Genomic DNA, 57671 nt, shown 5'->3' on the forward strand with positions numbered 1-57671 from the left:
AAAAACCCGTCGTTGTCATCGTCGCATTCGACCAAATCCGGTGGGTCTAAGTTGACTGGGGCTGAGTCTGTCACTGACAGCTCAAAGCTGGCTACCTCAAAGCAACTTGTATCGCCTTGGTTTTCTACTCTTACCCAAATGGTTTGAGGATTGCTCGTGTTTTGGTAGGTCGTAGGGTCGCCAATCGGGTTGACTCCGCCGGTGGCGTCGGGTTGAGTTTCATAATAGGTGACATTATGAGTACTCGAGTTTTGGTTAGGCCCTAACACAGTAACAGTATTCGATGTCAGGTCAAAACTTGAAGTCGCCGTACCGGCGCCATCATCACAATTTTCGATGTTGTTTGCCGGTAGTATCTCGACATTAAAGACTTCAATACTAAAGCTGGTGGTGACAAAGCAGCTGTCATCATTGACGTTAGCCGCTCTGATGAAAATATCTTCCTGAGCATTAGCCGGCTGGTAGTTAGCGGGATTTGGAATAGGATTATCGCCTGTATTGGCATCAGCAGCAGTATTGTGGTAAGTAATTTGTGTTTCACCAGCATTGAGTATTCCAAGATTGGCAGCATCGTACTGGGTCAGATCGAAAACAGGAGTAGCTGTAAAATCACTGCACTGAGACAGTGTTACAGGTGGGTTAAGGATTTCCGATTCTTCGGTCACACTCAATTGAAAGCTCACCACCGAAAAACAAGACGGATTACCGTTATTTTGAATCCTTACCCAGATAGGTTCCGGGTTGGTGGTGTTGGTATAGTTGTTCGGGTTGAGAATAGGACTGTCACCGTTTTGAGCATCATCATCGGAGGTATGATAAGAGATACTGTGAGTGGTGGTATCCTGATTGGGTCCAAATACCACATTATTCTGCTGAGTGAGGTCAAACTGGGTCTGGCCGGTATCTCCGGTAGGCGCACAAACCACAATATCCTGAGGTTGATTGGCCTCTACATCAAAAATTTGAATGCTAAAACTGGCTGTGGCAAAACAATTACTGTTATTAATATTTTCCGTACGAACGAAAATGGTTTCCGGATTGTTTGTAGGCGAATAGTTGTTCGGATCAACAATAGCATTGGTTCCGTCATCCGCATCTGCTTGGGTGTTGTGGTAGCTCAAAAGCGTTTCTGTAGGGTTTAAAATGCCGAGGATTCCTGCATTATTTTGGGTCAAGTCAAAAATTTGAGAATTGGTAAAATCTCCACATAATGACAGATCGATGGGATTATTAACGATTTCGGGTTGTTCGATAACGATCAAATTAAAGCTTTCCAAAGCATAGCAACTTGGGTCATCGTTGTTTTGCACGCGCACCCAAATGGTTTGAGGCGAATCGGTGCTGGTATAATTGTTTGGCGTTGCTATAGGGTTGACACCACCATCGGCATCGGCCTGGGAAATATGGTAAGAGATGCTATGGGTAGTGGAGTTTTGGTTGGTCCCAAATACACTTGAATTTTGGGCGGTCAAATCAAACTCGGTTTGTCCGCTATTGCCGGTTTGTGCGCATTTTTCAAGGTCTTCAAGTAGATTGGTTTCAACGTCAAAAATTTCTAAAATAAAACTCGTCGTGCTAAAACAATTTGAATCCGCAATATTTTCGGCTCGGATAAAAATGGTTTCGGGATTGTTTGCCGGCGTATAGTTGGCCGGATTGGCAATAGCGTTGGTTCCGGCATCGGCATCGGCTTGGGTGTTGTGGTAGGTTAGAACAGCATCTCCGGGGTTAGCAATACCAAGGGCGTCTGCATCATTTTGGATCATGTTGAATGTTTGAGTCAACGTAAAATCGCCGCACAAAGTGAGATTTTGTGGAGGAGTATTGATAACAGGGTTTAGAACAGGCGTGATTTGAAAAGAATCGACATCAAAGCAATCTGTAAACAAATTGTTGTCATGCCTTACCCAAATGGTTTGAGGATTTGAGGTATTTTCAAAGGCTTGAGGATTGGAAATTGGATTTGTAGCATCAACAGCATCTTGGTTAGATACGTGATAACTAATATCAATATCATTTGGATTTTCACCGTTTAATGCATTGGAGTCATTTTCAGTTAAATCAAAAACAGCAATTCCATCTGCGTCTTCGTCACAAGCTTCCAGGTCATTTAATTGGCCTATGTCAGGAGAAAAGCCATCAATCACAAAAGAAAAAAACATCACTTAAGCAACCTTCTCCTAAATTGTCACCAACGGTGTAATAAATTGTAAAAGGTACATTTGGTGGTGTAAAAGTGTCTGGGTTTGTAATAGGGTTTATACCATCAATGGCATCTTGTTGGCTTGTATAGAAAGTAACTTCAAAAGGATCTAGCCCTGGGTTTTCCGTCTCAAAATCAGGAAAATCATCTGTGAAATCATTGCTGAGATTATCTAGAATTGTATCGATATTTTGAGTTAAATCAAATGTTGGAACACTGCCCGAAGTACATTCAAAAATATCAAGGTTTTCAGAAAGGTCATCATTTTCATCAAATATAGGTATAAATTGAACATTGATGCAGTCTTCTGTATCATCACAATCTACAAGAGAAGAGGTGGGGATAACACAATACTCACCGGTTTCAGTAACATCTAGTGTCGGTTCATTTTCACCAGGGATGATAACACCGTCTTGTGTCCATTCAAAGGTAAACCCGGGAGGGGTTTGGCCATTAAAAACCTCTATGGTTTCAACTTCACCTTCACAAGCTACGATATCATCACCAAGATTAACTCCCAATTCAAAACTACCGCCTTCTAAAAATACAGCGGAATTTAGAATAGAGTCAGAAAAATCTGAAATTGCTAGTTTAATAGTATAGACCTGGCCTGGAATAACATCTGCCTGAGCTGTAAGAACACGCATTTGTCCATCGTATTTATGGTATGGAGGTGGTACATTGGTGTTGTCAAAAAACTGAGGAAATGCAAATTCTCCTAATGAACCTGCTGCACAACTAGTATTCGTATGCACATTCACAGCACTTACGGGCACAGTAGTTCCAGGAACTAAAGCAATATTTAATCCCCCTAAGTCTAAAGTTAAATCGGGAGTAGCAGGGTTAGCATCATGATCGTAGTCATTGGTATTAGAAATTCCTGGACCACTTAAGATAAATGCAAATGTGTCTGCAAAGGAACAAACAAAGCTTAAACTTGGGAAATTATATTCGTCAGAAGCAAACATATAATTAAATTGGATTTGATCTACAAATGGTGTAAATTCAAATTCAATAACTGTTGCATCATTGGTGTTACCACCACCAAGAGCACTTAAATCCGGATCACCTGGACCAAAAGGGTTTTCGGACGGCAAGCCGGTAGGGATCCCGCTTACACCTTCAGAAGACAATACAATTCCTTCTTCAAATGGAAAGTTAGAACACCCTTTATTAAAATAACCATAGCTGTCGAAACCTGCATTAGAGGCTTGAGCACTTAATGGCGAGTTAATGTTATCTACTAATGCACATTCACCTTGAATTAAGACTTCACTGACAAGTTGATCTAAAGTGAAATTATTATCATCAACTATAATAAGATTATCTCCAACAGTAATTGTAAAATTAATAGTTTCAAAACAACCAAAACTATCGGTTACTGTTAAACTGGCGTCAATAGTACCTGGATTATTAAAGGTTTGATTAACCGTTTGGCCTGACAATATTGTCCCTTGAAAATCCCACTCATAAGTCAAATCATTGGTAACTCCACTTGAGGTCGTTGCATCGCCAACAAAAGTTATGGGTTGATTGACCGGAACAAATTGCTGACCAGAACTATTTGTATTACAAATCGGGCTAATATCGGCCACCTCTGGCGTGATGGTTTGACAAGGCGGGCGGCAAGAAATCGCCGCATCCCAACCTGTAGCATTAAAAAATGTATTGGATTCAAAAACAATCGTCAGACATCCACTTGTATTGGCATTGGTCGCTGCAATAAAATTTAATTCAGGATTTCCAGCTAATGTTCCTGTAAAGGTGCCTAAAATAGCACCTGGATCAGGGTTGTCAGCATCATAAATGGTCATTTGATCGTCTCCATCATTAGCCAAGTCGAAACTACTAAACTCCAAAACTGTTTGTAAGTTAGGCCCATCAGGACATAGGGTAAGAGTAAAACTTTCACTTGTATTGTAATCTCCGCCAGCTCCACCTGAATCAAAAAACGTTCCTGTACACAGGTCAAACGACCCCTCTTGCATTAAGATATTTTGAGCAGATAAGCTTAAATAACTTAAACAAATGATAAAAATGGTCGTTATGAATTTCATAAACATTATTTTAACGCGTAAATATATGGAAATCGTTAATTTTGTGTTATCAAATCCTTAGAAAATTTAAATTATCATGTCTACCCAAATCAATATCGTTGAAACTTCTGATAAAAGCATATTAAAATTTGAAGCAAAAGACTTTCTTGTTAAACATAACAGTTTTGAATTCAATAATATAGAAGAGGCAAAAGATTCAACTTTAGCTCAACAACTCTTTCACCTTCCTTTTGTAAAAACGGTTTATATCGCCCAAAATTTTGTTGCGGTTCAAAAATACAATATTGTAGAGTGGGAAGATGTTCAGCAAGAACTTGCCGAACAAATTGAAAAATATATCAACTCCGGGCAAACTATTGTTGAAGAAACACCACAAGATCAGAAAAAAATTCCGGTTACGGTTTATGCTGAGAGTACTCCAAACCCTCATGTGATCAAATTTGTCGCCAACAAAAGATTAGTTTTACAACCTTTGGAGTTTAAAAGCATCGACGACACTGCTGAAGTCGAATTAGCTCAAAAATTGTTTCATTTTCCTTTTGTAAAGGAAGTTTATATGGATGATAATTTCATTTCTGTCCAAAAGTATGATATGGCAGAATGGGATGACATCACCATGGAACTCAGGGAGTTTATCAGGACTTATTTAGAAAAAAATGCGGAATTGGTAAAATCATCAAATTCTAAAAACGTTCAATCTACAGGCAATTCCTCAACTCAAACTCATACCGCGACAGAAAACCTTCAAGGCATTTCTAAGCAAATTTCAGAGATTTTAGAAGAGTATGTCAAACCAGCCGTAGCGAGTGATGGCGGGAATATTGTATTTCAATCTTACGATGAAGATAGTCAAGCTGTGCATGTTATATTGCAAGGTGCATGTAGTGGTTGCCCGTCTTCAACTATGACTTTAAAAAATGGTATAGAAAATTTACTAAAAGACATGTTGCCACAAAAAGTTAATGAAGTTGTAGCCATTAATGGGTAAATAAAAAAGTATAATTTAATTTCTCAAAAAAAAACCAAAGAATATTTAATTTTGCCCCAATAATTATATAGCCTAAGCGTTATATTTTAAAAATACTTTCATTTTGAACACACGATATTGGGGCATTATCACTTGTCTTCTCCTTTCTAATTTAATAATTGCACAGGCACAACACTCGCTAAAACTTACCAATTCCAAACTCGACAAGGTTGTTTTGAAAGAAATGCAAGTTGACACTTTAGTTTGGTATTTTGAAGATTTTAAAGAAAGTATAGTTATTGACTCTAGCTGGCAAAAATTATTATCAGATCAGCAATTGTTCAAACACCAACAAGATTTTTATACCAAAAAAAATTATATAGACACTGTTGATTACGACCTATCAACTGACACTTTAAAGCATCGCTTAGCATTATTAAATGCCAATACACCTTTGGACATTTCTTACAGCGAGGATTTAGAAAGACTCATTCAATATTATCTTAAACGTGAGAAACAAAATACAGAAAAACTGATACGTTTGAGCCAATATTACTTTCCTATGTTTGAGCGTATTTTTGATAAGCACAATATCCCTTTAGAAATTAAATATTTAGCCTTAGTAGAGTCTGCTTTAAATCCTAGAGCTAAATCCTGGGTTGGTGCAACTGGCTTGTGGCAATTTATGTATCATACCGGTAGAATGTATGACTTAGATGTAAGCAGTTATGTTGATGAACGCATGGATCCTATAAGATCTACTGAAGCTGCAGCCAAATATCTTAAACATTTATACGATATTTTTGAAGATTGGGATTTGGCTTTGGCGGCTTATAATTCTGGCCCAGGCAATGTCAATAAGGCGATTAGACGTAGTGGCGGTCAAAAAGATTATTGGTCTATCAGGCCCTATTTACCAAGGGAAACTTCTGCTTACGTACCATCTTTTTTGGCGATGCTATATATTTTTGAATATGCTGAAGCTCACGACTACCAACCGCATTCTACGCCTATGCCCTATTTGGCTACAGATACCATCCAAACTAAAAACTTAATTAAACTCGAACAAGTTGCTGAAATCACCAATACCAATATTGAATTTTTAAAGTTTCTCAATCCGAGTTATAAATTAGGGATTATCCCTTATGAGCCAGAAAAGAAATATACAATAAGGCTACCCTACAAAGCTGCGGGTTTATTTGTAGCCAATGAAAATAAATTTTACGATTATGCACAAAAAGATATTGCGGCTTCGGAAGAGACTTTACCTCAATATTACAAAGTCAGTGATAAAATTAGATATCGTGTGAGGCGTGGTGATTATTTAGGAAAAATTGCCAAGCGTTACGGGGTACGTGTTAGCGAAATCAAACGATGGAATGGTATGAGAAATAATAGAATTAATATTAGCGATCGATTGACAATATATCCTCGAAAAGCCAATTACACCCAAACCCCTATAAAGAAAAAGTCTACTCACACCACTGAGGGTTCAAAAACTACGTCGGCCAAGTCTAAAACCTATACCGTGAAGCCTGGAGATTCGCTTTGGAGTATTTCTAAACAATTTGAAGATTTAAGCGTTGAGGACCTCAAAAGAATCAACAACCTCAACAATGTAGGCTTAAAACCAGGGATGAGACTAAAAATAAGCTCTTAACTGCACACTTCCAGTATGAATAGCTTGAGTATCTGAAGACTTTCGCCCGGAATAATTTAAGTTTAAATCTAAAAATGAGGTGATTTTACGTTGAAAAAAAATTGTCCAGGTAAAATTATCCTCAGGCTGTAAGCCTTCTAACATTTGAAAAGCCACTGGCGAAAAACTATTGCCTTCAAAGTCATTCTTAATGTATTTAAATTCGCCATTAATATTATATCGACTTCCTTTGATAAATGTAAAAGAGGTTCCTAAGGCTTGTTGAGATAGAGCTTCATCGCCAGAAACATTGTCTTGAGTTTTATATTCATAAAAAGCATCAAAACGTTTTTGATCTGAAAATAAATAGGATATTTTCAGTTGAGCTTCTTCTGATTGAAGTTTAAAGTTGCGATTGTCAAAATTTTCTGAAATACTTTCATTTTCAGAAAAAATCAAATTTGTATTGAGTAACCATGATTCACCAAATTTATGTAATAAATCCCACTGGTGATTGGTCAATCTGTTTTCTTGTAAGCCGGTACTTAATAAGTTTTTATTGGTATTGGAGATAAAAGTATATGAATTGGTATAATGCTGTCGTCCACGGTTAAAAAATATGGTATTTCTAAAATTAGAGAATAAAGCTAATTCTTCTGCACCATCAGCACTAAAAGGATTAATTTGGATTGCATTACCGTCTCGAGCCAGTTTTCTATCAATACTGTAAGCGCTTTGATTAAAAAAATGGGATAAAACTTTTTTTATACCTTCTTCGCTTTCCCAAGATCTTAAATTTAAGGTCAACTGTTCAGAAAACCGATTTTGATTGACCCCCACAAAAATTTGGTTGGGCAGTAAAATTCTCACGTATTCTCCTTGATCCTGAAACTGGGCCAACTCAAACTCATTGAGTTCTTGTATACCATTTTCGTTATAATCTATCCAGGTATACTGGCCTTGTCCCGGCTCAACCTGAACAAAAGTAAAATCTTGACGAGCTATGCTTCCACTATTGGTTTCATAAGTTGTACGCAAATTTAATTTTTTGTCAAATAAAAACTGATTGTATTGCAAACGTATATTCACATTTTCTCTATCTGATGTATTGGGTCTGTTGAATTTAATTTTTCTAAAATTTCCAAAGAAACGAAGCTGAGTTGATTTGTTTTGGACCAAAGTCGACTTCAAATACACATCATTGGATGTAGATGCTCTGTCTAAAATACCTTGGGACAAACTATCGGTTTGACGATAACGATAGCCTATTTGAGCATAAACTGCCGTACTGTCGCCAACACCTACAAAACTTTCGTAATCTGTAAAACGCTGAGATTTGGCTGTCAAGCTATCGGTTTGCCTATTTAATTCCTGGTTGTCTTCTAAATCTATGCTCGCTCCAATCCAGTATTTATTAAAACTATAAGTCGATCGCGCATTAAGTCGAATAAATTCAGATTCAAATTGATCGGAATCAGAATTTAAAACACTGGTATTCAACTGAAATTGAATGGGTTTCCAATCTATAAGTGTTTGCAATTGATGTTTATCCCCTTTAAAGTTTTCTGAAAATTCTAAGTGATTAAATCTGTAAGTAGAAAATATTTTATCTTTCCAATTTAGTTTGGTGTATGCATCGGTCAATAGTTGATTACCCAATGGGTTTTCAATATTCCAATCTCTTGTAAATTCTACATTAAATAAACGCTCAATAGACATAAAATTATCTTCGATAAAATTGACATCTAAGCCCACATCAAGATTAAGACTATCTTGAGTTTGTATCAGGTTTTGGGTAATATTCATTCGGGCTGCAAGACCAGAATTATTATTATCGTCCAAATCGGAAAATAGATTTTGATCGTTTTCGCTTAAAGCGATTTCATAGTCAATTTTAGTTTTGTTTGATAAGTTATAGAACCCATTTACTGTAGCTATTTGAAGTTGTTGTGGTGCAATAAGCTGTTGAATTGGGGCAAAATTTCCCTGTGGGACACCGTTCTCCGGTGGCACAAATTCATAAATACTTGTAACGGCATTGTCATTATTTAAAATATAATTGCCTTGGTTTTGACCTACTTCTGTAAATGTCACGCTAAATAAAGTCTCCTCTGGATCATTAGAAAACACAAATGCTTCTATTCCATTGATAATTTCTTTTTTGTATAAAATTCTATTTTCAGAAAATTCAGTCTCCTGAGCACTTGGGACAAACATTTGGGCTTGGTCGTCTCCGGCCTCAGCTAGGGCCTGGACTTGAGATGCATTAAGACTTTGTTGTAAGGGTTGATTTTTAAGGTCGCTTTCGGTAAAATACATGCCATTGATACCCCAATTTTTTCTCTGATGACTACTTTTGGCTTGAGCGACAACTCGTGTAAAATTTTGTTCAGTAAATTGGTATTCTACAATAATCCGCATTTCTGAAGTGATGGGAAATGTAGGATTAAAGATGATTTCCCCGGCATTGTAGTTGATGACATAGTCGTAGTTTTCACCGCGTTGTAATCGCCTTCCATTTACAAATACAGCTTCACTGCCCGACACAATCAAAACAAACAATTCGCCATTGGGACCTCTTATTTTATAGGGGCCTTGATTGCCTTCCTGAGCAGTCAATTGATTTCGGGCAAAAACACCTCTGACTAGAGCTCCGGCGATACCGGCTTGGGTTTGTTGGTTTTCGCCAAACTGTGCATCAACCTTTAAGCCTTGTACACGCTTAGTGAATCTTGCAAAAAAAGACTGATCTTCAATCAAATCTATATCACCGGCACGAATACCCCAATTCGGACCTTGTAATTCAATAAAAATCTGATCAAATTCATCTAAACGTTGAGAAAACCCATTATCTTGAGTGGGTACATTTGCATCTTGAATAGAAGCTCTCAAGCTCACCTTTGGCGAAATTTGACCCGAGATTTGTAAATCCAATTCAGATTGGGTGACGGCATTTTGATTATTGCCGACTACTACAGCTCTTGAAATATTTCCACTGGTATTTAGACCTTTAAAAGGTGATGAAAAATCTTTGTCTTGTTCTTTGACTAAATCAAAATAGCTATCTTTATTTTGACGCGAGTTAAGAATAATTTTTGGGTCGTAAAGGCTGTAATTTTGGGTGAGAAATTTAGGTAAGGGGTAATATGTAACTTTAATTTTTTTAAACTTTTTTTTGAGCGAATCTTTAGGGTAAATCACAGCTTTACGAAAACTTACCTGATACCAGCTGCTATCAATACTTTCATCCTTTAGCGAAACCACTTTAAAATCAAATGGACTAATACTTGTGGTATCCACTTGGATGCTATCTGAGATTTGAAGCACTTTGGTCACAGGTTGATTTTGTGCCATAAGCGACACACTAAAGCACAGACCCAAAACAACAAAACACTTTTGCATAATGGTAAAACTAAAGGTTTTAGAATATATTATGTGAATTCAGGTTTAAAATTGAGTTCTATAAAAGTCTAATTTTAGGTAAAACGTTCACAACGTCAATATACCAAAGGGTTTAAACCCCTTGGATATCATATTTGGCATACTTAGTGGATCTGACAAAACGAGTTGACTTCGACTCCGCTCAGTCAACGGCGAAAGTGAGGTCTTGAAATTTAGGTTGTTTTGAATTGTAAGAAAAGGGTTTAAATAACTGTAAAATCAAAAAACCTCGCCAATGATTTGACGAGGTTTTATAATAATAATTGATGCGCTATTTATTGAAATTTTGTTTCAGGAATATCTTGATTAACCATGATGCCGTCAAAATTAATTTCAATATTTTGTGGTCCTATACTACGTACCAATTTGTGAGGCATAAGAACACCTTCAACTGGTTTGTAATCTGTATATTTTAGTGTGGATTCCATTGTTCTTCCCATTTGTTCTTGAGTTGTAACAGTTTTGATTTTAAGACCAGTTTCTACACTATAAAATGATTTTTGATCATCTGTGATTTGTATCACATAAGCATCACCTTGTTCTGTCGATTCTAGGTTTACTAATTCAAACTTTGATGCATCTTTAAGTTCTAAAAATAAGTATTCTGTCAATTTGGCTTCTTCTATTTGTTCAGGTGTTTTGTCTTTTCTCTGACCTTGCATTAGGTCGTAACCTTTTTCGCCGTCAAATGTTGATTTCATAACAGTCATTCCATTCATGCCAACTTCCATCAAAGACTTATTATTTTGCGTCATAATCATCTCCACATTAAAACTTTGTGGTCCAGCAGACATTGTCCCTTTCATCACAGCATTTTCAACACTTTCAACTTTGTCTTTACCACCAATAGCCTCAATATAATCATCAAAAATCGTTTGAACAGTTACACCTTCCGGTAAAGGTTTGTTGAACTCAGGTTTGTCGGTTTTGTTGCCGTATTTATCATAATATAGGACGGGAACAGATTTGTCTTCAAATTTAACTTTTTCTAAATTTTCAACAACTTCTGACCCTTTTCCTGCAATAACAATTTGCAAGTGGTTGATATCAAAATACTTTGCTGCGACCCGTTGAACGTCTTCTTGCGTTACAGCGTTGACCTTTTGCAGGTAGGTTTTATAAAAATCCTCTGGCAAATTTTCTGTTCTAATATTTAAAGCATAGTTAGCAACCGTTGAAGGTCTTTCCAGTCTAAGTACGAAGTTTCCTGCAAATTTTTTCTTGGTATCTTCAAGTTTTTGAGCATCGACTGGCTCTGTTCTTATACGTTTAATTTCTTTAAGAATTTCAACTACTGCTGAGTCTGTCACTTCATTTCTCACACTGACTGATGCTCTAAAGCGAGAAGCATAACGGTCAGCGCCAATACTTGAACGTGCGCCATAAGTGTAGCCTTTATCTTCTCTGAGGTTCATATTAAGGTAACTTCCAAAACTTCCACCCAAAATCTGGTTTGCAACTAATACAGGGAAATAATCTTCGTCAGTCATTTTTAAATCAACTGTGTTTTGAGCGATAATTTCACTTTGAACGGCGTTAGGCATATTGACAAAATCGATTTGTCGGTATTGGGCTTTTCTAGGTTCAGGCAACTCAAACTCTGGTGCTTTTTCAGCTTTCCAATTTTTAAAATAGTCTTTAACTAATTTTTTAGCTTCTTTCTTATTGATATCTCCAATAAATGCCATATAAGCATTTCCCGGTACGAAGAAATTACGATAATAATTTTTAACGTCTTGGAGCGTTATTTTTTCAACACTTTCTTCTGTAGTATACTGTCCATATGGGTGGTTTTTAGAATAGGCTAAAACTGAACTCACACGGTTGGCAATGGCGCCAACATTTTTTGCATCAGCCTTAAGGCCTTCTATGAGTTTAGCTTTTTCAGCATCAAATTCTTCTTGGGTAAAGACGGGATTTAAACCACCGTCAGCCATCAATTCAAATACACGAGGAAAGTATTTCGTTAAAGAACTGGCGTAAGCATATTCTGCACCTAAATTTACCGTAGCTCCAAGGAATTCAATTTCTTCATTGTATTCGTCTTTACTTAAATTTTTGGTTCCTGTACCAAGTAAAGCAGAAGTTAAAGTTGCAACACCTGGTTTTTCAACACGGTGAGGTTTATTATCAATAACAAGTCTAACAGATACTCTGGGAAGTTTGTGGTCTTCAACCACTAAAACTTCTAATCCGTTATCCATTTTAAAGGTATCAGGTTCGCCTAGGTTAATTTCTGGCGCTGGTCCCGGTTTTGGCATTTGACTTCTATCTATCTGTGCAACTAAGCTTGTTGTCACAAAACATAATAGCAAGATATAGCTGAATTTGAATTTCATAATTATAATATTTTTATTTTTCGTTTTCTGGTAAATAGTCCATTTCTAGACGTTTGTCTTCTTGAAGGTATTTATTGGCAACTTCTTTAATTTCTTCTCGTGTTATACTTCTGTAAATTTCAATTTCATCATTAATTAAACTCACATCTCCATAAAGCATATGATAAGTTGCTAATGAAGAGGCAATACCTTGTACAGAACTATTTGAACTTACAAATCTATTTTCAAAAGTATTTTGTAATTTTTCGTATTCTCTTTCTGAAATCAATTCTGTTTTCAGTTTTTCAATTTCTTCATCCATCACAGCTGCTAATTTTTCTAAGGAATTATCTCCTAATGGCAGTGCAGCAATTAGGTATGTTCCATAATCTTCCATAGAACGAGCAAATGCTAAAACTTGAAGTGCAATTTTATCATCATCTACCATTCTCTTATATAGTCTAGAGGTCTTACCACCTGAAAGTACAGAAGATATCATATCTAACACATAGGCATCTCGGTCTTTCATAGAAGGAGTCCTGTAAACAAAAGCTTTTAAAGGAATTTGTATATTACTGTCGTATTCAGTAACTTCTATTTTGTTTTGTATGGGGTCTTCTTTAATGTTGACTCGCTCTATTTCTGGTTTTGAAGGTATTGGTCCAAAATAACTTTTAATTAATTTGATGGTTTCTCCAATTTTGAAGTCTCCAGCCACAACCAAGGTCGCATTATTTGGACCGTAGTATTTGCCAAAAAATGCTTTAAACTCATCAAGCTTTGCAGCATCTAAATCTTCCATCGTCCCAATGACCGAATTTTTGTAAGGGTGTTTTTTAAACAAGTGCTTATTGACACCTGTTGAATAGGCAATTTTACCATATGGGGCATTGTCTATACGTGTTCTTTTTTCTTCCTTAACTACCTCATTTTGTGTATCTACACCAACTTGGTTGATTACGGGGTGTAACATACGTTCAGATTCCATCCAAAGACCTAATTCTAATGCATTTGAAGGAAAAGTCTCGTAGTAATATGTTCTGTCTTGTGTGGTATTGGCATTATTGCTTCCTCCATTGGCTGAAACAATATTAAACCATTCTCCTCTTTCAATATTTTTTGTGCCTTCAAAGAGTAAATGCTCAAAGAAATGTGCAAAACCTGTTCTTCCTGGAGCTTCATCTTTTGCACCAACGTGATACATCACTCCAACCGTAACGACTGGTGCAGAATTGTCTTGATGTAAAATGACGTCTAAGCCATTGGAGAGTTCATAAGTTTCGTAGTCTATTTCTTGCCCAAAACCTATGGCTACAAACAGACACATCAACATGCTGATGATAAATTGTTTTTTCATTTTAGTTAATTTTTAATTTGTTACAGTATAAGTACTAAATATACAATATTGTTACAATAATACCGTATATTTTTTTTAAAAGTCTCTGAAAAGGGCTATGCAGTCAAATTTTAAAGAAATTTTATCATTTTTCACTTACGATATTATCAATTTAAGCGTTTGATGACTCAAGTATAGTAATGTCCAAGCTTGAGTGTTTGCCAATTTTGGTAAAATAAAAATGTATTTGTACAAGTTAAATCATGCATTAAATAATTAATATATGCTTCAAGCCTTTAAAATTATTATTTTAGCAACCCATAATGAATCGCAAATACATGATTGAATTTAATTTTTCGAAATGGAATAAGATTGCTGCTTGGTTGACTTTTACTATAGCTCTTGTCACTTATGCAATGACTGTTGAGCCAACCTTAAGTTTTTGGGATGCTGGCGAGTATATAGCCACTTCATCAAAATTGCAAGTGGGTCATCCACCAGGGGCTCCACTTTACCAAATGTTAGGTGCTGTATTTTCAATTTTTGCTCCTGAAGCCTCACAGGTTGCCTTGATGGTCAACATGATGTCTGGGCTATCTGCAGCATTTGCTGTTTTATTTATGTTTTGGAGTGTGGTGTTGTTGTTTAGAAAAATTTATCCTGACTTAGAAAATGGCTCAGTAAGCAGACAAATTATGGTTTTGAGCGCGGCGTTTATCGGGGCTTTGAGTTTGACCTTTTCTGACAGTTTTTGGTTTAATGCCGTTGAAGCCGAAGTCTATGCTATGGCATCGTGTATCATGGCTATTTTGTTTTACGTAGGTTTACTGTGGGAACGCGATATGCATAAACCCAGAGGAAATCGTTGGTTGATCTTGATCAGTTTTATTGTCGGGTTGTCTTTTGGCGTTCACTTCATGGGGCTGCTTACTATTCCTGCAATTGGGTATATGTACTATTTTAAAAATACTAAAACCATCACGGTGAAAAACTTTGTGGTGTCGAGCTTAATTATTGTCGGCTCTTTGATGTTTATTTTTAAATTTTTGTTGCCGTACAGTTTGACGTTTTTTGCCAAATCTGAGTTGTTTTTTGTGAATAGTATTGGTTTACCTTTCCATTCAGGAACTGTCATTGCAGGTTTAGTAGTGATTGTGTTTTTTATCTTTGCTTTGAAGCTCACTCGTCAAAAGGGATACCCTATTATTAATTCTGTTATATTATGCATACTGTTTATTTTTATAGGATTCTCCAGTTGGATCATGTTACCGATTCGAGCCAATGCCGGAACGACTATCAATGAAAACAATCCAAGTAGTGCGCAGGCACTTCTCGCATACTACAATCGAGACCAATATCCTGAAGTGAAATTATTTTATGGACCACAATTTACGGATATGTTTGCCGGTCTTGATCCCGATAATCCATACTCTGACGAAGAACCTAAATATGAACGAGATGAAAAACTAGGGAAATATGTAATTGTCAATGATTATAAAAACGCTAAACAAAACCCCAATAGCAAGCATAAAACATTCTTACCACGGATGTGGAGTTTTGAGCATGCAGAAAATTATTTGGCATACGCTGGTGCCATAGAGTTTACCATTAAACCTGAATATCAACGCAGCGAAGAACTCAATCAGATTGTCAACCAGTTTAGGAGTGATTTTAATAATGGAAAAATAGGTGCCGAGGGTTACATTTCATTTTTACAAGATTTTGCACCCTATCTCGATATTGAAAAACCTTCTGCTTTTGCTAATTTTTCTTATATGATTGAACACCAATTTATGTATATGTATTGGCGTTATTTTATGTGGAATTTTACAGGTCGACAAAACGATATTCAAGGACAAGGAACTGACTTGAATGGCAACTGGGTAAGCGGTATAAAATTTATTGACGAATGGCGCTTAGGCAATCAAGATGAGTTGACAACCGATATGAAAACCAACAAGGCCAGAAATACGTATTACTTTTTGCCATTAATTTTAGGAATTATTGGTTTACTATTTCACTATCAAAAGGATAAAAAGTCGTTTTGGGTGTTGCTGGTCTTTTTCTTATTTACCAGTATAGCTTTAAAAATTTATCTGAATGAACGTCCGTTTGAACCTCGTGAGCGCGATTATGCTTTAGTCGGGTCGTTTTATGTCTACTGTATGTGGATTGGTTTTGGAGTATTTAGCTTATATGACAGTTTTAGGCAATACTTGTCTTCTAAAATTCTTGTGCCTTTAGTGAGCGTAATTTGTCTTTTGGCAGCACCAATTTTAATGGCGAGCGAAAATTGGGATGACCACGACCGCTCTAACCGCTACTCAGCATTGACGATGGCTAAAAAATATCTGGATTCGGTGGATGAAAATGCGATATTATTTACCATTGGCGATAATGACACTTTTGCACTTTGGTACGCCCAAGAGATTCTTGGATACCGCACTGATGTGCGTGTTGTGAATACTCAACTATTTGCTACAGATTGGTATATTGATCAAATGCGACGAAAAGCCTATAAAAGTGAACCTTTGCAAACTTATCTTGAACATAAAGATTACAGCTATGGCACTAATGAGGCAGTTTGGTTTAATGAGAATAAAAATTACCCCGATACTTTAGATATTGATACTTGGATTAAATTTATCAAATTAGATGATAAACGCACAAAAGCTGAATTGCAAAGTGGTCAGTGGGTCAATACGTTCCCAACAAAACACATTAGAATTCCAGTTAATAAAGAAAATGCCTTAAATTCTGGTATTGTTAAGACCAAAGATGCGAATAAAATTGTCGATGAAATTGTCATTAAAATCCCGGGGCAATTGGTTTACAAACACCGTTTGCTGATGCTAGATGTTTTGGCCAATACCGATTGGGAACGCCCTATTTATTTTACAGGTGGAAGCTATGACAGTGCAGATTTCCTCTGGATGAAAGACTATTTACAACTCGATGGTGTTTGTTATAAGCTAGTCCCTATCAAAACCGATTTTAATCCTAAAACCGATGTTGACATGGGTAGAATTGATGCCGATAAAATGTACAATATTGTGATGAATTGGGATTGGAAAAATAGCGGAAAAGACAACATTTACTACGATGTTGAGACCCGAAGAAACTCGATTACTTATCGCAGTAATATGGCGAGACTAGCCGATACACTTAGAAAAGAAAAACAGTATGAAAAAGCTGAAGAAGTATTGGATCTGTCGATGGAAAAAATGCCAGTAAAGCATTTTGGCTATTATACTTTACTTAATCCAATTATTGAAGTGTATTACAAACTTGATAACGTTGAAAAAGCTAGAACGATATGGCAAGATGTGGCTAAAAAATATCAAGAAAAACTCAGGTATTTCAGCAGCTTAAACTACGAAAGGCAAAGCCAGTTGGCTGAAGAGATTTCGACAGAAATACAGCGGTATCGTTCGTTAGTCGATATGTTGATTTATGTTCAAGATGATGAAATGATGCAAAAAGAAGCTGAAACTTTTAATTCATATTTAGAGCTTTTTGATTACGGTAGTCAGCTTGAAGAAACACCTTCTGAAGAAGACTTGATGAATGAACTTTTAAACGCTGAAGATTCGACTTCAGCAGATTCAATGCCTGAGCAAACGGAATGATACCTGCTAAAACACCGACTTTAGTGAGTCGCTATTTTAAAGACTATATTTGGGATAAACCAAATAGCGAAAATGAAATTTATTTAACTTTTGATGATGGGCCAATTCCTGAAGTTACACCTTGGGTCTTAGAAGTTTTAAAACAATATCAAATTAAAGCCACATTTTTTTGTGTGGGGGAAAATATTGAGAAACATCCTGAAATATTTAAACAGATTTTAGCGCAAAATCACGCTGCTGGAAATCATACTTACAACCACCTAAAAGGTTGGAAAACCTCAGCAGAAACCTATCTGGACAACATCCAAAACACTCAAAGTGTCATCAACACATTTGGTGCCAACACCTCTTTATTTCGGCCGCCTTATGGCAAAATGACAACTGCACAGTCAAAAGCCATTATTAATTTAGGTTTTGATGTGATCATGTGGTCTGTTTTGGGTAAAGATTACAGCTCTAAGCTGTCTCCCCAAAAAGTATATGATAACATTATCAACAATACTACTTCGGGCAGTATCATTGTCTGTCATGATAATATTAAAGCTTATGAAAATTTACAAAAGGTATTACCAAAAGCTATTGAAACGTTATTAGAAAAGGGGTTTGTGTTTGGAAGACTTTAGCTTTTAGCCGCTTTAAAAATATAATTCTTGTAATAGCCTTTCTGGTCTAAGAAAGACTTTTGGGGTTTTAAGCCAGATTGAGCAGCCAGCCATTCTACAACGGCATCGTCGTATTTTTGTGAAATCTCTACATGTATACTTTCCCAAGCTTCAAACTTAACTTGTAAGTCCAGCTTTTTAATTTTGACATTTTGTTCTTTTAAACTCACTAAATAACTTAAAGCCGTTCCGGTTTCTGGGTTGTAGGTTTCCCAATGCATAAATTGGTCTAAATCGAAGTCAGCTTCAAATTGTCGGTTGATGCGTCTTAATATATTTTTATTAAACTTTTCCGTGATTTTGGCATCGTCATTATAAGCATTGAGAATAGTTTGAGGATGTTTTTTTTGGTCAAATCCTAAAAACAAAACATCATCTTCCTGCATATTACGCTGTATTTTTTTTAAAAATTTGATAGCATCTTTGTGCAGCAAATTACCAATATTGGATCCTAAAAATAAAATGACCTTTTTGCGATTTCCGTATTTATCAAGTTCAGAAAGGACATCAAAATAAGTCCCTTGTTTAGCATAAACATTAGCTTCCGGAATTTCTTGTTTGAGAGATTTGGTCAGTTCGTCTAAAACATTTTGACTAATATCAATAGGGAAATAATCAAAATTATAATTTTTGTCGACCAGTTCTTTTAAAAGAATTTTGGTTTTTTTGCCGTCACCAGCACCGAGTTCTATGAGATCAAAGCCTTCATCATTAGAAAATGCTTCACATATTTCAGTTTTGTGTAAACTCAATATGTCAAATTCACAGTTGGTAAGATAGTATTCCGGCATGGCCATAATAATTTGAAATAGCTTATCACCACGCTGGTCGTAAATATATTTTGAAGGTAAATGTTTTGGGTAATCTATCAAGCCTTTGATAACGTCTTTTTCGAACTGTGTTTGTGTTTTTTCCATATAAGTTTTACCTTGTGTCGTTAAGATTTCGCTAACCTCACAGCGTTAAATTGCCATCGGAGTTGTGGGTGAAAAAAATTGCGATAGCTCGGTCTACTATGCTCAGGAGATGTTGCCAGAGATTGACCTCTTAACACTTTTTGATTCACCATAAATTTACCATTATATTCGCCTAAAGCACCTTCTGCTTTTTGGTATCTTGGATAAGGTAAATAAGCACTTTCTGTCCATTCCCAAGCTTGTCCCCAATCGAAATGGTCTTGGGCCGCTTCCCACTCAAACTCGGTTGGCAGACGCATGCCTTTCCACTGTGCAAAGGCAAAGGCTTCATAATAGGAAATATGACTTAAAGGTTCATCTAGATTAAGAGCCTTTAATCCTGATAAACTAAATCTCATCCATTGCTCATCAACGAAATGCCAATATTTAGGCGATGAAATTTTGTGTTGTTGAAGCCAGTCCCAAGCTTCGGCATGCCAAAGCAGAACTTGGTTGTAACCACCATCCTGTATAAATTCTAAATATTCTGCATTTGTAACTAGTCGATTACTGATTTTAAAATTTTCGAGATAGACTTGGTGACGGGCTAATTCATTATCATAACAAAAGCCATCGCCATTGTGACCAATTTCATACAAGCCTTCTTTAATATCAATCCAGTCTTGTTTTTGGGTTTCAACTTGTAGTTCTTTAAATGTATTATCGTAAACCGGGAACAATGGGTTATGCCCAAGGATATATTTAATATCTGTCAGTAAAAGTTCTTGATGTTGTTTTTCGTGATGAATGCCAATTTCTATGATTTTGCACAACTCATCTTCTATAGAGGTTTCAAAAAGTTTTTGCATGTGCAAGTTGACATATTTACGATAGTCATAGACTTTATCTACACTTGGTCGAGATAAGTTGCCACGATTGGTGCGCATCACTTTCTTGCCAACACTTTCGTAGTAAGAATTAAATACAAAAGCAAAATCTTGATGAAACAATTGGTAATTCTCTAGGTGTTGTTTTAATACAAATTCTTCAAAAAACCATGTGGTATGACCGAGGTGCCATTTGGGTGGCGACACATCCACTACGGGTTGCACAACATAGTCTTCTATTGCTAATGGCTTACAAATTTGAGTAGTAAGCTCTCTTGTTTCTCTAAAGTTATCAGATAATTTTTTAGAATCCATAGTCTTTGGTTCTTCCATTTAATCTATTCCGCTTTCATTCTTTCATAAAATATTTGCCAGTTGAGTGTCCAAGTTTTTCCATTATCTACTGAGCTTTCCCAATCCCATCTAAAGGTGTTTTAGTAATGTGATGAAAAACCATCCGTTGTTTGAACATTGTACCATCTTTTCTTTTAGGGGTTTGGGTTTCAAAAATACGTTTATCACCATCAATTTTACCAGTAAAATTATAATAGTCGCCTTGATTATCAATCCAAGTTTGTCTCCAAACATCAGATTGTGGTTGATATACAGATAAACTTTTACCTTTGAATCCTTTTTGATTTACGCTGGTTATTTTAAAATTCTCTTCGATAACTTGATCATCAAGCGTTTTCAAAACTATATTTGTACCTTTTCCAACATTTCCATCGGGTTCTTTCCAACTTACATTCCATTTTCCAACCCAAAAGTCAAAATAATGATCTGGTTTTAACTCTTGTCCGTAAATGAGTGATGAGCTGTATAAAAAGCTGAATAAAAATATTATAGATTTCATGAATAAGGTTAAATATTATACGGCGACCTTACCTTTTATATGCGGATGTGGGTTGTAGTTAACCAATTCAAAATCTTCAAATTTAAAGTCAAAAATGGATTTTACTTCGGGGTTAATTTTCATTTCCGGTAATGGCCTAAAATCTCTTGTGAGCTGAAGCTCGACTTGTTCAAAGTGATTTTTATAGATGTGAGCATCTCCAAATGTGTGAATAAAATCGCCGTAACCTAAATCACAGACTTGAGCAATCATCATTGTTAAAAGGGCATAAGATGCAATATTAAAAGGCACGCCGAGAAAAATATCGGCACTGCGTTGATAAAGTTGACAAGACAACTTGCCATCAGCAACGTAAAATTGAAAAAACGCATGGCAAGGTGGAAGTGCAACTTTACCATTAGCGACGTTTTCTGCAAAAGATTTTGTCGTATCTGGCAATACACTTGGATTCCATGCAGTAACAAGTATTCTACGGCTATCTGGTTTATTTTTAATGGTATCAATTACCTCAGCAAGTTGATCGATGTTATCTTTATTCCAATTACGCCATTGGCGTCCATAAACCGGACCTAAATCTCCGTTTTCATCAGCCCATTCATTCCATATTCTTACACCATTATCTTGTAGATATTTGACGTTGGTATCGCCTTTTATAAACCACAACAATTCATGAATGATAGATTTGAGATGTATCTTCTTTGTTGTGACTAAAGGAAATCCTTCATTGAGATCAAAACGCATTTGGTACCCAAACACGCTTCGTGTGCCAGTTCCCGTTCTGTCATTTTTATCCTTACCGTGTTCTAAGACATGCTTTATCAGGTCATGGTATTGTTTCATTTTTTTTATTTTAATTTAATCGTTATGAATAAGCCAGATAATTATTCATTTTCAGTAATTTGATTTCTAAACTAATTTGTTTAAGAATTGTGATGAAAATTCTTATTACTCATCACAATTATAATTTGATTTAAAAATACAAAAAATTGAATTTTAAGCATCAATCTTCCTCACTTTCTATAACATTAATTTGAGGCTCTTTTAAGGTCTGCTTGTTGGCAATACTTCTTTCTAAAGATAAAAGTAAAGACGGTAAAAGCAATAAATTTGAGAGCATGGCAAAGAGCAATGTGGCAGAAACTAAACCGCCAAGTGCAACAGTACCCCCAAAGCTACTGATCATGAAGACTGAAAAGCCAAAATATAAAACAATTGAGGTGTAAAACATACTCACGGTGGTCTCACGTAAAGCTGGATAAACTGAACGCTTGATTTTCCAGTTCCTGGCTTTTAACTCTTGTCGATATTTGGCAAGAAAATGGATGGTATCGTCAACGCTTATCCCAAATGCTATACTAAACACGAGAATAGTTGAGGGTTTGATGGGGATATTGAGAAAACCCATCATACCAGCGGTCATTAAAAGCGGTAATATATTGGGAATAAGTGAAATCAAAATCATTCTAAACGACCTGAACATCCACGCCATAAATAATGCTATAAGCAATACTGCAAGTGATAAAGACACCACCAAATTTTTTACCAGATAGTTTGTTCCTTTTTGAAAGGTTAAAGCTTTGCCTGTCATACTCACTTCGTATCGCTCTTCTGGAAATATTTTTTTTATTTTTGGTAGAATTTGGGCTTCTATTTGCTCCATTCTATCTGTACCCACATCTTTCATAAACACTGTTAATCTAGCAAATTGGCCCGTAGAATCTACATAAGCGTTGAGTTTTCCATTTGATTTGAAGTTTTTAAAATACGGCAGCATAAAATTTTGTTCCTGTCTGGTGGGCAATTGGTAATATTTAGGTTTGCCGTTGTAAAACGCCTGCTTAGCATATTTTGCTATATTGACTACAGATAAGGACTTTGACAGTTCAGGGAATTCTTCTAGAGCTTGCCCCAATCGATTTATGCGTTTTAAGGTTGAAAGTTTAGAAACACCATTTTCACGCTTGGTGTCGATTAAAAATTCTAAAGGCATTATACCGTTAAATTCTTTTTCGAAAAAACGCACATCCTTAATGAAATCGGCTTTTTGGGGCATGTCTTCCAACAAGCTGCCTGAGACTTTTATAAAATATATGCCTATAAAACTCAACATCATAATACCAACAGCTGTAAAATAAATTGTAATCCGTCTATGGCGGACCATATTTTCAATCCAATTGACAAAGCCTTCAATCCATTTTTTACCTAAATGCTTGAGGTGTTTATCTTTTGGCGGTGCCATATAGCTATAAATAATAGGGATAATCAACAAGCTTAATAGAAAAATAGAAACGATGTTGATAGAAGCCACGACCCCAAACTCTTTTAGTAGTTCGCTCTGTGTAAAAATGAATGTCGCAAAACCTGAAGCGGTTGTGACATTGGTCATTAAAGTTGCATTACCAATTTTGGCAATGACCCGCTGAAGCGATTTGGCCTGGTTGCCATGTCTTTTTATCTCGTGCTGATATTTATTAATCAAAAATATGCAGTTGGGAATTCCAATAACAATAATAAGCGGTGGGATAATTGCTGTCAACACTGTGATTTCATAGCGCATCAATCCAATAAAACCAAATGCCCAGATTACACCAATAATAACAGTAAGCATCGAGATAAAAGTGGCTCTAAATGAACGGAAAAAGAAATAAAAAATAAAAGAAGTAACCAGAAGCGCAGCTAATACAAACCATTTGATCTCATCTACAATGTTTTGTGCATTAAGCGTTCTTACATATGGCATACCAGACACATGTACTTTGATGCTGGTTTGTTCTGAAAAACCTTCAATTAATGGCATAAAATCTTTAAGCACAAAATCTTTTCTGGCTTTGGTATTTACTATAGAATCTTCGAGGTAAACAGCAGTTTGAATGGTTTGAGTTTTTGAATTATATACCAAACCTTCGTAAAAAGGTAATGAGTCAAATACAAATGTTTTGAATGTGGTTAAGCCTTTTGCAGTGTAGTTGCTATCATTTAGAATATTTTGAAATTGAAAACGCTTTGGATTGGTTTTCTTTTTGAGATTTTGAAGATTAGTAAGGTCAATCACATTTTTGATTTCACTAAACTGGCGAAGTGTATCAGAAAGTTGAGCCCATTCTTTAAATTTTTTGGGTGTAAACAAAGCTGAATCTTGGGTAGCAATAACAATGATATTGCCTTCGTCGCCAAACTTTTCTAAAAAAGACTGGTATTCCAGATTCATCGGATGTTTGTCAGGTAAAAGGTTGGCTTCTGTATAGGAAAAGCCAATGTACTTCCATTGAGACATCAAAAAGCCAGATACCCCTATGATTAAAGCAATAAAAACAATTCTATTGCGAAGAATAGTTCCTGCTATGGTGTTCCAAAACCCAAAACTAAAAAGTTTCTGCATCTAATAGAAGCTTAAAAAAACCGCAAAGGTATTAAAACCATAAAGATTAAAAAGCATGTCATTCTTTAAAGCTTTAGGTTAAAAGTAAATTTAAAAGCGATATTATCGTCAAAATTTGGCAAATGATAGGCGCCATATCGATATGCAAAACTTAAACCAAAGCCCCAAAAAATTTTATTAAGCTCAACACCAGCTTCTGAGTAGCCCTGATTTAAAGTGTTAAAATCTATGCCCAAATGCCTTTCTTGGTCGCTAAAATCTCCAATGGCATGTCTTGAAATCAAAACCATTTCTGGCCTAAGTTTGTTTGAAATTTTAAACGGTGCTAAGGTGTGTTTAATGTGTAAACTAGCCAGTCGAGTACTAAAAAATTCACTGAAAAACATGGTTTCAAAACTCTTTACTCCAGCTACAGAAAATCTTTTAAGTATACCATCTTTATTTGGTGCATTTGGGAAAGCGTGAAAAGAATGTGTTAATGGAACATCGCCAAATGCATAGTTGCCTTCAATGGTAAATTCGGTATAACTATTATTGAGGTGATTATAAATATATTCACTTTTCAAATTGAATTTAGTGAAGGTTAAGTCGCCTCCAAATGTGCTTCCAAGATATTGCTCAACCTGACCAGAAACTACCGGATATTGCTCTTTGATATTGACAAAATTATTATCAAATTTAAGAAACTGACTTCTTGGTGACCATCTTAAACTGAGCATTGCTCGAGTCAAGTTATAAGATTGTATCGCAATATCACCATTTAAAAATGCATAATTTTCTGTTTGGAATATTTGGTCATGTGCAATTTTAAATTCAGATAAAAGCTTAGAGTTTATTCGATTTTGAAGGCTTAGCGATGTAGATTTTTCTTTGTAAAAAAATATGATATTTACAAGCCGAGGCTCAAATAAAGAATACACACGCTCATCAGTGAGGTAACTATTGCTTCCTACTTCTCTTACGTCGTCTTCATATGCTGCATTTAACCACATATTACTATCTTTATTAAGCAAAATACCAGTATTTACACCGAGCTTAACTTGTTCATCTTTAGTCCCATAGGCAATGTAACCACCAACTCTAAAATGGTCAGAAAATTCCTCATTGGTCAAGCCTCCAATACCAAGGCGAAGTCCCTCATAGTTATTTATTTTGATTAAGGTTTTTAAGTCGGTTTTCCATTTTAAAATTGGGAAGAAACCATCATTGATATTTTCAAGTTTTTTAATCTTAGAAATTGTGTTTTTCCGTCTAAGAGTTTGAGCTGTACCTTCAAAAAATAAACTGTCTTTTTCTGTAAGTGGCATTTTTCTTTGATTTTGCCAATAATGTTTACTCCGATTGTGTGCGTTTTCTTCAACAAGAACATCATAGTCTTGTTTTGCCATTGTTTTAGGCCTCAGGCTATAATTGTAAAATACAGATTTTGAAAAAAGTTGATTGTTTTTATCGTCTTCGGCTATACTGCGCTGTTGAAGCGTTCCAATATTGATATTTGTACCAAACAAACTCACAGGTTTACCACCAATACCAGGTGTCATTTCAACAATAACTTGTTGGGTTAACCAAAGATCTTTAGGGAGATGCTTTTGATAAAATTGATATAAATCAAGTTTGATTTCGTCGTCTTTATTAACGTAAACTTTTGACAAAGCATAATTTTTATCAACTTGTAAAACACCTTGTAAAAGTCTATCTGTATTATTGGCCTTGGGGCTAAATTTGATATAAAAAAAAGTATCGCTTTTATAAATCAGCTCGTATTTGTAAACCCCGTAATTGTTGGGATGTAAAGGTGATGCATAATCAGTTTCAAAAATGACGTAAGTCTTATCATACCAATTGATTCCGTGCATGCGATGGCTAAGTATTTTGAGCACAGGTTTATCAAAACCATGATTTTTTTGCGCAATAATATGTTCCTTCGGCTTTTGATTTTCTATTATAAATTCTGATGTGCGTTCTGAGAATAAATTTTCGTTAGAGGTTATATTTTTAATGCTGTCTCTTTGAATTAAAGTTCGGTTATAACGCTTAAAAGTTATGCTATTTGAGGTTTTAAAAGGATTATTATATTCAGAGTATTCAAAAACTTTTTGGATGATATCATCAGCAGAATAGAGATGAGAATTTGACTTTTCTAGAATGATTTGCCACAAAACATTGTCTACCCGTTTAGGTTTGTAGCCTACGGCAAATATTTTCAGTTTCTTAGGAGGTTTATTAAATTGAAGTTGCCCAAATGGATTTGAAAACACAATTGTATCTGAAGAAATAGCTACAGCAAAAGGAATGGGCTCTGCGCTGTCATTGACTAATTTTACAGAAGCATGATTTTGCGCCAGCAGCTTACTAGGCCAACAGCATATGATTAATACTAAAAATAAAACCTTAACCTGCAAGGCAATTTTGATTTAAAACGATTTTAAACCGTCATGATTTCTTTTTCTTTAGCTTCAAAGATTTGGTCGATTTTTTCAATATGACTATCGGTAATTTTTTGAATTTCATCTTCAATATCTTTCTTCTGGTCTTCTGATAAGTCAATATCTTTCAATTCGTGAAGTGCATTCCTACGGTCATTTCGCACGGCAATTTTAGCTTCTTCGGCCTCGGCTTTTGCTTGTTTAGACAATTGTGTACGGCGTTCTTCGGTTAATGGCGGCACGTTAATGATGACATTATCTCCATTATTCATAGGGTTAAAACCTAAGTTAGCATTCATAATACCTTTTTCAATTTCTTGAATAAGTGATTTTTCAAAAGGTTGAATAGACAAGGTTCGTGCATCGGGTGTATTGATGTTGCTTACCTGATTTAATGGTGTCATCGTGCCATAATATTCTACCATTACAGTTGATAGCATTGTTGGGTTGGCTTTTCCTGCTCTAATATTTTGGAGTTGCTTTTTTAAATGTGAGATAGCTTTTTCCATGTCTTCTTTAGTGCTATCTAAAATAATATCGATTTCTTCGTTCATAATAAATTATTTTTTAAGTCTGGGCTATAAATTGACTTTGGTTCCAATTTTTTCACCTGAAACGACTTTAAGTAAATTTCCAGGTGTATTCATATCAAATACAATGATAGGCAACTCGTTTTCTTGACTTAGAGTAAAAGCAGTGGTGTCCATAACTTTTAAGCCTTTTCTCAGCACATCATCAAAGGTTATAAAATCAAATTTTCTTGCCCCTTCATCTTTTTCGGGATCTGATGTATAAATGCCATCGACACGTGTTCCTTTCAGGATAACATCGGCTTCGATTTCTATAGCTCTTAAGACGGCAGCAGAGTCTGTTGTAAAATAAGGATTGCCTGTGCCACCACCAAAAATAACCACACGGCCTTTTTCTAAATGTCGCATCGCTTTTCGTCTAATAAATGGCTCTGCAACTTCATTAATTTTGATAGCCGATTGTAAGCGGGTTTGGATGCCGTGATCTTCGCAGGCGCTTTGTAGTGCTAATCCATTAATAACCGTCGCCAACATGCCCATATGGTCGCCTTGAACCCGATCCATACCTTTACTAGCACCGGCGATTCCTCTAAAAATGTTTCCTCCGCCAATGACAATAGCCACTTCAATGCCTTTATCAACAGCGCTTTTAATTTCTTTAGCATATTCTGCTAGTCTTTCAGGATCAATACCATATTGACGATTTCCCATTAATGCTTCACCTGAGAGTTTTAAAAGTATTCGTTTGTAAGGCATATATTTTATTGTTGTGTTGCAAATATAGAGAATTACAACGTAGATTTTTAACTTATTATAGGGTTTTGTGTCTTAAAATCATTAAGGATTGATTTTGTTTAAATCACAAAAAAGCAGACAGCTTTTTTAAATTAAATATTATTATCTTAAACTTGTTTAATAAAAACACACAAACATGAAAACTTTAATCACTTTGAGTATATGTTTTATGATACACTTTTTGCATGCTCAAAAGCAAGTATATAAGGACCAATTTGCGCATACGTTTTCTATCGTTGCCAAAGATGAAAAAACCGGTGAAATGGGTGTTGCCGTCCAAAGCCACTGGTTTTCGGTTGGCACTGTAGTCACTTGGGCAAAATCCGGTGTTGGGGCTGTCGCGACACAGTCTTTTGTCAATCCTTCTTATGGCCCAAACGGACTTCAACTCATGGAAGAGGGTTTAAGCGCTGATAAAGCCCTTGAAAGACTTATCAGAATGGATCAAGGTGAAGCTTTTCGTCAGGTAGCTTTTATCGATAAAAATGGTAATACCGCTGCCCATACTGGAAGCATGTGTGTAGATTACGCAAACCACATTAGCCATAAAAACTTTTCTGTTCAAGCCAATATGATGCTCAACGACAACGTTGTGCCTGCTATGCAATATGCTTTTATGAAATACGATGACCTACCTTTGGCTGAGCGATTGGTTGAAGTTTTAAAAGCAGCTCAAAAAGCAGGTGGTGATATTCGTGGTAAGCAGTCTGCAGCACTCGTCGTGGTTGGACCAGAAAAAGCTGAGCATCCATGGGAAGATAAATTGGTAGATTTGCGCGTTGACGATCACAAAACTCCTATTAAAGAGTTAGAGCGACTTCTAAAAGTAAAACGTGGATATGATTGGATGAATAAGGGCGATCTCGCCATAGAAGACAACGACATTGAAGCCGCGCTTGATGCCTATTCTAAAGCTGAAGAACTCTTGAAAGGCAATATTGAAGTGACTTACTGGAAAGCTGTATCGCTTTGGAATGCTGATGAAAAAGAACAAGCAATTCCTATTTTGAAAAAGATTTTTAAGCAAGATAAAAACTGGAAAACGTTAACCTATCGACTTATAGATTCGGAAATTATTAGTGCTTCTGCTGAAGAACTAGATAAATATTTTGACAATTAATAATCTATAAAAAACTTGAACTTACTACTTAAGATTTAATCATTCAAATCTAAAAGCCCATCAGGTAGCTCAAAATAAATAGCCTTATTATCTTCATCAATTTCTAAAATCCAGTCTTCGTTTACAGGTATAAGCACGGAGCCTTTTTCGGATAAAATTTCAAAAATTGCTTGAGGTGTTGAAGTGTTAAGATTTTCGATTTTACCAATAGGTTTTTCGTTTTTATGATAAGCTGTAAAGCCAATCAAGTCTTTTAAACCAAACTCTTCGTTGAGGTCTAGTTCTGATTTAAGCACGTAAACATCATGTTTTACGAGTTTTTCTGTTTCCACTTCAGAGTTGACATCTTCAAACTTCACTCGGATGCTATTTTTTTTATGTGCTTTTGTCGTTTCAATAAAAAAAGGAATCCGTTTCTGTTGTAAGTCAACAAAAACGGATTTGATATGTTTTGGGTAAGTGTTTAAATCTGGATTGATTTGCAATACAACTTCCCCTTTAAAACTAAATTTTCGAGAAATCGTGCCTAGATAAAAATGTTCATTTTTATCCATCAGATTTATTAAGCGTCTTTTTTATTGTCTTCTTCTTTATCAGACTTAGCGTTGTCTGCTTCCTTAGATTTAGCTGCTTCCTTTTTAGGCTCTTCTTTTTTAGATTCTTCTTTTTTATCTTCAGCTTTAGGCATTTCTTCAGCTTTAGGCGTTTCTTCAGTTTTAGCTTCTTCTTTAGCTTCGGCTTCAGGCGCATCAGCAGTCTCATCTGCAGCTGCCTCTTCAACTACTTCGTCTTCAGTAACAGCTTCAGCAGCTCTTTTGTCACTGACTTCTTTTTCTTTGGCTAAGGCTTCAGCTTTAGCATCGGCTTTAGCCTTTTCAATTTTGGTCGCCTTGTCCATAATTTTACCTTCTTTGTCTTTCATCCAGGCTTCAAATTTCTTTTCAGCTTCTTCTTCTGTGAAAGCCCCTTTAGCTACACCACCTAATAGGTGTTTTTTGTACAAGACCCCTTTATAAGAAAGGATACGTCTTGCTGTATCTGTAGGTTGAGCACCATTAAGCAAGTGTTTCAATGAATTATCAAAGTCTAATTCGATTGTTGCGGGGTTGGTTGTTGGATTGTAAACTCCAAGTTTTTCAATGAATTTACCATCTCTTTTGGCACGAGAATCTGCAGCTACTATCCAAAAAAATGGTTTAGCTTTTCTACCGTGTCTTTGTAATCTAATTTTTAAAGGCATAATGTTTAAATTTTGGGTTCACGACCCGATTATTAAAATTGGTTTGCAAAAGTAATGTATTTTTTGATTAAAAAAAATCTTTCATCGGTTATTATTCAGCAAATTATCTCTACTTTTATTGTCAAATAAAATGCTATGCTTGGTCAACTCCAACTTAATCAAGTTTTATTTCTCGACATTGAGACCGTTCCTGAACACAAAAATTTTGAAGACTTAAGTCCAACAAAACAAAAACTTTGGGAAGAAAAATCAGCATACAAAAGACGCTATGAAGCAATAGAAAACGAAGAAATATCTGCGAGTGAATATTATAAAAATGCTGGGATTTGGGCTGAGTTTGGAAAAATTATTTGCATTTCTGCAGGTTTCATTAATACTGAAAATAAACAAATAGAATTTAGAATTAAGAGTTTTTATGGCCATGAAGAAAAAGAAATCTTAGAGGATTTTTCAAGCTTACTGTACACCCATTACAACACCTCCAAGCGGCTGTTGTGCGGCCATAATATCAAGGAGTTTGATATTCCATACATTGCCAGGCGTCTTTTGATTCAAGGTAAACCTTTACCTAAAATTTTAAATCTCATGGGGAAAAAACCTTGGGAAGTGCCTCACTTAGATACATTAGAATTATGGAAATTTGGAGATTACAAACATTTTACCTCTTTAAAGTTGCTTACTGAAATATTAGGAATTGAATCTCCAAAAGATGACATCGATGGCAGTCAGGTCAGGTCTGTTTATTATGAAGAAAACAATTTAGAACGCATTGTAAAATACTGTGAAAAAGACGTTATTGCAGTCGCCCAGGTGGTTTTGAAGCTAGCAGGCAAACCCCTTTTAAAGCCTGAACAAACTACCTATTTATAGATAATATGTTATTAGATATTCAAAAATTAAAGATCAGCTTTGATAGCACTGCCGTTGTCAACAACTTTTCCTTACAACTTGAGCCATCAAAAATAATGGGCATAGTTGGTGAGTCGGGTTCTGGTAAATCTTTATCGGTTTTATCTATTTTGGGTATTTTACCAAAAAACGCTCAACTGGAATACAAAAAGCTTTCTTTTGATGGTACATCTTTAAATACTTCAGACAACAAACGCCTGAGAAAGTTAAGAGGTCGAGAAATTTCAATGATTTTTCAAGAACCCATGAGTTCCTTAAATCCGTCAATGACTTGTGGTAAACAGGTCACAGAGGTACTCATCAACCATAAAATTTGTAAGCCAAAAGCTGCGAAGGCTAAAGTCATAAGTTTGTTTAAAAAAGTAAAACTTCCAGAGCCACAAACGGCTTATCATAAATATCCTCATCAAATCAGTGGCGGACAGAAACAACGGGTCATGATTGCTATGGCTATCGCTTGTGAACCCAAGCTGCTTATCGCTGACGAACCTACAACCGCACTTGATGTGAGTGTTCAAAAAGAAATCATTGATTTGTTGAAAAACTTACAACGAGAAACCAAAATGAGTATCATATTTATTTCTCACGATTTGGCACTGGTAAAACATATTGCTGATGAGATAATAGTGATGTATCAAGGTGAAATTATTGAAAAAGGTAGCGCAAATCATATCTTTAATTCTCCTAAAAAAAAATATACTAAAGCCCTTTTAGCTGCTAGACCTCAAGCGGGAAAAAGACTGAAGAAATTACCGACGATAAAAGACTTTTCAGAAGCGCAATTTACAGAAAGCTATGAAAGTCAAACTGAGCGACAGCAAAGGCATCAAGCTTTATATAACTCTGAACCAATTATCAAGATTAGAAACTTAGAAAAAAGCTTTAAAATACAATCCTCATTTTTTGATAAGGATGTTTATTTTAAAGCTATAGATAATGTGAGTTTTGAAATTTATAAAGGTGAAAAGTTAGGTGTTGTAGGTGAATCCGGTTGTGGTAAAACCACCTTAGGACATTTGATTACAAGGTTATTAAAAGCAGATGCCGGAAAAATCTGGTATCAGAGTTCTGACTTGAATCAACTTTCTGCTAAAGCGTTAAAACTTATAAAAAAAGATATCCAAATTATTTTTCAGGATCCTTATTCTTCCTTGAACCCAAGAATGACTGTAGGTGAGGCTATTGCTGAACCAATTAAAGTTCATCAAATCATAACAGGACGAAAAAGACAAAGAGAAAAGGTAAAATCTCTACTAAAGGCAGTAGGGCTAGAAGAACATCACTATTACCGATATCCACATGAGTTTAGTGGCGGCCAACGTCAAAGAATAGGTATTGCCCGCTGCTTGGCCTTGGAGCCTAAAATAATTATTTGCGATGAGTCTGTATCTGCATTAGACATATCGGTACAAGCACAAGTTTTAAATTTGCTTGAAGACTTAAAAGACCAATTTAATCTTACCTATGTTTTTATATCTCACGATTTATCGGTTGTGAGACAGTTTTCTGATAGAATACTGGTGATGAAAAATGGAAAAATTGTCGAAAGCGGAGAAGCAGATCAAGTTTACTTAAAACCCAACAAATTATATACGCAAAGGCTTATAGAAGCCATACCATCTTAGAAAAAGATATAAGTGTAGCCTACATTAATTCCCCATGCCCAGTCATCATTTTTATTTTGAGGACCGACAGGACTTAAACCATCTACAAAGTCATTATCAAAAAACATCCAACTGCTTTCTAAAAATATATCGCTTTGGTCATTGATTTTGTAACGTGCCCCTACTTGAAAATTAAGACTGAGAGCAACTTGACTTTCTAAATCTATACCATTACTCGAGCTTTCAGAAATAAATGTTGGAAACACATTATTAGGATCACTCAAACCACCAGGGAGAGAAGATGTAGCATCAGGTGTGACAAAATTTACACCAAAAGCCAGACCTCCGTAAGGAGAAAAATTATCCATGAAGCTTGACGAATAAATTCTTCTTATTTTAATACCTAATGGATAATACTCAAAACCATTTCCTATAGAAAAATTGTTATAGCTGCCTTCCATAGAGGCTAAGCGAGAGGGGCATCGGCATCAGGACCAAAATGTTCTAAATTGACGGTAGAATAACTTAGATTAAGTCTGTATTTGAAGTGCTGTTGAAAATATGAAGCAGATCTTCTAGCTGCGGTATTGTAATAGTAATTTAAAGAAACCTCAACACCTTGGTTGCCAAAGTTAGTCTCAGCATCGTTATTTATACCATAGTCAGTCCTTAACTGAAATATACCTACACTAAAACTCACCTCGTGCTCGTAAAACGTTTGAGCCTCCATAAGTTGAACAAAGGGGCACATAACAACAATTAAGATGATTATTCTGAAGGCTTTCATAAATTGATTGTTAAAGGTTTAAATATAAAAATTATTTCTAATAATAGGGCTATTTAGAAATAATTGATAAAAATAAGTTTACATTTAAATAGTATTGGGTTAAAACCATATTTCTGTAAGACTATCTAGTAATCAGGTTTTTGTCTTAGTGACTTTTTTTGAGCTTGATGAGATTTGTTTTTAAGTCTTCTGTGTATAGATGATTTTGTTGGCTTTGTCGCTTTTCTTTTTTTAGGTTTTTGTATGGCTGTATTTAAAATTTCTTTGAACCTATTTATCAAAATTTTTTTGTTTTGATGCTGACTTCGGGTGTCAGAACAACTCAATTGCAAATAGCCTTTCTTATTAATTTTGTGTTTCAACCGCCTTAAAATACGGTATTTTTCTTCTTTAAGAAGACCATCACTTTCATCAACAGACCAAGACAGATTTACCTTAGTTTCTGTTTTATTGACGTGCTGACCACCTGCACCACTACTCAAAGCTGTTGAAAACTCTACTTCATTTAGTATTTGCTCAAAATCCATAATCAATCTTGTTGGTGTGCGGGTTTTAGTAAATCGACCACTGTCTTTACGGGATTGAAAGTTGATAATGGGACTTCCACAAAAATACTATGCCAATATGCCATGCCACCATTCCAAAGCCCTGGTAACTCAAGCGCCTTAATATCTTGACCTTCTACCGATTTTTGCGTAATGAATCCGCGTTTAGTATTTACAAATTGCATTAAGTCGTATTTTTGACCTTTAAAATCTCTAACACCACAGACAATATCAACAGGGTTAAAATGAGTAGCGTCATTTAATATTTGTTGTTGATCATCTGCTGAAGGATCCACTTGAGAGGTCTCTACGATTTGAAGAGATTGTTCACCATTATCACCTTGTACCCAAAAAGGACCACCACCAGGTTCACCATCATTTTTAACCATACCACAGACCCTTATGGGTCGATGTAATGTTTTGAAAAGTTCAGAAGATTTATCAGGTGGTGATTTGATATTTAGATTTTCTCTTGCAAATTGCTGAACTTCTTCAATTAATCCAGAGGTTGGGTTTTGCTTTAAAGCGATTTGGTAATCAAATATTTTTTGCTGAAGATTTAATAAAATACCTGCTAATATTCTTTTGTTTTTACTAGTTTGTATTTTATCAACCTGTTTTTTGGATACATTATCTATGTTTTTAATAAAAATGATATCAGCCACAATCGCATTTAAATTATGGATTAATGCCCCATGACCACCAGGTCTAAAAAACAGTTGACCATTTTCATCCCTAAATGGTGTGTTATCAAGATGAACAGCTATGGTATCGGTTGAAGATTTTTGGTATGAAAAATTTACATCAAAATCTATATTTTCTTTATGATGTGATTTCAAATATTGTTTTAAGGTCGCTTTAAAATCACTTTCATGTTCTTTAGAAATTGTAAAGTGTAATTGGGCTTTATTATTTTTTGTCGCATAAGATTTAGCTTCTTCAAGGTGTTCTTCAAAGGGTGTAAGAATCTGTTGCCCATAGTGATGGAAAGGGATTAAGCCTTTTGGTAAAGTATCTAATTTTAAACCCTTTTCTGACAAAGCAATTTTTAAGATAAGTACTGCTTGCTCAATACGCGTATGACTTTCAAAATTTTGATAATATTGCTTTGATAATGCCTTAGCCTGCTCATAAAACGCAAGCTTATCAATTTTTGAGATTAAAGAATTGAGAACAGAAAATTCTTGTGTTTTTAATAAGGCATGAATTTTTTTCTCATCAACTTCAACTTTATCTAGAAATTGATGTACAAGTCGAAACATCCTCGATGCTGCACCACTTGCCGGAATAAATTTAATCACCTTTGCCTTTGAATGGTCATAAATTTTTTGGTATAGTTTTTCTTCTTCGTTACTCAATTTTTTGATTCCTTTACCGAGATGAGCGTAATCCAAGATTTTTACAAAAGGTATTCCTGCTTGAAAGGTTTGAAGTTGGTTTCTTAAGTCAATTTCTGAAATCCCTTTTGTCTCAAGACACTTTTTATGTTTTGAGGAAAGTTGCATAATTATTGGTTTGTAATATTTTATTGACTTTGGATAGGCGTTGTTCCAAATCGCCACTTAAAATACAAAAATTTTTATCGTATTTGATCAAATAATTTCTAAAAACATTAAACATCTCTTGTCTTTCATTTGGTTTGTCTCTTAAATCATCGGCTTCCCAAGGTGTATCAATGTCTGTTAAAAAGTAATAATCATAATCTTGACTTAAGGCCAAAGATTTTAATCTTGAAAAGTCTTTGTCTGGAAAATATACTCTTGCATAAACATAAGTTTCGAGAAGATTGGTGTCACAAAATAAATATTGGTTAGATGTTTTGGCCTGTTTGTTTTCTAAAGCCATTTGTCCCTCAGCAATAGGCATAATATCTGAAGGTTCGCAGGCTTTTCCTGTTTTATTGTATTTATTTTGAAGGTATTCTCTTGCAAACTCTGGCACCCATTGTGTTTGATGTTGTTTGGCTAAAGTTTGGGCCAGTGTCGTTTTGCCCGTAGATTCGGGACCATAAAATACTACTTTAGTAAGCTGGCTTTGGGTGTGTTGAGTTGTTTTTTCCATGCGTTGTAACCATAGATGGCTATTATCGTAAAAATTGCATATTGAAATGCAGAAAATACCAAGCCTTTATACAAATACAAAGGTATTGAAATCACATTACCTATAATCCAGAGTTGCCAGTTTTCAAGCTTTTTCTTGGCCATTAACCACATGCCCAAAAAGAATACTGCTGTGGTGAAGGTGTCTACATAAGCTGTCCAGGAAATCCATTTGTCAAAAACGCTATAAACAACGCTAACAAATATCAGTGTGGCAACAAAAATTAAAACAGAAATTTTATACTCCCGCCGAGTTTCTAATTTTGTTATGGGGATAAAATGTTCTTTATCAACTTTTTGTGTCCAAATATACCAGCCGTAAATACTCATAATAAAATAGTAAGCGTTTATCATCATATCGCCAAGTAGTCTGTGAACTGATAAAATGTATACAAAAATAGCGGTGCTGATAATGCCGGTCGGAAACACTAGAATATTGTCTCGCTTTGAAAACCAAACACTCATCAGACCAAATAGGCTACCAATAATTTCAAGCGTGATTAAATGTTGAGGTGTATTTTCATATTGTTGAAAAAACCATTCAAAAATCGGGTTCATAGTCTTTTCGATTGGATTTTACAATTTTCATGTATAGTACGCCGTGGTCAACCGCTTCTAACGCAGTTTCAATTTCGGTGTTTAAAACTTTCATGACAGTTTTATAATCGCCATAAACTTGTGTGCTTAATGGATTCTCTTTTATATGTAATCCGCTATTTCTCAAAGCAGTTATTAAATTAATTATGGGTGGTTCAAAATCATCTTGAAGTGGTGAAAACGTCAATTCAACAGAAATATCCATAGCTTTTTGTTCAAAAGTATAATATTTTAAGGGTTTGATAAACCATTATATTCCAAATTAAATTTTTTTTCACGCAACGATTAAGAGGTTTCACACCCTAAATACTGAGGTGAATTGAATTTTATAATTATAAAACCTTTAATATGAAACACTTAATTATATGTTTCCTGTTAAATGCTGAGGGTAAAACAAAAACGCTGAGTATTACAGGAAAAATTAAAATTGATGGCGGTTGACCATAAACTTCAAATCTAAAAAGTTTAAAACAACAAAAATTAATGTTTAACCGAATGACTCGTCCTAAATAATCGAAACAGATTATTAGACTTTAAATATAAGATTAATTCCTTGCATCGATATCGATGCAAGGAATTTTTGATTTATAGGTTTTCATTTTTATTTCTGATTGCTTGTGCATTTGATTAGGTGTTAGCATATGGTTTGATAAATGAGGTCGTTCTTGATTGTAAATTTCTATGCTTTGTTTTATTAACCTCTTTTTCAATTCTATATTCTTCAGTGTTTTACTTATTCCAAACTCCTGTTTTAATATACCATTTACTCTCTCGGCTACAGCATTTTCATAAGGATCATATTTTTCGGTCATACTAGTCTCTATATTGTTTGTTTCTAGTAGCTTTTGATAGTCGTTTGAACAATACTGTAAACCTCTATCTGAGTGATGTATTAGTGGCAATGTGTTCTTTGGTTTATTTTTAATTGCCATTTCTAAGGCGTTCAGTAGTCCTTCTACGTTTAAACTATTTGAGAGATTAAATCCAACGATTTTCTTAGAATAGGCATCGGTTACTAAAGCTAAATAAGATGGATTTTGCCGTGTGCCTACATAGGTTATGTCAGACACCCAGACCTGATCCGGTCTTTCTATTGATAGGCTACTCACTTTATTTTTATGCTTTCTGAACCGATGGTGAGAGTCCGTAGTAATATGATAACTTTTACTTGGTTTTATCAGTAAATGATTGGCTTTAAGTATCCTAAAGAGTTTATCTCTGCCTATGCTTAATTCATTTAGCTGTTCTTGCAATAGGTAATATATTTTCCTGGTACCTATTCTAGGCATTTTCATACGAACTTCTAAAACCATATCTACAACTTGTTTAGCAATATTTTGCTTTTTAACTAGTCTTTGCTTTGCTCTATAATATACCTGTCTGTTTACCCCAAGTAATCCACAGGTAGAAACTATTGTTTCTTTGTGCTTTGTTCTGTACTGGTCGATAACTTGGGTACGTAATTTTTTCTGATAGGAATATCATATTCTTTCTCAGCCATCTCTACCATCATATCGAAGATAATAGCTTTTTTATCTGCACGCTCGGCTAGATGTTCTACTCTGGCTTTTTGTTTTTCAAGAAGTTTGATCTTTGCCTCTAGCTCTAAGATCTTTTGTTCAGGGGTTTTAGACATTGTAGCTGGTGTTTGATTCTCCCAATCAAAGTTACCATATTTTTTTAACCAAGAACGTATAGTTGACCCAGCTTGAATACCGTACTTGCTCAAGGCTTGTGTTCTAGTAAGTAATCCTTGTTCTATTTCGTGAACAACTTGTAATTTAAATGAAAGCGTGTAGTCTTTTTGGGTTCGCTTTACATACCCTTTGTTTGTTGATGATTCCATATACACTCGATTTTAGTGTATCAATATATTAGGACGGGACAGAATAGCCAAAAAAAAGCTCGCCTTCATTGACGAGCTTTTTTTATTTTTCATACACCTGTTTTCTACCAACTCACATCAAAACTTACCCCATTATCTAAGGTTATGGTGGCTGTCTGATTACCATTAAAGACTACAGTAGCACCTCTTGTGACGATGTTTCCGTTAGGAAGCGTTGCAGAAAAATCAACGTCAAATGTGCCAGACACAATCTGTTGTGTTGATTTTGACACGACAATATCAGTAGAACCATAAATTAATAAGGTATTCATACTGTTTTGGTTGCCAACATTAGATTGTATAAACCCATCTCTGGTATGGTTGGCATTATAAACCCATTCTGTCGAAGAAGGCTCAATGCCTGTAATAAAAAACTCGTGAGTTCTCAACATATCTTTAGATAAATTTGGTCCATCAAATTCCAGACTTCCATTAGCTTCTGAATCAAAACTCACACTATTATTTTGAGCATCGCAATTTAATGTCCAGGTCCAATTGGTTTGAACAGACCAACTTCTGGAACCAACCGTATTAGAGTTTTCAAAACTGTTGGATACTGTTTGGTTACAATTTACGGCGCTTAAGTCCATAGCCATAGTAGCGTTTTGTTCATTTGATCTGCCCGCAGTATTGTTGTTTAAACTTTCAGCTGTGGTTTGGAGGTCTACTACAATACCACCTTCATATACAAGAGAAGATTTTAAGATTTCTTGAACCTCTTCATCAGATACAGAAGATTCAATACTTGAACTATCGTCATCTGAGCAGCTTGACATTACAAAGCTACTTAAGCTCAAAATCAAAAATGTTTTGATAAAAAATTTGCTTGTTGTTTTCATAGGTTTAAATTTTTAAAGTTTAATCAAAAATAAATGGATATCAACTTTTAAAATTTGTAATTAGGGTGAAGTGGAAATTTTTAGGTTTTAAACTGACATATCATCGCCCTAGCCAAGTTTTAAACTCTGAGGCTTTAGCTTTGCTTACAATAATGTCTTGAGGGCTTTCTGTTTTCATTTTTATTTTTAAGCGCCCATTAAAATAATACCGAATGTCTTCAATATGTTGGCGTTGAATGATGTATTGCCGGTTGGCTCTATAAAAATCATCGGGGTTGAGCTGTTTTTCTACCTGCTCTAAACTCTCTTGCCATTTGTAAGATTTAGCAGTATTGGTAGCGAGATATACACCGTCATCTGCAGTATAGAAAAACACAATATCTCTACTGTTTATCGGAAGTAAGCGATCTTGAAAACTCACCAAAAACGTTTTTTTATAGGTTTGTTTAGTCTTGATATCCTCAAACAAAAACTGCAATTTTTCATTTTGCGCTAGGGCTTGTCCTGTTTGATAAGTTTTGAGCTTTTGTAGGGCTTGCTTGATATCATCACTGGCGTAAGGTTTCAAAATATAATCGATCCCGTGATGTTTAAACGCATCCAGGGCATATTGATTATAGGCAGTAACAAATACAATAGGAATTCTAGTATCAATGTCTTTTAAAATTGAAAAACTTAAATCATCGGCCAATTGAATATCTGAAAATATGGCATCTACAGTCGGGTGTGTTTTTAATGCTTTTTCTGTTTCAGACTTATCTTGACATATCCCAACAATTTTGACCTCTGAGTCAACTGCGTTTAAGGTTTGACTCAGGAGTTTTGCACTGGCATCTTCATCTTCAATAATGAGTATATTCATAATTATGGAGGGTTTAAAGGCTTAAGGGCAGACCCACGGAAAAGGTTTCATTTTGTTTTTGTATGATTACACTGTTTTGCTGAGACCATTGTGCTCGTTTTTGTAAACTACTCAATCCAAAATTTTCACCTTTGACCGGATTTTGTTTGGGTTGTAGATTATGCTCAACCCAGACGTAATTGTCTTTGTTAAATATATTAATCTTTAAAGGCTTATCTTTTTTAATCACATTGTGTTTTAAAGCATTTTCAAGTAAAGTTTGCAAGCCCATACTGAGCACTTTTTTCTCATAAGCCTGAATATCCAGTTTAAAGTTGACTTCAAAAGCCTCACCATATCTCAATTTTTGAAGTTTGATAAAAGCTTCTACAAACTCAATATCGTCTTTAAGTGTCACCAAATCGGGTTGGTCGGTTAGACTTTGTCTGAAAATTTTAGACATATAGCTGATGTAATCTGTGGCTTTCTCGGGTTTTTCTGCTACAATTGAAGACAAACTGTTTAAAGTGTTAAAAAAGAAGTGCGGATTAATTTGATTTTTTAACTGTTGGTGTTGAGCTGTTTTGGTTTCTAATTCTAATTGATGAATACGTTTTTGTTTGTTTTGGGTTTCTTGATTAAGTATTAAAATCTTAAAAACCAAGATAATTAATGCGACAGACAAAGCATATCTCGCTATATAACCAAAAGCAATAATGGGTTTTCTCGTAAATTCAAATAATTCAATATGAATCTTGTAATTAAAAATGACTATGATGAAAAACAGAATGACATTAAAAAGAATCAGAGACCAGATAGAATCTTTTAGCTTAAGTCTGCGGCTTCGGTAGGCATAAAAATTGAGGACAAAAACCACAAAGCAAAACAAAATATGAGTAATATACTGATACCAAAATTCATCTAAAGAATTAAACTGAAAGCGACTCAAGCGCTGAGGTCTTAAACTTAAAATCAATTTTGATACATTAAAAAGACTAGCTATGAGCCATGACGAAAGGCTTACATAAAGCCATTGTTTTTTAGTTAACATATTGCCTTTTCAGTCAAAAGTATAAAATAATAAAATGGGATTGAGCTCAATACTCCTTGAAGTGGATAAAATGCACGCTAAAACGTCTTATTAGAAAATTAAAGCTTATTGAGCAATAACTCATCGGTATCGCCGTCTGAACTTGTATCAATGAGTGAAAGTGTTACCCCATTATCAAAACTTACAACTTCCCAATCGTCATCCATGTCTCCAAAATCAGAATCGTCAAAATCTAAATCGAATATGATCACATTATCTTCAACGCTAGCGGTCCATTGACCAACCACCTCAAAATCTTGATCCACATCGTCGTCATCAGCAATGATGCTGTTGTTTTCTTCAAATCTGAAGACATAGTCTGTAAAGTCAAATATCTCTTCCCCATCACTCGTTAAACCCGATACTATAAAGTCGCCATCAGTCACAAAAGTGATAAATGCATTTAAATTAACGGGATCGCCACCACCTGGATCATCATCAGCAACATTGTTAAATAGTAAAGGCTCAAAACAATTTGAAGATAGACCATTGAATGTGATGTTAAACTCATCATTGGAGTTAATCAACTGAGTTGTGCCTTCAACATCAGCTTCAATGGGGTATTCAAGCTGATAGAAAAACCCATTTTGACTTAAGTCTTCTAAAAAGTTGAAAAGCTGAGCGCGATTATTAATCGTTTGTGTATCTATAAATGTATTAGAAAGGTCAAAAAATTGGAGAGAAATTGGAAAAACAATCTCTACACAATTCACTTCGTCTGAAGCATTTAAACTTTGTAAAAATTGAGAAAGCTCACTTTCTGAATTGATAGTTTGTGAATTATAATTGACTGTTGAAACAGATGCTGGAAAATTTAAATCGATTTCATCTTCAATAGGCGTGGCTTCTAGCACGTCAATCAAGTTTTGATAATCTGTGATGTTATCCAAGTTGATATTAGTTGTAGAATTAACGGTAACTTCAAACGGAAAATCTACTGAAATTTTACTAGAATTATCAATAAAATTATCAAACGCAGTCGGGTTTTGCGTGAGTCGTTTGAGGTTTTGGGTCAATGCAGAATTTACACTCAAACCGTTTTCGTTATTGACGATTTCAGTATCTTCTTCGCTTTGGCAAGCGATAAGCATTAAGAGGAAAAAAAATAAAAGGTAACTTTTCATCATATGATATTCAAATTTAATGATATTTCTCATATACAGAACATTTCAAAAGAGTTTCACCCTAATAAGTAGGGTGTTTTTGTTTAAAATTGTTTTGTAACTGAATCCGATAACTTTTTAATTATGAAACTTTTTACGCTTCTTTTTTCATTATTGAGCTTTTCTTTAATTACAGCTCAGAACATCAATTGGGAAAAACTCGATATAGACAATGCTCTTGGCAAAGCCACAACTGTAGATAATCAAGGGAATGTCATTACTGTTGGTGCCGGACCAATGAATACAAACTCTGCAGGTGTTTTTGTTAAAAAATATGATGCCAATGGAACCTTACTTTTTGAGAGCTTTGAAACTGCTATCCAGCAGCAGACCTCGGGCGTTTTAGAACAAGCCAGACCGCTTGAAGTCATTACCGATAGTCAAGATAATATTATTGTAGTTGGATTTCGCTTTCACACCGATAATACAACTTGCCCTCTACCACCTTGTATTGTGACGCGCTCCAATAAGATATGGAAATTTAGTCCAACAGGACAGCTTATTTTTAATAAAACTTTTGACGATCACGGGCGCGGTGCCTTTGTTGGTGTAGATAGCAATGATAATATTTTTGTGAATGGAACAGGTCTAATTACCGACACAAATAATGACACAGAATTTGGCACTATTTTAATCAAATTGGCTCCTGATGGCACAACGCTTTTTACAGATGTTCGGGATGTTGTAGGCACTGGAAATAGTATTGAAATGGGTGTAATGGATATGGGTAATAATTTTGTCGCAGTGGCCAATGTCACTACTTTCGATACCAAATTAACAGCTTGGGATGCTAGCGGAAACTTGCTCTGGACTGTTACTTTAGATGATAGTATAGACACTTTAAAAAGTATAAGCGTTGATGAAACAACCAACGACACCTATATTTTAGCAGATAGTTTTCCACCCAATCCTATCGTTTCTAAAATTGATAGCAATGGTAATATCGTTTATACCCAAACTTACAGCTTAGGTGAACAAGTCGTTTCTAATGGACTTGAATTCATTAATAGCAATCAACTGGTTTTTGCATCAGCAACTTGGTCAGATTTAGGAAATGATTCAACACTACATACAAATGTAATCAATACTTCAGATGGATCTGTAGCTCAAAATACGACTTACACTTTAGCACAAAATTTATCTCGAGTTAGAGCTTTAGAAGTTCATCCTAGCAATGGCAGTTATTATGTTGGAATAAACTCTACAACCAATGGTGGCATGCCATCTTCAGGGACTTTACACGCTTATAATATCAATTCTAATAACGAATGGCACGCCACTTACAATGCATCTAATGACATTAGAGCTTTAGCCGTGAGTGTCAATAATGAAGTTTATTTAATGACCGATAATCAATGGAATTTAGCACAGTTTTCTACTACACTATCTCAAGATGATTTTCAAACTGAACACTTCAAACTTTACCCCAATCCTGTCCGACAAGAATTGTTTATAAGTTCAATTGATAATACTGAGCTCAAAAGCATTCAAATTTATGATGTGTTTGGTAAAATGATTTGGAATACGAATACGGTTAAGAATATATCAGGCATAAACTTTTCTAAATATGAAAATGGTGTTTATTTTGTAAAGTTAAATACTAAAACTGGTAAAGCCCAAACCCATAAAATTATAAAACAATAAAATTTGATGGCGTTTTTAAGCAATAAAACATCATGAGGCAAAGTAAAGATAAACTAACTTTTTTAAGTCCGGATTTAGCAAATACGATTTTAGAGTTGTCTAATATTAAAGCGTTTCCCAAAGGCAGTGTAATACTAAAGGAAAACCAATACATCAAGACCTTACCTATTCTCATAGATGGTCTTATTAAAGTCTATGCCCATTATGATGATAAAGAGTTGCTGCTATATTATATTCAAGAATCTCAAAGCTGTATCATGACGTTTTATGCGTCATTAGAAAATACTTCTAGTAAAGTTACAGCAATAACAGAGGAAGACTCAAAACTCATATTACTCCCGATTAGGCATTTAGCAAACTTGATTAAAGATTTTCCGGAATTTAATGAATTATTTTACAATCAATTTAATCTTAGATATGTTGAGCTCATCGAAAGATTAGGCCATCTGCTAGTAGACAATTTGGATAAAAGACTATACGATCATTTAAAAAATAAGTCAGATTTAACAAAGAGTACATCAATTATAATCAGCCACAATCAACTTGCCAAAGAACTAGGAACGGCGCGAGAGGTTGTGTCAAGAACCTTAAAAAAACTTGAAAAGGCTCATAAAATCACTCAAAATTCTGGTGAAATAAAAATTGTTGGATCCTGGTGACCTTAGTCACTGCATACAATTCCTAAACTTATTATTTTTACATAAAATAACATTAACCTTTTAAATTGAATTGAGATGAAAAAAAACATGGGTTCAGCAGACAAAATTATTAGAATTATAATCGCTGCAGTAGTCGCTGTTCTGTATTTTACAGGAACAATTTCAGGAACATTAGGTATTGTACTTCTCGTTTTGGCTGGAATATTTGTATTGACCAGCTTGGTAAGTTTTTGCCCACTTTATGCCCCATTTGGGATAAAAACCTGTTCTTTGAAAAAAAAATAATATGTTATGAGAACAACACAATCCTCTTTTTTAATCATTGGATGTTTCAGTCTGCTACTATTAATATCTTGTAGCAGCGATGACGATAGCAGTCCAATCAATATCTCACCAGACGAGGTTGAAAATACAATGCAAAACGGCACTTGGCGCATTACAAATTTTGTAGATTCCGGAATAAATGAAACCGAAGACTTTACAGGTTACAACTTTACTTTTGAAAGTTCAGGTATATTAAATGCTAGTGATGGAAACAACAACTTTAGCGGTATCTGGAGTGTAACCAACAGTAATAGCAACGATGATAGTCCAGATGATAGCGATTTAGATTTTAATATCAATTTTAATTTTCCACAGGATTTCCAAGATTTAAGCGACGATTGGGATATCATCTCTCATTCTCCAAACAAAATCGAGCTAACCGATGTGAGTGGAGGCAACGGAGAAACTGATTTTTTGACCTTTGAGATAAATTGAAGTCAATATATTTAGAAAATATATCACAAAATTTTATTTTAAAGTCCTGAGAACATTCAACTTTCAAAGAATGAAGCTTTACCATATCTGTCATTGCTAACATATCAAACTCTTACATACCAGCTATATTCCTGTAGATGGAAGAGCTAGAGAAGGTGTTTTTTAAAGTTTAAAACCACACAGAACTCAAGTATAATAAATTTATAAATATATTTATAACACTACTTCTGTACGATAAATATTATAAACACAATTATAATATAATATATAGCACATCGAAATTATAATTATAGTTTATAAAAAAATTATCAAATCCAAAAAAGTAGGGTCAAGTCCCTCTGAATTGTTTTATAATTGAATTGAAAACGGTTTACAATAAAACCTAATACGGCTAAATATATCATATGTCGCTAAAATCATTATCGCATGTTTGTCAAGAAAAAATATACGCTTCGCTATTCGATAAATACGCAGAAGACATCAACCGCTTTTTCTTTTATAAGTATGGCAATAAAATCGCTGCAGAAGAAGCGGTTCAAGAAGCCTTCATTAAACTGTGGGAAAATTGCAAAAACGTACCGGTAGAAAAAGCCAAATCTTATTTATTTACAGTAGCTAATAATATTTCGCTCAATGCGATAAAGCATCAAAAAGTAGTTTTAAGATATGCCAAAGAACAACCACAAAAGAAAGAAGATCAACAAGACCCGGCTTATAAGTTGGAAGAAGAAGAGTTTAAACAAAAACTCCAAAGAGCTATTGGGGAATTAAAACCTAAACAACGTACTACATTTTTATTGCACAGAATAGATGGTAAAACCTATAAAGAAATTGCAGAAATTGAAAATGTCAGTATAAAAGCCATAGAAAAACGTATGAGTCAAGCCCTTGCACAACTCAGACAACATATTGAACAGATATAAAAACAAGACGATGGAGACGAAAAATACATTAGCACAATGGATAGATGGTCAATCTGATTTTCCAGAAGATATCCAGGCACGTGAAATTTACGAAAATATTAAGCATTACTCCGCTCAGCTCGAAGCCCCAACGTTTGAAAAGGTTAAGGTTTTTAAAACGATCAAAAACACAAGAGCTTCAAAAACTCAAACCCGTCCTAGTATAAAATCCTATGCATTTAAAATCGCTGCGATATTGGTTTTGGCTGCTGGCTTGTTGGTGTTTTTAAAAGCAATTACTAAGGCTGAATTTACAACTAAAGTGGCACAAAGTCAAACCATTCAACTTCCAGACCAATCTAACGTACTTTTGCAACCTGGCTCAAGCTTAAGTTATAACGACTACTTTTGGTTTCTGAACCGTGAAGTAAAACTTGAAGGAGAAGCTTTTTTTGAGGTCGCCAAAGGTGAAACCTTTACTGTAAAAACCGCTAATGGCGAAGTTAAGGTCTTAGGCACTAAATTTAATGTCAAAACCTTTCATGATGAACTCCAGGTAATGTGTTATGAAGGCCGTGTTGAAGTTTCACAAAACAATCTCTCTGATGTGATTACTCCCAACGAGTTTATAGTTTTAAGTGGTGGTGAAATTAGTAAAGAAACGCTTCAATTAAAAGAATTACCCTCAAAATCTGGATATTTCCAAATCATCAATTCAAATTTTGATATTTTGATTAAGGATGTAGAACGTTACTACGGTGTAGACATTAATTCTAAACAAATTGAAACCAATAAAAGCTTTACAGGTCAACTCCCTAAAAACGATGTTAAAAAAGCCTTAGACATCATATCTAAAACATATCAAGTGCGATATAACACAATCAACGAAAATAATTTTATTTTTGTTGGTGATGAAGGATATTAAATTTTGTGTTTATGTTTTGGTGTTGTTGATTCCTGTTTTATCAATAGCCCAAAACCAAATACCACTAGTAGATTACCTCAACCGCATAGAAAATGAAAAGTCTGTGCGGTTTAACTATCTCCAGCAAGATGTCAAAACTTTAGAAATCACAACGACAAACACCAATCAAGCCTTACAAAACATATTTAATCAAATCTCAACCCAACTTCCTATTAGCTTTGAATGGATTGATAATACCAATATTGTTGTTAAACGTCTAAGTCAATTTTATTGCCTCAAAGTTTTATCTGAAAACCTTAACCAAGCATTGAGTAATGTTTATGTAGAATCTCATGAGAATATTATCAAAACCTATCAAAACGGAACGGTCTTTTTTACAAATAAGCCAAAGAGTAAAACATTAAAACTTTTTAAAGATGGCTATGCTGTAGAAGAAATTGAAGTGGAAAGCCTCCAACCCAACGACTGTAAAATTGTAAAATTAACCCGTCAAATCAATTTAGATGAAATTCAATTAATTGGTTATCTAACCAAAGGTCTCAACCTCAACTCAGATTTATCTATAAGTCTAAATCCTAAAGAATTTGAAATTCTTGCAGGCTTAACCCAACCTGATGTTTTACAAACCATGCAATATGTGCCAGGCATCGTGAGTTTAGATGAACGCATTTCCAACATCAATGTGCGAGGTGGCACACACGACCAAAATTTATTTCTGTGGAATGGCGCTCGACTGTATCAAACCGGACATTTTTATGGGATGATTTCGGCTTTAAATCCTTCTATTGCTCATCAAGTCAACATTTATAAAAATGGTAGCTCCGCCTTTTACACCGAAGGTTTATCATCGGTTGTAGATATTTCATCAGCCGCAAAACCTTTAGACCAATCTGAATTTGAACTATTTGCAAACTTTTTGGAAACAGCCGGAAAAGCCGATATCGCTTTATCAGATCATTCACAACTCAGAGTGGCAGGTCGATACGCTTTTTCAGATATTTTTGACACCCCAACTTTTGAAAATTACTACGACAAGATTTTTCAAAACACAGAAATTTCAGCTTTAAGTACCAATGAAAATTTAAGACTTTCATCCGATGTAGATTTACAGTATTACGATGCCAATCTCCAGTTTCAAACGGCTTTTAACGACAATACAACTTGGCAAATTAATGCTATGGCGATTTCAAATGAGCTCTTATTTGTTGAAGAAAACATCAACACACAAGACCAAAAAGATAACTACCTCACCCAAGAGTCTTATGTGGTGTCAACACAACTTGATAAAAACCTATCTGAAAACGTATCTTTATCTTCTCTGGCATATCTCTCCTATTATAAACTTGAAGGTGAAAATGCTTCGGTCTTAAATAATCAATTGCTGAATCAAACTAATGAAGTTCTAGATTATGGTCTAAAATTAAGAAGTGATTTTGAGCTTTCTGAGCAATACAAATTCAGCTTAGGTTATCAGTTTAATGAAATAGGCATTAGAAATGATAATATCGTAAATATTCCAGAAGTTGAAATTCGTCAAAAATCGGTTTTACAAACGCACGCAGGTATTGTTGAATTTAAAGCTTCAAATTTTGATCATAAACTCAAAACAACTTTAGGCTTACGTGCTAATTATTACGATAAATTTTCTGAGTTCAAGTTTGAACCCCATCTCAACATGTCTTTTGCTATTATCCCGAGTTTTGATGTGGTATTGATGGCAGAGCAAAAACACCAAGTTACAGCTCAGGTGATTGATTTACAAAACGATTTTTTTGGAATTGAAAAACGGCGTTGGGTTCTCGCTAACGAAAATGAAACCCCAATTCAACGTTTAAGACAAGTTGAAATAGGTCAGGTATTTAACAAGAGCTCTTGGCTACTGACAGCAAACCTGTTTTATAAAAACGTAGAACGTATCACTTCGGCGAGTCAAAATTTTCAAAACCAATTAGAATTTTTACAACTCTCCGGAGATTACCAAACCTATGGTGCTGAATTTTTAGTGCAAAAACAATTGCAAAATTTCAGATTATGGCTAAACTACACCTATAATGACAGTGAATATGAATTTGATGAATTTTCACCTTCAGTTTTTCCCAATAATTTTGAAACTTCACATCATGCAGAAACCGGTTTAAGCTATACCACGACAAAAGTGAAATTGAGCTTGAGCGGTCGTTTTTTTACAGGTCGCCCAACTACTCCAATTGACCAAGATATGCCTATTTCAAACCCGGATACAAACCCTGATATCAATTTTTTAGACCCCAATTCAGATCATATCACAGAATATTCACAGGTCAATTTTACAGGAAGTTATACGTTTTTATGGTCAAAATTCAAAGCTGAAATAGGTTTAGCTATTCTAAACTTATTTAACACAAACAATACCACTAATCAGTTTTTTCGATTAAGCAACGACATTCTAGAAGTGGAACGTATCGAAAATCAAGGTTTGGAATTTACACCAAATGCATTTTTAAAAATAAACTTTTAATCTATTGCATATCGCCATCCATGAGGGTCTTCAGTTCTATTATATTGAATATCCTGAAGTTTGGATTTAAAGAAAACATTATATGGATTTTCAACTTCTGGTAAATCGTGATATTTGTTTTGGTATTCAAACCCGGTTACTTGAGCAATAGTTGCAGCTGTTCCTGCGCCAAATATTTCTTTCAACTCTCCTTTTTCAGCAGCCTCGACTATACGCTTAACTTTAACAGGACCGACTTCAACTTCTATCCCATTATCTTTAGCCAATTGAATGACACTGGCTCGTGTCACTCCTTTCAATATTCTTTCATTAGTTGGTGCGGTAACGAGCTTATCATTTATTCTGAAAAAAATATTCATAGTGCCAGCTTCTTCTAAATACTCGTGCTTGTCAGCATCAGTCCAAATGACTTGTTCGTATCCTTTTTCTTTGGCTAAATTGGTGGGGTAAAATTGGGCGCCATAATTTCCTGCAGCCTTTGCAAAACCGACACCACCACTAGCAGCACGACTGTATTTTTCAGAAAATAATACCTTTACAGCTTTATTATAATAGGCTTGAGCCGGACAAGTGATAATCATAAATCGATATGATGTCGAAGGCGCAGCCGCTACACCTTTTTCTGTAGCAATCACAAAAGGACGTATATAAAGTGAATTGCCCTGACCTTTTTTTACCCAGTCATGGTCAAGAGTGATAAGTGCTTTTAAACTCTCAAAAAAATAGTCTTTTGGAAACTCTGGTATCGCCAAACGTTTAGAGGATTTATTAATTCGCTCAAAATTGCGTTCCGGTCTAAATAACCACACTTGATCATTGTCGTCTTTAAAGGCTTTCATCCCTTCAAAAACCGCCTGACCATAATGAAAAACCTTTGTCGATGGGTCAAACTGCATAGGACCGTAAGGTACAACTTGTGGTCGCTGCCATTCACCATCAACAAAATCACAATACATCATATGGTCAGAATAAACTTTACCAAACGGTAGATTGTTAAAATCAACTTCGTGAATTCTTGACTGTGAAACTTTTTTTATATCCAATAGTGCAGCTTTTCTTTCCATTTGATTATTTTTGTATTCGCAAATATAATTGTTTTCGAGCAGTTTTAGATTTGCTTAAATATTAAATTTATCCTATAATTAGCCCTTAAAATACTTTTAAATTATGAAATATTCAATAATCTGCCTGTTTTTTTTAATTTTTGTTTCTTGTAAAGACACTCAAAAACAAAGCAATCAACAAGTTGAACAACCAAATCAAGAGATAACAGAGACCTCTAAAAAAGAGTTTTTTGGAGAAAAATTTGATCTTTCAAACCCAATCGAAACCGAAGAAGCTTTGATGACATATCAAGATATGAAAGTGGGTGATACTTTAGAGATAACTTTTACATCAAAAGTGAATTCTGTATGTAAAAAGAAAGGCTGCTGGATGCGCTTAGAATTACCCAATGGACAAGAAAGTTTAGTCCGGTTTAAAGATTATGGGTTTTTTGTTCCAAAAGATATCGAAAATCAAACCGCTATTGTTCACGGTAAAGCTTTTGTTAAACAAACTCCTGTTGAAGATTTAAAACACTACGCCAAAGATGCAGGTAAAACAGCAGAGGAAATTGCAGCTATTACCGAGCCAGAATTAACTTACAGTTTTGAAGCTGATGGTGTTTATTTACAGTAGTTTTTAGTTGAAAGTTGGGAGTTGAAAGTTGGAAGTTGGAAGTTGGAAGTTGGAAATTTAAAAGTTACAAGTTACTTTTTGTGGTTTCTCGTTTTTCAATTTTAGGTTTTTAATTTGAGTTTAATTAGGTATATCTAATTTGAAGAAGCAAATTATCACCACAGCTGATGGTTCTAAAACTATTCATTTCCCTGAATGGAATGAGAGTTATCATTCAAAACATGGTGCCATACAAGAAGCCCAACATGTCTACATCAAGTCAGGCTTAGATTTTAGACTAAAACAGGATGATACTTCAAGTTTAAAGGTTCTAGAATTTGGTTTTGGCACTGGGTTAAATGCCTATTTGAGTGCGATTTATGCTGAAGCAAATCAACTTTACCTTACCTATCACAGTATTGAAAAATATCCTTTAAATCAGAAAGAAATTGATAGCGTTAATTATGTTGAAATTTTAAAAACTAATAACTCAGAGTTTGACAGCTTGCATTCTATTGAATGGGAAAAATCTATAAATATTAACGACTATTTGAAGCTCAAAAAAATACAAGCAGATTTTAAAAATTTTGAAGGCCAAAATAAATATGATGTCATATTTTTTGATGCTTTTGGCCCGAGAGTTCAGCCCGAACTATGGGGTAAATCCCTTCTTCAGAAGTGTTTTAGCCTGTTAGCTTCAAATGGTGTCTGGGTGACTTATTCTTGTAAAGGAAGCGTGAGAAGAGATTTACAAGATATTGGTTTTCAGGTTAAAAAAATTGATGGACCACCTGGCAAACGCGAAATGTTGAGAGCCATTAAAAAATCAGTCTAAACCAAAAATTGATTTAAGGCGATAGATCCCATAAGTTATGTTTTTTGGATTTCATCAATGATGTCTTTTACACCGAGTCCATACTTATCAAGCAAGGTTTTTGTATCACCATGGGGAATAAAAACATCTGGAAGTCCCATGGAAACGATTTCAATTTGTGGGTGTTTTGTGCTGAGATAAGATTTTACAGACTCGCCAAAACCGCCACTGACAATAGCATCTTCAACGGTGATGATTTTTGAATAGGTTTTTGCAATTTCATCTAAAATTTCAGTATCTAATGGTTTTACAAATCGCATATCGTAATGCCCAATCGACTTTCCGATGTATTCTATAGCTTTAGAGACACTTTTACGCATTTTTCCTAAGGAAAGCACAGCAACATCTTCACCTTCTTTTAAACAAACAGCTTCACCCATTGGTATATTTTCAAAATCTATATTCAGGTCATTTACATCACTTTTTCCTCTTGGATATCTTATCACTAAAGGCTGCTTTATACCTAAACTAGCTGTATACAATAAATTTTTTAGATCTTTAGCACAAGATGGTGAAGCGACAATTAGATTTGGAATGGCTTTCAAAAAAGCAATGTCAAATACCCCGTGATGCGTTGCCCCGTCTTTGCCGACAATGCCTGCACGATCTACACAAAACACAACGGGTAGATTTTGTAGAGCCACATCATGAATGAGTTGATCATATGCCCGTTGAAAAAAGGTAGAATAAATGGTACAAAAGACTTTAAAACCTCTTGTGGCCATACCCGCACTGAAGGTTACCGCATGTTGTTCTGCAATACCCACATCGAAGGCGCGGTCAGGAAAAACATCCATCATATATTTCAACGAACTTCCAGTAGGCATTGCAGGAGTTACACCTATTATTTTTTCATCGTGTTGAGCCAAATGCAGAATGGTTTTACCAAACACATCTTGATATTTTATCTTTTTATCATCTGTTTTGTTCTGAAAGGTTTTTCCGGTAATTTTATCAAATTTTCCCGGAGCGTGGTATTTTACTTGTTCAATTTCTGCGGGTTTTAAGCCCTTGCCTTTTTTGGTCATAACATGAAGAAATCGAGGGCCTTTAATTTTTTTTAAGTTTTCAAAAGCTTTAATAAGGGCATGAATATCATGACCATCTATAGGCCCGACATAAGTAAAATTTAAAGCTTCAATAATGTTAGACTGCTTGGGTTTATAACCAATTTTAGCCTTGGTTAAATAATTTTTAAGTGCACCTACACTCGGGTCAATTCCAATAGCATTATCATTAAGAATAACCAATAAATTCGCCGAGGATACACCAGCGTGATTCAGGCCTTCAAAAGCCATTCCAGAAGCAATTGAAGCATCTCCTATTACAGCGATATGTTGTCTTTCTAAATTTCCTTCAAGCTCAGAGGCAATGGCCATACCCAAAGCTGCAGAAATTGATGTTGAACTATGCCCAACACCAAATGTATCGTATGGACTTTCAACACGAGACGGAAAACCTGAAATACCACCAAATTGTCTGTTGGTGTGAAACGTATTGCGTCGACCTGTTAATATTTTATGACCGTAAGCTTGGTGTCCGACATCCCAAATTAATTGATCATCTGGTGTATTAAAAACATAATGTAGGGCTACCGTCAATTCAACACTTCCAAGACTTGCACCTAAGTGCCCACCATATTCAGACACCATTGAAATGATGAAATGTCTTAACTCCTGAGCCACCAAAGTCAATTTGTCTTGTGAAAGTTGACGCAAATCTTCGGGTGAATTGATATTTTCTAAATACTCCGCTTTCATTTCAACAAATATATGGCTTGATTTTGTATTTTTAGGCTATCAAAGCCCATAATGGGCATTTAAAAAACAAATGTAATTGTAACGACCATAACTTATACTGAATGAAGGTTTATAAATTTTTGTATTGTGAAAACAGAGTTTGATGATGCTTATTTTATGCAAAAGGCTTTAGATGAAGCGCAAAAAGCTTATGACCGAGGCGAAGTCCCGGTAGGTGCTGTAATTGTTATAGACAGTACCATAATCGCTAGAGCCCATAATCTTACTGAAACCTTAAATGATGTCACAGCTCACGCTGAAATGCAGGCCATCACTTCTGCAGCCAATTATCTCGGTGGTAAATATCTAAATCAATGCACGATGTATGTTAGTTTAGAGCCTTGCCAAATGTGTGCCGGTGCCCTGTATTGGAGTCAATTGAAAAAATTGGTATACGCCGCCAGCGATCACAAACGCGGTTTTGAAGTAATGCAAACTCAACTTCATCCAAAAACTAAAGTCCTCAAAGGCGTTTTGGAACAAAAAGCCTCACATTTGTTAAAACGCTTTTTCTTTGAGAAGCGTTAACCTCGAGTAGCTAAAAAATACTTATCAAACCTCACAGGTCTTGAAAACCTTTGAGGTTTATTCAATATATTTTTCAAAGGCTGTACCCATCACCACCATATCTGCACCGGCCCGATATGCCGATTTACGTTGATCTTTGGTTCTGATTCCACCACCTACAATGAGTGGCAGGTCGACTTGAGCTTTAACTGCTTTTATGATTCTGGGATGAACCAGATATCTGGCGCTACTTCCTGCTTCCAAGTAAATCAACTGTTTACCGGCATACTGTGCAGCCAAAGCCACATCGACCGTTTTCTCGACTTCGGTTTGTGGAATAGCTTTGGTCTCAGTGACACGTTCTGTGGTACAGGTTTTCCCTCCGTCGATGAGAATGTAACCCGTTGGAATAATTTCTAATGCTGTGCGCTTAAGGTGTTTTACACTCTTAACTTGCTGATGAATGAGATATTCCGGATTATCGCCAGACATTAAACTTAAAAATAATATAGCGTCTGCGAAGGATGAAATTTGATTGACATTTCCATGAAATAGAATGATCGGCAGATTACTTGAAGCCTTAATGGCCTTGACCACCAAATCCGTTTTATGATTCTCGACAGTACTTCCACCGACAAATATAAAATCCGTTTCCTCTGGAAGGCGATTTAGGATGGCTGTCATCTTGCCTGTTTCTACTTTATCGGGGTCAATCAAAACTGCAAAAGATTTCTTTTGAAGCAATAAATTTTCCTGTATCTGTTTGAGGATGTTGGATTGAGCAATCATAAATTTTGGCCTGAAAGGGTTTTGTAAATTTCTAAGGCTTTACTATCGCTTAACGATGCAATACGACTACTCAATTCAATTAACCAGAACTCTGTGTCCAAATCCTCAAATTCAAAATCTTTAAGAAAAGCTTTGAGGATTACATTGTCAAAATGATTGGCCTTATCGGTTAAACGGTTTTCGATCGCTTGACTAAAGTGCTCTAAAATTTCTGTAATAACACGATATCCCACCGTTTCTTTTTCCAGCACTTCCTGACTTTGATAGATTTTCTTAATACTGATTTGAATAATATCTTCAATCTGGGCTTTGTAAGGAGAATAATCAATCAGTGGTTTGTCGAGTTGACCTTTTCTAATGTCTTCTTCGTGGTGAATAAAGGCTTGAACTGCATCTTCAATCAATCGGCCGATGGCTAAAGATCTGAGGTAACTCACTCTGTTTTTTGTGGTAGAGAGTTTGAAGTATTTGTCCTTATCAATGCGTTGGTTGACCAATTTTGACAAATATTCTAAAGCATATTCCTCTGGAATTAAACCCAAATTGATGCCATCCTCAAAATCGATGATGGTGTAGCAGATATCGTCAGCTGCTTCAACCAGATAAGCCAAAGGGTGTCTGTAATACTGAGATTGACGCTCATCTTTTAGTCCCAACTCCGCTGAAACCTCATCAAACAAGGGTTTTTCGGCTTTAAACACACCGTATTTTTTGCGCGCGACATGTTTTGAAGTTTCTACTGGAAACGATGCTTTTGGGTATTTTGTAAATGCACCCAGAGTCGCATAAGATAAACGCAATCCACCAAAACTTCCGTTTTTAGTTTCCGTTAAAAGTTTAAATCCATTGGCGTTACCTTCAAATTTGATTAAATCCTGATAGGCCCAGTCTGATATTTTATCTCTAAACCGTTTGCCTTTACCACGCTCAAAAAATGCCCCAATGGCCTTTTCGCCAGAGTGACCAAATGGTGGGTTACCAATATCGTGAGCTAAAGATGCTGCCGCAACAATAGCTCCAAAATCGTTAAAATGGTAGCCAAGTGTTTTTTCTAAATGAGGATATTTTTGAATAATAGCTTTTCCGGCCTGACGACCTAACGAACGACCGACCACGGACACTTCTAAGCTGTGAGTTAAACGGGTATGCACAAAATCGGTTTTAGACAACGGTATAACCTGTGTTTTATCCTGCAAGCTTCGAAATGCAGAAGAAAATATAACCCGATCGTAATCCACTTCAAAACCTAAACGGGCATCGTCTTGTTCTTTACGTAAACGTTTAGTGGTATCGCCTTGGCGTTTTAAGGATAAGAGTTTTTCCCAATCTAACATAAGTGCATTTTATGAAGCTAAAATACATTATTCATTTAATGTAAAACAAAAACCCCTTTTGAAAATTTCAAAAGGGGTTTAATAAACCAAAAATCAAATATTATTATCTTCTACTTCTAGACCGTCTTGTAGAAGTGCTTGCTTGGTTGCTTATATTTCTACTTGATTTATTATAGGCTTTATTTGGTTTCCTCGAATTACTGGCAACAGAATATCGTCTGGTTGAAGGCATTTTGTTGACCTTTTGACTTCGATTTGACGTTCTTCTATAATCATTTTTAGCGCTCTCTTTATTTCTATTATTTCTAAAAACTCCATCCGTTCCGGTATTACGAGTTGTCAAAGTCTTATTATTTCTAGCATTTCCTTTAGAAACCCTTCTAGGGTTTTGTCGGGTACTCGTTTCTCTTCTCGAGTTAGTTGTATTTGTACTAGCAACTCTAGTGCTTTGTGCTCTTGTGATTTGGCGGTTTCGCCTTTGTACATTAGACCTTATTTGTCTTTCACTTCTATTTCTAGGTGATTGTGCATATCATTGGTTAGATCGATTTGCCCGTTTCCTGATATGAGGATTATGTCTATTAAA

51 protein-coding genes and 1 pseudogene (1 of these 52 running past the window's edge) are annotated in these 57671 nt (G+C 35.2%); 17 read left to right on the plus strand and 35 right to left on the minus strand.

The genetic code is table 11. The features are described 5' to 3' along the window. Positions 1-2162 (minus strand): annotated as a pseudogene (locus tag FCN74_RS00005) (hypothetical protein); the annotation flags it as partial. Further along, positions 2140-4260 carry a choice-of-anchor L domain-containing protein gene (locus FCN74_RS00010; protein ID WP_171047067.1) on the minus strand — a complete coding sequence of 707 codons (2121 nt, stop codon included), beginning with the start codon at positions 4258-4260 and terminating at the stop codon, positions 2140-2142. The pseudogene FCN74_RS00005 and the gene FCN74_RS00010, both read right to left, overlap by 23 nt. Before the next feature lie 76 nt (positions 4261-4336). Here FCN74_RS00010 and FCN74_RS00015 point away from each other — a divergent pair, with 76 nt between their 5' ends. Both FCN74_RS00015 and FCN74_RS00020 read left to right on the plus strand, forming a co-directional pair. Further along, positions 4337-5248, plus strand: a complete 912-nt coding sequence (locus FCN74_RS00015; RefSeq protein ID WP_138930552.1) for a NifU family protein — start codon at positions 4337-4339, stop codon at positions 5246-5248. 103 nt (positions 5249-5351) lie between these two features. Further along, the gene (locus tag FCN74_RS00020) at positions 5352-6887 is read left to right on the plus strand and encodes a lytic transglycosylase domain-containing protein (protein ID WP_246062517.1); all 1536 of its coding nucleotides are present in this window, start codon (positions 5352-5354) and stop codon (positions 6885-6887) included. Here the strand turns inward: FCN74_RS00020 and FCN74_RS00025 are convergent. The 3 genes from FCN74_RS00025 to FCN74_RS00035 all read right to left on the minus strand — a co-directional run bounded on the left by FCN74_RS00025 (position 6870) and on the right by FCN74_RS00035 (position 13952). Then, on the minus strand, positions 6870-10268 hold the full coding sequence (locus tag FCN74_RS00025; protein WP_138930553.1) for a hypothetical protein: 3399 nt from the start codon (positions 10266-10268) through the stop codon (positions 6870-6872). The genes FCN74_RS00020 and FCN74_RS00025 overlap by 18 nt on opposite strands. Before the next feature lie 314 nt (positions 10269-10582). Next, the gene (locus FCN74_RS00030) at positions 10583-12646 is read right to left on the minus strand and encodes a M16 family metallopeptidase (RefSeq protein ID WP_138930554.1); all 2064 of its coding nucleotides are present in this window, start codon (positions 12644-12646) and stop codon (positions 10583-10585) included. Positions 12647-12659: 13 nt separating this feature from the next. Continuing rightward, complete coding sequence (locus tag FCN74_RS00035; RefSeq protein ID WP_394348020.1) at positions 12660-13952, minus strand: M16 family metallopeptidase; 1293 nt, start codon at positions 13950-13952, stop codon at positions 12660-12662. Positions 13953-14299: 347 nt separating this feature from the next. Between FCN74_RS00035 and FCN74_RS00040 the strand changes: the two genes are divergently transcribed. Then, complete coding sequence (locus FCN74_RS00040) at positions 14300-17590, plus strand: DUF2723 domain-containing protein (RefSeq protein WP_138930556.1); 3291 nt, start codon at positions 14300-14302, stop codon at positions 17588-17590. Continuing rightward, on the plus strand, positions 17587-18213 hold the full coding sequence (locus FCN74_RS00045; RefSeq protein WP_138930557.1) for a polysaccharide deacetylase family protein: 627 nt from the start codon (positions 17587-17589) through the stop codon (positions 18211-18213). Before FCN74_RS00040 ends, FCN74_RS00045 begins: the two co-directional genes overlap by 4 nt. Here FCN74_RS00045 and FCN74_RS00050 read toward each other — a convergent pair. From FCN74_RS00050 to pyrH, 8 genes are all read right to left on the minus strand, one after another. After that, positions 18210-19169, minus strand: a complete 960-nt coding sequence (locus FCN74_RS00050; RefSeq protein ID WP_138930558.1) for an L-histidine N(alpha)-methyltransferase — start codon at positions 19167-19169, stop codon at positions 18210-18212. The genes FCN74_RS00045 and FCN74_RS00050 overlap by 4 nt on opposite strands. 20 nt (positions 19170-19189) lie before the next feature. Next, entirely contained in the window at positions 19190-20350 is a 1161-nt protein-coding gene (gene egtB / locus FCN74_RS00055; protein ID WP_138930559.1) for an ergothioneine biosynthesis protein EgtB, read from the minus strand. Positions 20351-20435: 85 nt separating this feature from the next. After that, complete coding sequence (locus FCN74_RS00060) at positions 20436-20888, minus strand: DUF1579 family protein (RefSeq protein ID WP_138930560.1); 453 nt, start codon at positions 20886-20888, stop codon at positions 20436-20438. A gap of 15 nt (positions 20889-20903) precedes the next feature. Then, positions 20904-21728 (minus strand): thymidylate synthase, encoded by an 825-nt coding sequence (locus tag FCN74_RS00065; protein WP_138930561.1) that lies wholly within the window; start codon positions 21726-21728, stop codon positions 20904-20906. Between the two features lie 160 nt (positions 21729-21888). Further along, positions 21889-24267, minus strand: coding sequence for an efflux RND transporter permease subunit (locus tag FCN74_RS00070; protein WP_138930562.1), 2379 nt, complete (start codon positions 24265-24267; stop codon positions 21889-21891). A 65-nt stretch (positions 24268-24332) separates the two neighbouring features. After that, the gene (locus tag FCN74_RS00075; protein WP_138930563.1) at positions 24333-26669 is read right to left on the minus strand and encodes a DUF5686 family protein; all 2337 of its coding nucleotides are present in this window, start codon (positions 26667-26669) and stop codon (positions 24333-24335) included. Positions 26670-26692: 23 nt separating this feature from the next. Further along, a complete protein-coding gene (gene frr, locus FCN74_RS00080; protein ID WP_138930564.1) occupies positions 26693-27247 on the minus strand; it encodes a ribosome recycling factor in 555 nt (184 codons plus the stop codon). Between the two features lie 24 nt (positions 27248-27271). After that, the gene (gene pyrH, locus FCN74_RS00085) at positions 27272-27979 is read right to left on the minus strand and encodes a UMP kinase (protein ID WP_138930565.1); all 708 of its coding nucleotides are present in this window, start codon (positions 27977-27979) and stop codon (positions 27272-27274) included. A 175-nt stretch (positions 27980-28154) separates the two neighbouring features. On the opposite strand from pyrH, the gene FCN74_RS00090 reads away from it, so the two are divergent. After that, on the plus strand, positions 28155-29138 hold the full coding sequence (locus FCN74_RS00090) for a DUF1028 domain-containing protein (protein ID WP_138930566.1): 984 nt from the start codon (positions 28155-28157) through the stop codon (positions 29136-29138). A 35-nt stretch (positions 29139-29173) separates the two neighbouring features. Here the strand turns inward: FCN74_RS00090 and rimM are convergent, their stop codons facing one another. After that, positions 29174-29692 carry a ribosome maturation factor RimM gene (rimM, locus tag FCN74_RS00095; RefSeq protein WP_138930567.1) on the minus strand — a complete coding sequence of 173 codons (519 nt, stop codon included), beginning with the start codon at positions 29690-29692 and terminating at the stop codon, positions 29174-29176. 8 nt (positions 29693-29700) lie between these two features. Next, positions 29701-30378 carry a 30S ribosomal protein S16 gene (locus tag FCN74_RS00100; RefSeq protein ID WP_138930568.1) on the minus strand — a complete coding sequence of 226 codons (678 nt, stop codon included), beginning with the start codon at positions 30376-30378 and terminating at the stop codon, positions 29701-29703. A 135-nt stretch (positions 30379-30513) separates the two neighbouring features. Between FCN74_RS00100 and FCN74_RS00105 the strand changes: the two genes are divergently transcribed. Together FCN74_RS00105 and FCN74_RS00110 are read left to right on the plus strand one after the other, a co-directional pair. Beyond that, entirely contained in the window at positions 30514-31248 is a 735-nt protein-coding gene (locus FCN74_RS00105; protein WP_138930569.1) for a 3'-5' exonuclease, read from the plus strand. Between the two features lie 5 nt (positions 31249-31253). Further along, positions 31254-32912, plus strand: a complete 1659-nt coding sequence (locus FCN74_RS00110; RefSeq protein WP_138930570.1) for an ABC transporter ATP-binding protein — start codon at positions 31254-31256, stop codon at positions 32910-32912. On the opposite strand, the gene FCN74_RS00115 is transcribed toward FCN74_RS00110, so the two are convergent. From FCN74_RS00115 to FCN74_RS00170, 13 genes are all read right to left on the minus strand, one after another. Continuing rightward, complete coding sequence (locus tag FCN74_RS00115; RefSeq protein WP_449405557.1) at positions 32909-33352, minus strand: hypothetical protein; 444 nt, start codon at positions 33350-33352, stop codon at positions 32909-32911. The genes FCN74_RS00110 and FCN74_RS00115 overlap by 4 nt on opposite strands. Positions 33353-33357: 5 nt before the next feature. Further along, a complete protein-coding gene (locus FCN74_RS00120) occupies positions 33358-33642 on the minus strand; it encodes a hypothetical protein (RefSeq protein WP_138930572.1) in 285 nt (94 codons plus the stop codon). Positions 33643-33803: 161 nt separating this feature from the next. Next, a complete protein-coding gene (gene arfB / locus FCN74_RS00125) occupies positions 33804-34205 on the minus strand; it encodes an alternative ribosome rescue aminoacyl-tRNA hydrolase ArfB (protein ID WP_246062518.1) in 402 nt (133 codons plus the stop codon). A 2-nt stretch (positions 34206-34207) separates the two neighbouring features. Next, a complete protein-coding gene (locus FCN74_RS00130; protein WP_138930573.1) occupies positions 34208-35728 on the minus strand; it encodes a DUF4301 family protein in 1521 nt (506 codons plus the stop codon). Continuing rightward, positions 35706-36284 carry an AAA family ATPase gene (locus FCN74_RS00135; protein WP_138930574.1) on the minus strand — a complete coding sequence of 193 codons (579 nt, stop codon included), beginning with the start codon at positions 36282-36284 and terminating at the stop codon, positions 35706-35708. The genes FCN74_RS00130 and FCN74_RS00135 overlap by 23 nt, the downstream gene beginning before the upstream one ends. Then, complete coding sequence (gene pnuC, locus FCN74_RS00140) at positions 36239-36880, minus strand: nicotinamide riboside transporter PnuC (protein ID WP_138930575.1); 642 nt, start codon at positions 36878-36880, stop codon at positions 36239-36241. Before pnuC ends, FCN74_RS00135 begins: the two co-directional genes overlap by 46 nt. Further along, on the minus strand, positions 36864-37124 hold the full coding sequence (locus tag FCN74_RS00145) for a hypothetical protein (RefSeq protein WP_138930576.1): 261 nt from the start codon (positions 37122-37124) through the stop codon (positions 36864-36866). The genes pnuC and FCN74_RS00145 overlap by 17 nt, the downstream gene beginning before the upstream one ends. Positions 37125-37464: 340 nt before the next feature. Beyond that, entirely contained in the window at positions 37465-38367 is a 903-nt protein-coding gene (locus FCN74_RS00150; protein WP_212751753.1) for an IS3 family transposase, read from the minus strand. After that, the gene (locus tag FCN74_RS12120) at positions 38331-38765 is read right to left on the minus strand and encodes a hypothetical protein (protein WP_212751749.1); all 435 of its coding nucleotides are present in this window, start codon (positions 38763-38765) and stop codon (positions 38331-38333) included. Before FCN74_RS12120 ends, FCN74_RS00150 begins: the two co-directional genes overlap by 37 nt. A gap of 104 nt (positions 38766-38869) precedes the next feature. After that, a complete protein-coding gene (locus tag FCN74_RS00155; protein WP_138930577.1) occupies positions 38870-39643 on the minus strand; it encodes a hypothetical protein in 774 nt (257 codons plus the stop codon). A gap of 100 nt (positions 39644-39743) precedes the next feature. Then, positions 39744-40505 (minus strand): LytR/AlgR family response regulator transcription factor, encoded by a 762-nt coding sequence (locus FCN74_RS00160; RefSeq protein ID WP_138930578.1) that lies wholly within the window; start codon positions 40503-40505, stop codon positions 39744-39746. A gap of 13 nt (positions 40506-40518) precedes the next feature. Next, positions 40519-41535, minus strand: coding sequence for a sensor histidine kinase (locus FCN74_RS00165; RefSeq protein ID WP_138930579.1), 1017 nt, complete (start codon positions 41533-41535; stop codon positions 40519-40521). 98 nt (positions 41536-41633) lie between these two features. Continuing rightward, positions 41634-42731 (minus strand): hypothetical protein, encoded by a 1098-nt coding sequence (locus FCN74_RS00170; RefSeq protein ID WP_138930580.1) that lies wholly within the window; start codon positions 42729-42731, stop codon positions 41634-41636. A 90-nt stretch (positions 42732-42821) separates the two neighbouring features. Between FCN74_RS00170 and FCN74_RS00175 the strand changes: the two genes are divergently transcribed. From FCN74_RS00175 to FCN74_RS00205, 7 genes are all read left to right on the plus strand, one after another. Further along, positions 42822-44381 carry a T9SS type A sorting domain-containing protein gene (locus tag FCN74_RS00175; protein WP_138930581.1) on the plus strand — a complete coding sequence of 520 codons (1560 nt, stop codon included), beginning with the start codon at positions 42822-42824 and terminating at the stop codon, positions 44379-44381. 32 nt (positions 44382-44413) lie between these two features. Next, positions 44414-45040 carry a Crp/Fnr family transcriptional regulator gene (locus tag FCN74_RS00180; protein WP_138930582.1) on the plus strand — a complete coding sequence of 209 codons (627 nt, stop codon included), beginning with the start codon at positions 44414-44416 and terminating at the stop codon, positions 45038-45040. A 75-nt stretch (positions 45041-45115) separates the two neighbouring features. Next, complete coding sequence (locus FCN74_RS00185; RefSeq protein WP_138930583.1) at positions 45116-45325, plus strand: YgaP family membrane protein; 210 nt, start codon at positions 45116-45118, stop codon at positions 45323-45325. A 6-nt stretch (positions 45326-45331) separates the two neighbouring features. Further along, positions 45332-45799 (plus strand): hypothetical protein, encoded by a 468-nt coding sequence (locus FCN74_RS00190; protein WP_138930584.1) that lies wholly within the window; start codon positions 45332-45334, stop codon positions 45797-45799. A 404-nt stretch (positions 45800-46203) separates the two neighbouring features. After that, a complete protein-coding gene (locus tag FCN74_RS00195; protein WP_138930585.1) occupies positions 46204-46722 on the plus strand; it encodes an RNA polymerase sigma factor in 519 nt (172 codons plus the stop codon). A gap of 10 nt (positions 46723-46732) precedes the next feature. Then, on the plus strand, positions 46733-47626 hold the full coding sequence (locus tag FCN74_RS00200; RefSeq protein ID WP_138930586.1) for a FecR family protein: 894 nt from the start codon (positions 46733-46735) through the stop codon (positions 47624-47626). Then, entirely contained in the window at positions 47613-50123 is a 2511-nt protein-coding gene (locus FCN74_RS00205; RefSeq protein ID WP_138930587.1) for a TonB-dependent receptor plug domain-containing protein, read from the plus strand. Before FCN74_RS00200 ends, FCN74_RS00205 begins: the two co-directional genes overlap by 14 nt. Here FCN74_RS00205 and FCN74_RS00210 read toward each other — a convergent pair. Beyond that, the gene (locus FCN74_RS00210) at positions 50120-51187 is read right to left on the minus strand and encodes a branched-chain amino acid aminotransferase (protein WP_138930588.1); all 1068 of its coding nucleotides are present in this window, start codon (positions 51185-51187) and stop codon (positions 50120-50122) included. The two genes, FCN74_RS00205 and FCN74_RS00210, sit on opposite strands and share 4 nt — an antisense overlap. A 103-nt stretch (positions 51188-51290) precedes the next feature. Here FCN74_RS00210 and FCN74_RS00215 point away from each other — a divergent pair, with 103 nt between their 5' ends. After that, positions 51291-51803 carry a DUF4920 domain-containing protein gene (locus FCN74_RS00215; protein ID WP_138930589.1) on the plus strand — a complete coding sequence of 171 codons (513 nt, stop codon included), beginning with the start codon at positions 51291-51293 and terminating at the stop codon, positions 51801-51803. Positions 51804-51942: 139 nt separating this feature from the next. Beyond that, a complete protein-coding gene (gene mnmD, locus FCN74_RS00220) occupies positions 51943-52617 on the plus strand; it encodes a tRNA (5-methylaminomethyl-2-thiouridine)(34)-methyltransferase MnmD (protein WP_138930590.1) in 675 nt (224 codons plus the stop codon). A gap of 35 nt (positions 52618-52652) precedes the next feature. On the opposite strand, the gene FCN74_RS00225 is transcribed toward mnmD, so the two are convergent. Then, complete coding sequence (locus FCN74_RS00225; protein ID WP_138930591.1) at positions 52653-54416, minus strand: 1-deoxy-D-xylulose-5-phosphate synthase; 1764 nt, start codon at positions 54414-54416, stop codon at positions 52653-52655. A gap of 126 nt (positions 54417-54542) precedes the next feature. Between FCN74_RS00225 and FCN74_RS00230 the strand changes: the two genes are divergently transcribed. Further along, positions 54543-54983 carry a nucleoside deaminase gene (locus tag FCN74_RS00230; protein WP_138930592.1) on the plus strand — a complete coding sequence of 147 codons (441 nt, stop codon included), beginning with the start codon at positions 54543-54545 and terminating at the stop codon, positions 54981-54983. Between the two features lie 57 nt (positions 54984-55040). Here the strand turns inward: FCN74_RS00230 and FCN74_RS00235 are convergent, their stop codons facing one another. From FCN74_RS00235 to FCN74_RS00250, 5 genes are all read right to left on the minus strand, one after another. Beyond that, positions 55041-55751 carry a geranylgeranylglyceryl/heptaprenylglyceryl phosphate synthase gene (locus tag FCN74_RS00235; protein WP_138930593.1) on the minus strand — a complete coding sequence of 237 codons (711 nt, stop codon included), beginning with the start codon at positions 55749-55751 and terminating at the stop codon, positions 55041-55043. Then, entirely contained in the window at positions 55748-57085 is a 1338-nt protein-coding gene (gene dgt, locus FCN74_RS00240) for a dGTP triphosphohydrolase (protein WP_138930594.1), read from the minus strand. The genes FCN74_RS00235 and dgt overlap by 4 nt, the downstream gene beginning before the upstream one ends. 103 nt (positions 57086-57188) lie before the next feature. Next, positions 57189-57428: a hypothetical protein gene (locus FCN74_RS00245; RefSeq protein ID WP_138930595.1), complete on the minus strand. Its 240-nt coding sequence runs from the start codon at positions 57426-57428 to the stop codon at positions 57189-57191. Next, positions 57425-57571, minus strand: coding sequence for a hypothetical protein (locus FCN74_RS11980; protein ID WP_171047068.1), 147 nt, complete (start codon positions 57569-57571; stop codon positions 57425-57427). Before FCN74_RS11980 ends, FCN74_RS00245 begins: the two co-directional genes overlap by 4 nt. A 46-nt stretch (positions 57572-57617) precedes the next feature. Next, on the minus strand, positions 57618-57671 hold the 3' end of the coding sequence (locus FCN74_RS00250; protein WP_138930596.1) for a hypothetical protein. 603 nt of this gene lie beyond the right edge of the window; only the last 54 of its 657 coding nucleotides appear in the window; the start codon falls outside the window, past its right edge; the stop codon is at positions 57618-57620.

Origin of the sequence: Mesohalobacter halotolerans (assembly GCF_006120725.1) — a bacterium.
Taxonomy (GTDB): domain Bacteria; phylum Bacteroidota; class Bacteroidia; order Flavobacteriales; family Flavobacteriaceae; genus Psychroflexus; species Psychroflexus halotolerans.

Coding starts and splice junctions, on each gene's coding strand:
- FCN74_RS00210 (WP_138930588.1), bottom strand. CDS start 51,187: ATGGAAAGAAAAGCTGCACTATTGGATATAAAAAAAGTTTCACAGTCA.
- FCN74_RS00120 (WP_138930572.1), bottom strand. CDS start 33,642: ATGTGCCCCTTTGTTCAACTTATGGAGGCTCAAACGTTTTACGAGCAC.
- arfB (WP_246062518.1), bottom strand. CDS start 34,205: ATGGATTTTGAGCAAATACTAAATGAAGTAGAGTTTTCAACAGCTTTG.
- FCN74_RS00050 (WP_138930558.1), bottom strand. CDS start 19,169: ATGGAAAAAACACAAACACAGTTCGAAAAAGACGTTATCAAAGGCTTG.
- dgt (WP_138930594.1), bottom strand. CDS start 57,085: ATGTTAGATTGGGAAAAACTCTTATCCTTAAAACGCCAAGGCGATACC.
- FCN74_RS00145 (WP_138930576.1), bottom strand. CDS start 37,124: ATGGATATTTCTGTTGAATTGACGTTTTCACCACTTCAAGATGATTTT.
- FCN74_RS00115 (WP_449405557.1), bottom strand. CDS start 33,352: ATGGAAGGCAGCTATAACAATTTTTCTATAGGAAATGGTTTTGAGTAT.
- FCN74_RS00205 (WP_138930587.1), top strand. CDS start 47,613: ATGAAGGATATTAAATTTTGTGTTTATGTTTTGGTGTTGTTGATTCCT.
- FCN74_RS00105 (WP_138930569.1), top strand. CDS start 30,514: ATGCTTGGTCAACTCCAACTTAATCAAGTTTTATTTCTCGACATTGAG.
- FCN74_RS00030 (WP_138930554.1), bottom strand. CDS start 12,646: ATGAAATTCAAATTCAGCTATATCTTGCTATTATGTTTTGTGACAACA.
- FCN74_RS00135 (WP_138930574.1), bottom strand. CDS start 36,284: ATGGAAAAAACAACTCAACACACCCAAAGCCAGCTTACTAAAGTAGTA.
- FCN74_RS00060 (WP_138930560.1), bottom strand. CDS start 20,888: ATGAAATCTATAATATTTTTATTCAGCTTTTTATACAGCTCATCACTC.
- FCN74_RS00090 (WP_138930566.1), top strand. CDS start 28,155: ATGAAAACTTTAATCACTTTGAGTATATGTTTTATGATACACTTTTTG.
- FCN74_RS00015 (WP_138930552.1), top strand. CDS start 4,337: ATGTCTACCCAAATCAATATCGTTGAAACTTCTGATAAAAGCATATTA.
- FCN74_RS00110 (WP_138930570.1), top strand. CDS start 31,254: ATGTTATTAGATATTCAAAAATTAAAGATCAGCTTTGATAGCACTGCC.
- FCN74_RS00185 (WP_138930583.1), top strand. CDS start 45,116: ATGAAAAAAAACATGGGTTCAGCAGACAAAATTATTAGAATTATAATC.
- FCN74_RS00190 (WP_138930584.1), top strand. CDS start 45,332: ATGAGAACAACACAATCCTCTTTTTTAATCATTGGATGTTTCAGTCTG.
- FCN74_RS00200 (WP_138930586.1), top strand. CDS start 46,733: ATGGAGACGAAAAATACATTAGCACAATGGATAGATGGTCAATCTGAT.
- FCN74_RS00170 (WP_138930580.1), bottom strand. CDS start 42,731: ATGAGAAATATCATTAAATTTGAATATCATATGATGAAAAGTTACCTT.
- FCN74_RS00010 (WP_171047067.1), bottom strand. CDS start 4,260: ATGAAATTCATAACGACCATTTTTATCATTTGTTTAAGTTATTTAAGC.
- frr (WP_138930564.1), bottom strand. CDS start 27,247: ATGAACGAAGAAATCGATATTATTTTAGATAGCACTAAAGAAGACATG.
- FCN74_RS00195 (WP_138930585.1), top strand. CDS start 46,204: ATGTCGCTAAAATCATTATCGCATGTTTGTCAAGAAAAAATATACGCT.
- FCN74_RS00130 (WP_138930573.1), bottom strand. CDS start 35,728: ATGCAACTTTCCTCAAAACATAAAAAGTGTCTTGAGACAAAAGGGATT.
- pyrH (WP_138930565.1), bottom strand. CDS start 27,979: ATGCCTTACAAACGAATACTTTTAAAACTCTCAGGTGAAGCATTAATG.
- FCN74_RS00165 (WP_138930579.1), bottom strand. CDS start 41,535: ATGTTAACTAAAAAACAATGGCTTTATGTAAGCCTTTCGTCATGGCTC.
- FCN74_RS00035 (WP_394348020.1), bottom strand. CDS start 13,952: ATGTGTCTGTTTGTAGCCATAGGTTTTGGGCAAGAAATAGACTACGAA.
- FCN74_RS00180 (WP_138930582.1), top strand. CDS start 44,414: ATGAGGCAAAGTAAAGATAAACTAACTTTTTTAAGTCCGGATTTAGCA.
- egtB (WP_138930559.1), bottom strand. CDS start 20,350: ATGGATTCTAAAAAATTATCTGATAACTTTAGAGAAACAAGAGAGCTT.
- FCN74_RS00215 (WP_138930589.1), top strand. CDS start 51,291: ATGAAATATTCAATAATCTGCCTGTTTTTTTTAATTTTTGTTTCTTGT.
- FCN74_RS11980 (WP_171047068.1), bottom strand. CDS start 57,571: ATGTACAAAGGCGAAACCGCCAAATCACAAGAGCACAAAGCACTAGAG.
- FCN74_RS00070 (WP_138930562.1), bottom strand. CDS start 24,267: ATGCAGAAACTTTTTAGTTTTGGGTTTTGGAACACCATAGCAGGAACT.
- FCN74_RS00040 (WP_138930556.1), top strand. CDS start 14,300: ATGATTGAATTTAATTTTTCGAAATGGAATAAGATTGCTGCTTGGTTG.
- FCN74_RS00065 (WP_138930561.1), bottom strand. CDS start 21,728: ATGAAACAATACCATGACCTGATAAAGCATGTCTTAGAACACGGTAAG.
- FCN74_RS12120 (WP_212751749.1), bottom strand. CDS start 38,765: ATGGAATCATCAACAAACAAAGGGTATGTAAAGCGAACCCAAAAAGAC.
- rimM (WP_138930567.1), bottom strand. CDS start 29,692: ATGGATAAAAATGAACATTTTTATCTAGGCACGATTTCTCGAAAATTT.
- FCN74_RS00100 (WP_138930568.1), bottom strand. CDS start 30,378: ATGCCTTTAAAAATTAGATTACAAAGACACGGTAGAAAAGCTAAACCA.
- FCN74_RS00025 (WP_138930553.1), bottom strand. CDS start 10,268: ATGCAAAAGTGTTTTGTTGTTTTGGGTCTGTGCTTTAGTGTGTCGCTT.
- FCN74_RS00175 (WP_138930581.1), top strand. CDS start 42,822: ATGAAACTTTTTACGCTTCTTTTTTCATTATTGAGCTTTTCTTTAATT.
- FCN74_RS00225 (WP_138930591.1), bottom strand. CDS start 54,416: ATGAAAGCGGAGTATTTAGAAAATATCAATTCACCCGAAGATTTGCGT.
- FCN74_RS00235 (WP_138930593.1), bottom strand. CDS start 55,751: ATGATTGCTCAATCCAACATCCTCAAACAGATACAGGAAAATTTATTG.
- FCN74_RS00045 (WP_138930557.1), top strand. CDS start 17,587: ATGATACCTGCTAAAACACCGACTTTAGTGAGTCGCTATTTTAAAGAC.
- FCN74_RS00160 (WP_138930578.1), bottom strand. CDS start 40,505: ATGAATATACTCATTATTGAAGATGAAGATGCCAGTGCAAAACTCCTG.
- pnuC (WP_138930575.1), bottom strand. CDS start 36,880: ATGAACCCGATTTTTGAATGGTTTTTTCAACAATATGAAAATACACCT.
- FCN74_RS00155 (WP_138930577.1), bottom strand. CDS start 39,643: ATGAAAACAACAAGCAAATTTTTTATCAAAACATTTTTGATTTTGAGC.